The organism is Paraburkholderia sp. CNPSo 3274 (genome assembly GCF_024206475.1).
Classification (GTDB): Bacteria; Pseudomonadota; Gammaproteobacteria; order Burkholderiales; family Burkholderiaceae; genus Paraburkholderia.
Map to the genome: position 1 here is coordinate 1 of NZ_JAMBPR010000031.1, position 56,803 is coordinate 56,803.

Annotated in this window: 49 protein-coding genes and 1 pseudogene (1 of these 50 cut by a window edge); 23 read left to right on the forward strand and 27 right to left on the reverse strand. The window is 64.2% G+C overall.

Annotated features, from left to right (window positions below; genetic code table 11):
- Positions 1-177 (forward strand): annotated as a pseudogene (locus M3I54_RS21430) (IS256 family transposase); the annotation flags it as partial.
- A 99-nt stretch (positions 178-276) separates the two neighbouring features.
- Here M3I54_RS21430 and M3I54_RS21435 read toward each other — a convergent pair.
- The 3 genes from M3I54_RS21435 to M3I54_RS21445 form a co-directional block, all read right to left on the reverse strand.
- Entirely contained in the window at positions 277-864 is a 588-nt protein-coding gene (locus tag M3I54_RS21435; RefSeq protein WP_375542185.1) for a YSC84-related protein, read from the reverse strand.
- Between the two features lie 558 nt (positions 865-1,422).
- Complete coding sequence (locus M3I54_RS21440; protein WP_254339581.1) at positions 1,423-3,267, reverse strand: alkyl/aryl-sulfatase; 1,845 nt, start codon at positions 3,265-3,267, stop codon at positions 1,423-1,425.
- 396 nt (positions 3,268-3,663) lie between these two features.
- Entirely contained in the window at positions 3,664-4,575 is a 912-nt protein-coding gene (locus M3I54_RS21445; protein WP_302059064.1) for a lipid A biosynthesis lauroyl acyltransferase, read from the reverse strand.
- Between the two features lie 679 nt (positions 4,576-5,254).
- On the opposite strand from M3I54_RS21445, the gene M3I54_RS21450 reads away from it, so the two are divergent.
- The gene (locus M3I54_RS21450; protein ID WP_254339583.1) at positions 5,255-5,461 is read left to right on the forward strand and encodes a hypothetical protein; all 207 of its coding nucleotides are present in this window, start codon (positions 5,255-5,257) and stop codon (positions 5,459-5,461) included.
- Positions 5,462-5,541: 80 nt separating this feature from the next.
- Here M3I54_RS21450 and M3I54_RS21455 read toward each other — a convergent pair whose 3' ends face one another.
- The gene (locus M3I54_RS21455; RefSeq protein WP_254339584.1) at positions 5,542-6,402 is read right to left on the reverse strand and encodes a class I SAM-dependent methyltransferase; all 861 of its coding nucleotides are present in this window, start codon (positions 6,400-6,402) and stop codon (positions 5,542-5,544) included.
- A gap of 34 nt (positions 6,403-6,436) precedes the next feature.
- Positions 6,437-7,420 carry a LysR substrate-binding domain-containing protein gene (locus M3I54_RS21460; RefSeq protein WP_254339585.1) on the reverse strand — a complete coding sequence of 328 codons (984 nt, stop codon included), beginning with the start codon at positions 7,418-7,420 and terminating at the stop codon, positions 6,437-6,439.
- 166 nt (positions 7,421-7,586) lie between these two features.
- Here M3I54_RS21460 and M3I54_RS21465 point away from each other — a divergent pair, with 166 nt between their 5' ends.
- The 7 genes from M3I54_RS21465 (at position 7,587) to araH (ending at position 16,504) form a co-directional block, all read left to right on the forward strand.
- Entirely contained in the window at positions 7,587-9,338 is a 1,752-nt protein-coding gene (locus tag M3I54_RS21465) for an IlvD/Edd family dehydratase (RefSeq protein ID WP_254339586.1), read from the forward strand.
- Between the two features lie 92 nt (positions 9,339-9,430).
- Positions 9,431-10,798: an MFS transporter gene (locus tag M3I54_RS21470; protein ID WP_254339587.1), complete on the forward strand. Its 1,368-nt coding sequence runs from the start codon at positions 9,431-9,433 to the stop codon at positions 10,796-10,798.
- 40 nt (positions 10,799-10,838) lie between these two features.
- Positions 10,839-11,768 (forward strand): dihydrodipicolinate synthase family protein, encoded by a 930-nt coding sequence (locus M3I54_RS21475; protein ID WP_254339588.1) that lies wholly within the window; start codon positions 10,839-10,841, stop codon positions 11,766-11,768.
- Between the two features lie 56 nt (positions 11,769-11,824).
- Positions 11,825-12,754: a Gfo/Idh/MocA family protein gene (locus tag M3I54_RS21480; protein ID WP_254339589.1), complete on the forward strand. Its 930-nt coding sequence runs from the start codon at positions 11,825-11,827 to the stop codon at positions 12,752-12,754.
- A gap of 58 nt (positions 12,755-12,812) precedes the next feature.
- Complete coding sequence (locus tag M3I54_RS21485; protein WP_254339591.1) at positions 12,813-13,817, forward strand: arabinose ABC transporter substrate-binding protein; 1,005 nt, start codon at positions 12,813-12,815, stop codon at positions 13,815-13,817.
- 56 nt (positions 13,818-13,873) lie between these two features.
- The gene (gene araG / locus M3I54_RS21490; protein ID WP_254339593.1) at positions 13,874-15,412 is read left to right on the forward strand and encodes an L-arabinose ABC transporter ATP-binding protein AraG; all 1,539 of its coding nucleotides are present in this window, start codon (positions 13,874-13,876) and stop codon (positions 15,410-15,412) included.
- Positions 15,413-15,493: 81 nt separating this feature from the next.
- A complete protein-coding gene (araH, locus tag M3I54_RS21495) occupies positions 15,494-16,504 on the forward strand; it encodes an L-arabinose ABC transporter permease AraH (protein ID WP_254339595.1) in 1,011 nt (336 codons plus the stop codon).
- A 63-nt stretch (positions 16,505-16,567) separates the two neighbouring features.
- Here araH and M3I54_RS21500 read toward each other — a convergent pair whose 3' ends face one another.
- The 8 genes from M3I54_RS21500 to M3I54_RS21535 form a co-directional block, all read right to left on the reverse strand.
- On the reverse strand, positions 16,568-17,293 hold the full coding sequence (locus tag M3I54_RS21500) for a FadR/GntR family transcriptional regulator (RefSeq protein WP_254339597.1): 726 nt from the start codon (positions 17,291-17,293) through the stop codon (positions 16,568-16,570).
- 54 nt (positions 17,294-17,347) lie between these two features.
- Positions 17,348-18,157, reverse strand: a complete 810-nt coding sequence (locus tag M3I54_RS21505; protein WP_254339700.1) for an ATP-binding cassette domain-containing protein — start codon at positions 18,155-18,157, stop codon at positions 17,348-17,350.
- Positions 18,157-19,167: an ABC transporter permease gene (locus M3I54_RS21510; protein WP_254339599.1), complete on the reverse strand. Its 1,011-nt coding sequence runs from the start codon at positions 19,165-19,167 to the stop codon at positions 18,157-18,159. The genes M3I54_RS21505 and M3I54_RS21510 overlap by 1 nt, the downstream gene beginning before the upstream one ends.
- A 13-nt stretch (positions 19,168-19,180) precedes the next feature.
- Complete coding sequence (locus M3I54_RS21515) at positions 19,181-20,284, reverse strand: sugar ABC transporter substrate-binding protein (RefSeq protein WP_254339601.1); 1,104 nt, start codon at positions 20,282-20,284, stop codon at positions 19,181-19,183.
- Positions 20,285-20,552: 268 nt separating this feature from the next.
- Positions 20,553-21,698: a galactofuranose ABC transporter, permease protein YjfF gene (gene yjfF / locus M3I54_RS21520; protein WP_302059065.1), complete on the reverse strand. Its 1,146-nt coding sequence runs from the start codon at positions 21,696-21,698 to the stop codon at positions 20,553-20,555.
- A gap of 33 nt (positions 21,699-21,731) precedes the next feature.
- Complete coding sequence (locus M3I54_RS21525) at positions 21,732-22,769, reverse strand: ABC transporter permease (RefSeq protein WP_254339603.1); 1,038 nt, start codon at positions 22,767-22,769, stop codon at positions 21,732-21,734.
- Positions 22,766-24,289: a sugar ABC transporter ATP-binding protein gene (locus M3I54_RS21530; protein WP_254339606.1), complete on the reverse strand. Its 1,524-nt coding sequence runs from the start codon at positions 24,287-24,289 to the stop codon at positions 22,766-22,768. Before M3I54_RS21530 ends, M3I54_RS21525 begins: the two co-directional genes overlap by 4 nt.
- Positions 24,290-24,383: 94 nt before the next feature.
- Positions 24,384-25,352, reverse strand: a complete 969-nt coding sequence (locus M3I54_RS21535; protein WP_375542183.1) for an ABC transporter substrate-binding protein — start codon at positions 25,350-25,352, stop codon at positions 24,384-24,386.
- Positions 25,353-25,620: 268 nt separating this feature from the next.
- Between M3I54_RS21535 and M3I54_RS21540 the strand changes: the two genes are divergently transcribed.
- The gene (locus tag M3I54_RS21540; RefSeq protein ID WP_254339608.1) at positions 25,621-27,363 is read left to right on the forward strand and encodes an IlvD/Edd family dehydratase; all 1,743 of its coding nucleotides are present in this window, start codon (positions 25,621-25,623) and stop codon (positions 27,361-27,363) included.
- Between the two features lie 52 nt (positions 27,364-27,415).
- Here M3I54_RS21540 and M3I54_RS21545 read toward each other — a convergent pair whose 3' ends face one another.
- Positions 27,416-28,423, reverse strand: coding sequence for an NAD-dependent epimerase/dehydratase family protein (locus M3I54_RS21545; RefSeq protein WP_254339610.1), 1,008 nt, complete (start codon positions 28,421-28,423; stop codon positions 27,416-27,418).
- A 129-nt stretch (positions 28,424-28,552) separates the two neighbouring features.
- Here M3I54_RS21545 and M3I54_RS21550 point away from each other — a divergent pair, with 129 nt between their 5' ends.
- Entirely contained in the window at positions 28,553-29,455 is a 903-nt protein-coding gene (locus tag M3I54_RS21550) for a LysR family transcriptional regulator (protein WP_254339611.1), read from the forward strand.
- Positions 29,456-29,463: 8 nt separating this feature from the next.
- Here M3I54_RS21550 and M3I54_RS21555 read toward each other — a convergent pair whose 3' ends face one another.
- Complete coding sequence (locus M3I54_RS21555) at positions 29,464-30,387, reverse strand: LysR family transcriptional regulator (RefSeq protein WP_254339706.1); 924 nt, start codon at positions 30,385-30,387, stop codon at positions 29,464-29,466.
- Between the two features lie 133 nt (positions 30,388-30,520).
- Here M3I54_RS21555 and M3I54_RS21560 point away from each other — a divergent pair, with 133 nt between their 5' ends.
- Together M3I54_RS21560 and M3I54_RS21565 are read left to right on the forward strand one after the other, a co-directional pair.
- Positions 30,521-31,291, forward strand: coding sequence for a transporter substrate-binding domain-containing protein (locus M3I54_RS21560; RefSeq protein WP_254339612.1), 771 nt, complete (start codon positions 30,521-30,523; stop codon positions 31,289-31,291).
- Positions 31,292-31,326: 35 nt separating this feature from the next.
- Positions 31,327-32,445: a succinylglutamate desuccinylase/aspartoacylase family protein gene (locus tag M3I54_RS21565; RefSeq protein WP_254339613.1), complete on the forward strand. Its 1,119-nt coding sequence runs from the start codon at positions 31,327-31,329 to the stop codon at positions 32,443-32,445.
- An 8-nt stretch (positions 32,446-32,453) separates the two neighbouring features.
- On the opposite strand, the gene M3I54_RS21570 is transcribed toward M3I54_RS21565, so the two are convergent.
- The 6 genes from M3I54_RS21570 to M3I54_RS21595 form a co-directional block, all read right to left on the reverse strand.
- Positions 32,454-33,134, reverse strand: coding sequence for an ATP-binding protein (locus M3I54_RS21570; RefSeq protein ID WP_254339614.1), 681 nt, complete (start codon positions 33,132-33,134; stop codon positions 32,454-32,456).
- Between the two features lie 362 nt (positions 33,135-33,496).
- A complete protein-coding gene (locus tag M3I54_RS21575) occupies positions 33,497-34,834 on the reverse strand; it encodes an epoxide hydrolase family protein (RefSeq protein ID WP_254339615.1) in 1,338 nt (445 codons plus the stop codon).
- Positions 34,835-34,979: 145 nt separating this feature from the next.
- A complete protein-coding gene (locus M3I54_RS21580; protein WP_254339617.1) occupies positions 34,980-35,447 on the reverse strand; it encodes a MarR family winged helix-turn-helix transcriptional regulator in 468 nt (155 codons plus the stop codon).
- 139 nt (positions 35,448-35,586) lie between these two features.
- Positions 35,587-35,856: a hypothetical protein gene (locus M3I54_RS21585; protein WP_254339619.1), complete on the reverse strand. Its 270-nt coding sequence runs from the start codon at positions 35,854-35,856 to the stop codon at positions 35,587-35,589.
- Positions 35,857-35,918: 62 nt separating this feature from the next.
- Entirely contained in the window at positions 35,919-36,365 is a 447-nt protein-coding gene (locus M3I54_RS21590; RefSeq protein ID WP_254339621.1) for an Ohr family peroxiredoxin, read from the reverse strand.
- 268 nt (positions 36,366-36,633) lie between these two features.
- The gene (locus M3I54_RS21595) at positions 36,634-37,107 is read right to left on the reverse strand and encodes an OsmC family protein (RefSeq protein ID WP_254339623.1); all 474 of its coding nucleotides are present in this window, start codon (positions 37,105-37,107) and stop codon (positions 36,634-36,636) included.
- A 118-nt stretch (positions 37,108-37,225) separates the two neighbouring features.
- On the opposite strand from M3I54_RS21595, the gene M3I54_RS21600 reads away from it, so the two are divergent.
- Together M3I54_RS21600 and M3I54_RS21605 are read left to right on the forward strand one after the other, a co-directional pair.
- Positions 37,226-37,879 (forward strand): GntR family transcriptional regulator, encoded by a 654-nt coding sequence (locus M3I54_RS21600; RefSeq protein WP_254339625.1) that lies wholly within the window; start codon positions 37,226-37,228, stop codon positions 37,877-37,879.
- A 111-nt stretch (positions 37,880-37,990) separates the two neighbouring features.
- Positions 37,991-38,629, forward strand: a complete 639-nt coding sequence (locus M3I54_RS21605; RefSeq protein ID WP_254339627.1) for a GNAT family N-acetyltransferase — start codon at positions 37,991-37,993, stop codon at positions 38,627-38,629.
- Between the two features lie 13 nt (positions 38,630-38,642).
- On the opposite strand, the gene M3I54_RS21610 is transcribed toward M3I54_RS21605, so the two are convergent.
- From M3I54_RS21610 to M3I54_RS21620, 3 genes are all read right to left on the reverse strand, one after another.
- On the reverse strand, positions 38,643-40,217 hold the full coding sequence (locus M3I54_RS21610) for an EAL domain-containing protein (protein WP_254339629.1): 1,575 nt from the start codon (positions 40,215-40,217) through the stop codon (positions 38,643-38,645).
- Between the two features lie 193 nt (positions 40,218-40,410).
- On the reverse strand, positions 40,411-42,153 hold the full coding sequence (locus M3I54_RS21615) for a diguanylate cyclase (protein WP_254339632.1): 1,743 nt from the start codon (positions 42,151-42,153) through the stop codon (positions 40,411-40,413).
- A gap of 203 nt (positions 42,154-42,356) precedes the next feature.
- Positions 42,357-42,998 carry an HD domain-containing protein gene (locus M3I54_RS21620; protein WP_254339633.1) on the reverse strand — a complete coding sequence of 214 codons (642 nt, stop codon included), beginning with the start codon at positions 42,996-42,998 and terminating at the stop codon, positions 42,357-42,359.
- A gap of 336 nt (positions 42,999-43,334) precedes the next feature.
- Here M3I54_RS21620 and M3I54_RS21625 point away from each other — a divergent pair, with 336 nt between their 5' ends.
- Positions 43,335-44,822: a sensor histidine kinase gene (locus M3I54_RS21625; protein WP_254339634.1), complete on the forward strand. Its 1,488-nt coding sequence runs from the start codon at positions 43,335-43,337 to the stop codon at positions 44,820-44,822.
- Positions 44,823-44,846: 24 nt separating this feature from the next.
- Here the strand turns inward: M3I54_RS21625 and M3I54_RS21630 are convergent, their stop codons facing one another.
- The gene (locus M3I54_RS21630) at positions 44,847-45,344 is read right to left on the reverse strand and encodes a thioesterase family protein (RefSeq protein ID WP_069265858.1); all 498 of its coding nucleotides are present in this window, start codon (positions 45,342-45,344) and stop codon (positions 44,847-44,849) included.
- A 297-nt stretch (positions 45,345-45,641) separates the two neighbouring features.
- On the opposite strand from M3I54_RS21630, the gene M3I54_RS21635 reads away from it, so the two are divergent.
- Positions 45,642-46,625 carry a response regulator gene (locus M3I54_RS21635; RefSeq protein ID WP_254339635.1) on the forward strand — a complete coding sequence of 328 codons (984 nt, stop codon included), beginning with the start codon at positions 45,642-45,644 and terminating at the stop codon, positions 46,623-46,625.
- Positions 46,626-46,643: 18 nt separating this feature from the next.
- On the opposite strand, the gene M3I54_RS21640 is transcribed toward M3I54_RS21635, so the two are convergent.
- Entirely contained in the window at positions 46,644-48,425 is a 1,782-nt protein-coding gene (locus tag M3I54_RS21640; protein WP_254339636.1) for a methyl-accepting chemotaxis protein, read from the reverse strand.
- Positions 48,426-48,574: 149 nt separating this feature from the next.
- A complete protein-coding gene (locus M3I54_RS21645; protein ID WP_254339637.1) occupies positions 48,575-49,606 on the reverse strand; it encodes a LacI family DNA-binding transcriptional regulator in 1,032 nt (343 codons plus the stop codon).
- A gap of 189 nt (positions 49,607-49,795) precedes the next feature.
- On the opposite strand from M3I54_RS21645, the gene M3I54_RS21650 reads away from it, so the two are divergent.
- The 6 genes from M3I54_RS21650 to M3I54_RS21675 all read left to right on the forward strand — a co-directional run.
- Complete coding sequence (locus M3I54_RS21650; RefSeq protein WP_254339638.1) at positions 49,796-50,968, forward strand: ABC transporter ATP-binding protein; 1,173 nt, start codon at positions 49,796-49,798, stop codon at positions 50,966-50,968.
- 23 nt (positions 50,969-50,991) lie between these two features.
- Positions 50,992-52,992: a beta-galactosidase gene (locus M3I54_RS21655; protein WP_254339708.1), complete on the forward strand. Its 2,001-nt coding sequence runs from the start codon at positions 50,992-50,994 to the stop codon at positions 52,990-52,992.
- Between the two features lie 61 nt (positions 52,993-53,053).
- Positions 53,054-54,316 (forward strand): ABC transporter substrate-binding protein, encoded by a 1,263-nt coding sequence (locus M3I54_RS21660; protein WP_254339640.1) that lies wholly within the window; start codon positions 53,054-53,056, stop codon positions 54,314-54,316.
- Between the two features lie 81 nt (positions 54,317-54,397).
- Positions 54,398-55,372, forward strand: coding sequence for a carbohydrate ABC transporter permease (locus M3I54_RS21665; protein ID WP_375542184.1), 975 nt, complete (start codon positions 54,398-54,400; stop codon positions 55,370-55,372).
- A gap of 21 nt (positions 55,373-55,393) precedes the next feature.
- Positions 55,394-56,245 (forward strand): carbohydrate ABC transporter permease, encoded by an 852-nt coding sequence (locus M3I54_RS21670; protein ID WP_254339641.1) that lies wholly within the window; start codon positions 55,394-55,396, stop codon positions 56,243-56,245.
- A 95-nt stretch (positions 56,246-56,340) separates the two neighbouring features.
- Positions 56,341-56,803, forward strand: the 5' portion of a protein-coding gene (locus M3I54_RS21675) for a pyridoxamine 5'-phosphate oxidase family protein (protein ID WP_254339642.1). Its footprint extends 41 nt past the window's final position; the window shows 463 of its 504 coding nt (coding positions 1-463); its start codon is at positions 56,341-56,343; the stop codon falls past the right edge of the window.

The window sequence follows — 56,803 nt, forward strand, 5'->3', positions numbered from 1 at the left end:
CGCAAGATCGTCAAGACGCGTGGGCACTTCCCGACGGACGAGGCCGCGACCAAACTGCTCTGGCTGGCCTTGCGCAATATCACGGCTGACTGGAGCCGTGCCGCGCATGACTGGAAAGCCGCGATGAACCAGTTCGCGATCCTCTACGAGGATCGCTTCACCAGAAATCATTTGTAGAATGCAATTGATGAGCCTGCCAGACGGCAGGCTTTTATCTGCCTTGCACACAAAAATTCAGACACTCCCGACGGCTCGATTGCACCAACGCGACCCGCTTCAGATTTTCAGTCGCGAAATCTTGGCGCCGGACAGCGACACGTCGCCCATCAATCCGGCGTTGGTCATCACAATGGCTTGAACCGGCGCGGTAGCCGTAGTCGTATCGATCTGGCCGTTCGCTCCGACCTTCACCAGCGCAACCGATCCTTCGCCACCGACTGACCAGCCTTTCGAGTTGCGGAAGCTGTTGAGCGCATCATGCGTCATGAACAGGAAGATGACAGCCTTGGATTGCGCACCTGCCTGCAAGCCGAATGAGGCCGCCGCCGTGCTGTAGTAGCCGACCGTTTTCCCGCCTACCCGCAAAGCGCCCTGGCCGTATTCTCCCCCGGCGACGAAACCCGCTTTGATTACAGACGGGAATACGAGTACGCCATTCGCCTTGCCGACGAGTTCCTTTGAGCCATTGACTGTCTCGAACAGCCGCGACAATGTTCCATTGACCTTTGCGTCGATTTCGTGACGCTTTGCTGCATCGGACTCTGCGGCAACGGCCTCAATCACCGGCGCCGGGAAACCGGCCAACGACAGTCCCATGATCGTTAGCGTTGCGGCACCTGTCTTCAGAACAGAACGTCTGTGCATCATCACCTCCATCAAGGGTCACGGTCGAGTTGACTACCTCTGGCAACTAGCCGGCGTGGCGCGTGCAATCAATGCGTTGGCTATGTTGAGGGCATGACATGGTGGAACCTGGTCGTCAATCTCGTCGGGAAACGAGCAACGCGAAACAAACGGATGGAGCCGGTCGAGGGGCCCGTTATAGCAGGCGGCACAATCGCCTCGACGTAAGTAACTGGAAAGTGAGGCGAGGATTGTGGCGCCGCTAGCGGCGAAGTCAATTGCACCAAAGGCAGGCGAAGCCTTTTCGTCTGGCGATCCAGCAATTTCGATCGATTTGACCCGACCGGGCGCTCGGTCCGTCGTCATGCCAACAATATTGGCAGACTCGCGCGTTGCGCAATAGGACTTAGGTCCAATAGGGTGACGGCAGCTTTTTGCAGGGATGCGCCGGCTTGACTGCAGCGGTCCACATACCGGTATGCGTTCGTCATCCCGCATGGGCTGGCTGAGAGGGAGATCCAGTGTGATCGCTAGCGTATTTCCGGGCGGGTAGCCCTGGCGGCAGCCGCCCGGAAAACGTCAACTTCCGACAACTGCAAGATTGCACGCGTGGAGCATCTGAATCAGTGAAGCGGCGTTGATCCGGGGCGCGTCGACGACGAACAGCGATTCGCGGAACGCATGCTCGACGTCGAAGTGCCCTGCCAGCCAGCCACGCAAAGCCGCCTCGGACATGATGACGATGTTACTGCGGTTCATATCGTCCGTTGCCGTGACATCGGGAATCGCTGGCACGATGTCCGGATCGAAGCCTTCCGTGGTGGCGTGGAAAAATCCCCAGGTGTCGTTCTCGATGAGCAAAACATAGAAGTCCGGCAGCCCGAGAAGCGCCTGCGCGGAATGCGCGGCCTCGATACGCGTCTGCAACTCGTTGAGCGCCTCTACAGCGGCCATGCGTTTTCGGGCCGCAGCGAGCGCGCCGCCATCTACGTCGATCTCGCCGATCAACCCCGCCTCGATCGGTGGCAGGCGGTGCAGATTCGCGGGCACGCCGTCGAAGAACCCCAGACGCAGGTTGTACTGCGCAACGGCATCATGGTAGACCGTGCCGTAGTAGCCGCGGCAAAACCAGCGCTTCGCGAGGCTGTCCGGCAAGCGGATCGCTTCGCCGATCTCCAGCGGCGTCATGCCCTTGTTGGCCATGCGCAGCACCTGGTCGTGCATATAGCGGTACATATCGCGTTGCGCGCGCAGGAAAGCGGTGACGCGATCGTTGCCCCACGTCGGCCAGTAGTGGGAAGCGAAAACCACCTGCATGTCGTCGCCGAACATGTCGAGCGACGTTTGCAGATACTTGGACCACAGCAGCGCGTCGCGAACCTTGGCGCCGCGCAGCGTGTAGAGATTGTGAAGCGTGTGGGTCGCGTCTTCCGCCGCGCAGAACGCCTTGAACTTCGGCAGATAGAACATGAACTCCGAAGGCGCCTCCGACTCCGGCGCCATCAGCACCACGATCTCCACGCCGTCGAGCGTGAGCTTCTGTCCGGTCTTTTCGGCGAACATGGTGGGCACGGCCAGCGTGATCGTGCCGACCGAAGTCGTCTTGCCGAGGCCGCCGTCGACGATGCCCGTTGCGCTGCGCGGAAGCAGCGAGCCATACATGTAGCTGGCGCGGCGTCCCATGGCGTTGCCGGCGATGATGTTCTCGCCTACGGCCGCCTCGGTGAAACTTGCGGGCGCAACGATCTGCACCTTGCCGGATTTCAGGTCGTCGTCGCTCACGAGCCCGCGTACGCCGCCGTAGTGATCGACGTGGCTATGCGTATAGATGACATGCGTTATGGGGTGGTCGCCAAGGTGCGGAATGACGAGCTGCTTCCAGACCGCCGAGGAAACGTCGGTCGTGATGAACGGGTCGACCACGATGTAGCCTTTGTCGCCGCGAATGATGCTCATCACCGAAAGATCGTAGCCGCGCACCTGCCAGATGCCGTCCACCACCTTGAAGAGGCCGTGATTCATGTTGAGCTTGGCGTTGCGCCAGAGGCTCGGGTTGACCGTGGGCGGCGAGTTGTTCTCCGGGCCACCGTGCACGAACGCAAACTGCTGGAGGTCCCACGCAGTGCTGCCGTCGGGTCCCTTGATGACCACGGGCTCGGGGAGCGTCGCGATGAGACCGCGTTTGGCGTCTTCGAAGTCCTGCGCATCTTCGAAGGAAAGGAAGTCGGCGTACTGCTTGTTGACCGCGAGCGTCGCGGCCGTCGCGGGCTTGGCAGCGGGGCCGGTCGGAGAAGCCGCGGTCGCGGCCTGCGCCAGGGTCTCGCCCACCACACCGGAAAGGCCGGTCGCCACGCCGGTGACCGCGACGTTCTTGATGAATGCCCTGCGTCCGCCTGCCTTTGCTGCGTCGTCCGATTGAGACATGTGTACCTCCGGTATTTTCCGCGAAATATTAGGCGCGAGTGGCCCGTGAAATTGACAAGCAATGCCAACAGTGTTTTTTCGCAGAGTCGCCGGATTACGGATATAGGTAGTTGGGGCAACGAGGTTGCCCGAAGGGGCAGAATGAGAAGACACGCGGTGGGCCGCGGGCGGAGTTAGGGTTTGGGGCAGCGTTGCGCTGCGCCCCTCAAGTACGGGCCAGGATATGTACGCCGGGTTAAATTGGCACGGCCCGGCATTGCTGCGTGGCGAATTCGCGTAGCGGACCGATTGCCTGCCAGGAGCAATGACGGGGAAACGGTAGCTCCGTTCACCCCACGGGGGAGTCATGCGGGTCCGCACCTGGCAGCGTCACTGTCCTCCCGCTGCAGACACCGTCTAATAAACACCGGGTACGCCCGGCGGACGATGCTTGAAGCGTCGATGCACCCAGTAATATTGCTCCGGAAACTTCCGTATCTGTGCTTCAAGAAATTCGTTGATTCGACTCGCATCGAGCGTGTCGCTTTCTGATGGAAATTCGCCGAGCGGCTCGAAGATGGTGAGCTTGTACCCCTGGTAGTCTGGCAGCACTTCTGTGACGAATGGCACAACCCGTGCGCGGGCCAGCCGTGCAAGGCGCGATACCGACGTGAGCGTGCACGCGGGAACGCCAAAGAACGGCACGAAAACGGAGTTGTGTACGCCGTGATCCATGTCCGCAGCGAGCATGACCGGTTTGCCTGAGCGAAGCAGCCCAACGATCTTCCTGGCACTCGTTGACCGTTCAATCATCTGCGCGCCAAATCTGCCGCGTTGCCGCTTCGCCAGCTCGCATACGCGTGTGTTCGACATACGCGTATACAGTGAAGCGGCGGGCAGTTGCGTAGAGTAGAGTATGCAGCCCACCTCGATGCTCACAAAGTGAAAGCCCAGAAAGATGGTTGGTGGAGCATTCCTGTCTTCCAGATCGATTCGACTCTCGATACGGACCAGTTTCAGCAGCGATGCCTCGCTGCCGAACCATTGAACGCCGCGTTCGACATAGCTCCGAATGACATGACGAAAGTGGTTTCTCGCAAGCTCATCGTAATCGGCCTCCGACTTGCCCGGAAAGCACAGACGCAGATTGACAAGGACGATTTGCTTTCGTGAGCTTGGGAGCGCAAATAGCATTGCGCCTAGCGCGCTGCCGAGTCTCGCGACCAAGCCATAGGGAAGGACTGCAAAAAGGCGCAACAGCGCCACAACGACAACGAAGCCTGATCGCTCCAGGATATTCCCCTGCTTGCGATGGTCGTCGGTCTCCATACGGATAGTTTTCGGCATTGATGCAAGTGATGTTTGCTGAACGACGTGCGGTGGGTGGCGGAAGGAGAGAAAACGACGAGATCGCATCACCAATGTATTGTCTGTGTTCGTGGTCCTGCGATTTCAAACAAGTATCATGCGCGCTACTTTGTGACAGTCTACTAGACGAGGCGCCATAGGTGTTTCTCCAGGGTGAAGCAAATCGCGCAGTTGAATGATTCCAGGTATCGAGGTTGCCCTGTCTTTAGCTGAGCTTTGCGTTCTGGTGTGGGGCCTTCGCGCCGGGCAACGGCGTTGGCCGAAGTCTAACGGATCCTCTGTGAAAGCGCTTGGTCGGCTGTAACAGTGATCTAAGAGGCGTTTGCAAAGGCAGAACTCGTCACTTCGCCTGGCGCGAGCCTGATCGTGCAGGCACCGACGGGCCAATCCGTTCCGTCCCGCATGCACGGCGGGACGACAACTAACGCTATACGGAGCAGACAGAGTGAGAAAGCAATGGCAATCGTGATGGGTGCCCCAGCGCAAAAGACTGGGAGGGTCTTGACCGCTGGACAATTGAGCGCAAGATAGGCGAACGCGGCTTGGTGGTCGTGCTCGTATCAAAGGTCGGCAGCACGCCTGGGTGCGGCGATACCCGGAGCAGCGATGGAACGCAAGGCTGCGACTCAAGGAGCGAACAATGAAATTCTACGCACGTGAGTACGAAGGGCGGCTGGAAGTGTTTAGCTTCGACGGTGTTTATAGAATTCGCATCACGCAGTTGTGCGGCGCGGCAAAAAAAGCGTTCGCAGATACCGTCCAGCTATGGATAAGTGACGGCGTACCAGCAGGCGAAGCAGTCGCCCGAGAGGCTGAGTCGTTGGCGAGATTAATTAAGGAATACTAGAAAATATGATGCCGCGGCGGACGTAGAAGCAACACTTCATGCTTCTCGCCGTCAGTCGATGCAGGCAACCGTAGCTCGGCTCAAACCGTTGCCACAAGAATCGATTCCCCGCTCGCAGGCCTTAGCCCATCGCTACGGCCTGCGAAATAACGTGCGGTGAGATCCGCGGTCGCAACATGGCGGGCATCGCGCAACCCAGCAATGCGTGCGAGCGCGAGCATCTCGTCGGGTGCGAAGAAGCTCACGAACGGCGTGCCTGCCGCCTTCGCGCGTTCATACACGGCGGCATGCTGCGAGCGCTCGGGCTCCTCGATGAGTTCGAGCGGCAAGAGAAAGGTCATGACGAGCGTCGAGCCCGGTGCGAGCTGCGCGATCTGCCGCAGCGTCGCGAGGTTCGCTTCGCGCGTGAGATACATGGAGACGCCCGTGGAGGCGATCACCGCGGGACTCGCGGCATCGAACCCAGCCGCGGCGAGCCGTTCCCACCACGCCTCACCGGCTTCGAAATCCACCGGCACGAAGCGCAGCCACGCCTGCTCACGAAAGCCTAGCTCCATGAGCCGCTGACGCTTCCATGCCTGCGTGCCCGGCTTGTCCACCTCGTACACGTACAGGCGCGAGGCGATTTCGGGGTGGCGCTGCGCGAACGTGTCGAGTCCCGCGCCGAGAATCGCGTACTGCCGCGCGAGCCCTTTTGCGGTCTGTTCGGCCACGAGATCCTCGACGAAGCGCGCCCGCCCGACGATCGAAGCACGATAACCGCGCGTCCCTTCAGGGTGCATATCGGGCCGCTTGCGCCAGTTCGAGTCCGGCGCGGCGATCTGCATGCCGGTTTCGTCTTCGAGCACGTGGGGCGCATCGTCGACCTGGACGTGCAGCGCGCGCCACAGCGCGACGCGAATGGCAGTGCTGTCGGGAGCGGCGGGATGGCTGGCGGGCATGGTTCGGTCCTCTCGCGCGGGTTTCGTCGCACGATTATCGCGCGCCTGCCTCGCGGCTGTGCGTCCCGTAAATGTCGGCGCTTACTTGCCGCAACGCCTCGATCATCACGCTCGCCGCCGGCGTAAAGAGGCTATCTGCACGCGTGATGATGCCGAAGTCGTCCATCTGGCAATCCATCGGCACGGGCAGGATCGCGACCATGCCGTGCACCGCGTAGTAGCGCGCTACGTCCTCGGTGAGCACGGCGATCATGTCGCTTTGCTCCAGCACGCGCGTGATGAAGAGCAGCGCAGGCGTTTCGACCACGTTCGAAGGGGGCGCCAGGCTCGCGCGCTGGAACATCAGCTCGAAGCGGTGGCGCAGCACGCTGCCGACCGGCGGCACGACCCAGGTGGCGCGCGCGATGTCGGCTAGCGCGATCGGTTGAGCTTTGTCCTGCGCCGCCACAAGCATGGGATGCCCCGGTCGAACCACGGCGCACACGGGCTCGCCCGCGAGCGGTTCGTAACGCAACTGGAGCTTGTCGTGCTCGGCGGAAAGACGGCCCAGCACCACGTCGAGCTTGTCTTGCGCCAGGTGTTCGAGCAGCACGTTGCTGGCGTCGATCTCCACGGATACGCGCAGGTTCGCGTGCGTGCGCTTGACGGCGGCAACGGCCGCCGGCAGCACGCGCACGCCCGGCGAGGTGATCGCACCCACCGCCACGTGGCCAAGGCGCCCCGCCTTGAGCGCGCTCAGTTCCTCTTGCGCCTGGTCGAGGCTGCCGAGCACGGCGCGCGCGTGGCGGATCAGCGCGTCGCCGTACAACGTGGGCCGCATGCCGCGTGGCATGCGCTCGAACAGCACCGCGGCGAGCATGTCCTCGAGCTCCCGCAGGAGCTTCGAGGCGGCGGGCTGCGTCATGCTCAGCGCCGCCGCCGCGCGGTGAATGTTGCCTTCTTCCGCCAGCGCCACGACCAGGAGCAATTGCCGCGTTTTCAGCCGTGTGCGCACGTACCAGGGGCTCGTATCGAGCATGTTTCCGCCTGATTTCCCAAATAGTTTTAGGTGTTTATACTAATGCCGATTTCGATATCGGAAGCATCCATTTTTTCATTAGAAGGTTATCAGACTTCTCCCTAGACTGTGCCGAATCCATCGCTCGATGTACTCGGCGAACTACCCGCTCCACAAGACGAACACGATGTCGGATACCAAACCCAAACTGCGCTCCCAACAGTGGTTCGGCACCACGGACAAGAACGGCTTCATGTACCGAAGCTGGATGAAGAATCAGGGCATTCCCGATCACGAATTCGATGGTCGCCCGATCATCGGCATCTGCAACACCTGGTCGGAACTCACGCCCTGCAATGCGCACTTCCGCAAGCTCGCCGAGCACGTGAAGCGCGGCATTTATGAAGCGGGCGGCTTCCCGGTCGAGTTCCCGGTGTTCTCGAGCGGCGAATCGAACTTGCGTCCCTCGGCCATGCTCACGCGCAATCTCGCCTCCATGGACGTGGAAGAGGCGATTCGCGGCAACCCCATCGACGCCGTCGTGCTGCTGTGCGGCTGCGACAAGACCACGCCCGCGCTGCTGATGGGCGCAGCGAGCGTGGACGTGCCCGCCATCGTCGTGACCGGCGGCCCGATGCTCAACGGCAAGCACGAAGGCCGTGACATCGGCTCCGGCACGGTGGTGTGGAGGCTGCACGAGGAGCTGAAGGCGGGCGAGATCAACCTGCACCAGTTCCTGTCGGCCGAAGCGGGCATGTCGCGCTCGGCGGGCACCTGCAACACCATGGGCACCGCCTCGACGATGGCCTGCATGGCCGAATCGCTCGGTGTCTCGCTGCCGCACAACGCGGCGATTCCCGCCGTCGACGCGCGCCGCTACGTGCTCGCGCACATGTCGGGCATCCGCATCGTGCAGATGGCGCTGGAAGACCTGAAGCTCTCGAAGGTCCTCACGCGTGAAGCGTTCGAGAACGCCATTCGCACGAACGCGGCCATTGGCGGCTCGACCAACGCCGTGATTCACCTGAAGGCGATTGCCGGCCGCATTGGCGTGGATCTCGAACTGGAAGACTGGCAGCGCATTGGTCGCAACACGCCGACCATCGTCGATCTGCAGCCTTCGGGCCGCTTCCTGATGGAAGAGTTCTATTACGCGGGCGGTCTGCCGGCGGTGCTGCGCCGGCTTGGCGAAGCGAACCTCCTGCCGCATCCCGATGCGCTCACGGTCAACGGCAAGTCCATCTGGGACAACGTGCGCGAAGCGCCCAACTACAACGACGAAGTGATCCGTCCGCTCGACCAGCCATTGATCGCAGACGGCGGTATCTGTATCCTGCGCGGCAATCTCGCGCCGCGCGGCGCAGTGCTCAAGCCCTCGGCAGCCACGCCCGAGCTGCTCAAACATCGTGGCCGCGCCGTGGTGTTCGAAAACTTCGACCACTACAAGGCGACTATCGGCGACGAATCGCTCGACGTGGACAAAGACTCCATCCTCGTGATGAAGAACTGCGGCCCGCGCGGCTACCCCGGCATGGCCGAGGTCGGCAACATGGGCCTGCCGCCCAAGCTGCTGCGCCAGGGCGTGAAGGACATGGTGCGCATTTCCGATGCGCGCATGAGCGGCACGGCTTACGGCACGGTGGTCTTGCACGTTGCGCCCGAAGCGGCGGCGGGTGGCCCGCTGGCGGCGGTGCGCAACGGCGACTGGATCGAGCTGGACTGCGAATCGGGTCGCCTGCATCTCGATATCAGCGACGAGGAACTCGCGCGCCGCTTGAGCGATGTCGATCCGGCGGCCGCGCCCGGCGTGGCGGAGCAACTGGGCAAGGGCGGTTATGCACGCCTTTATGTCGATCACGTGCTGCAGGCCGACGAAGGTTGCGACCTCGACTTCCTCGTGGGCAAGCGCGGGGCGGGGGTGCCGCGGCATTCGCACTGAGCGTTTGATGCTTTGAGTCGGGGCGCGCCGGCGCCCTGAGCGCGCGACGGCAACGAAGGGCGCGCGCCGGTGAAAAGAAATATGGAGACACGATGACGAACCCGCAGGTGCTGCAAACCGAGAGCCTCGCGTCTGACGCGAGCCTCGGCAACGAGGAAAGACACATCGTCGGCCATATCGCGCGCCGGCTTCTGCCTTTTCTCGCGCTGATCTATGTGGTGGCGTACGTCGATCGCACCGTGGTCGGCTTCGCGAAGCTGCACATGAACGCGGCCGTGGGCCTTTCCGACGCCGCCTACGGCCTGGGCGCCGGCCTCTTCTTCATCGGTTATTTCCTCTGCGAAGTGCCGAGCAATCTCGCGCTCGCGCGCTTCGGCGCGCGCGTGTGGTTCGCGCGTATCCTCTTCACATGGGGCGTGATCACGATGCTGATGGCGCTCGTGAGCGGCCCGAAGAGCTTCTATGCGTTGCGCTTTCTGCTGGGCGCGGCGGAGGCCGGGCTCTATCCCGGCATTCTGTATTTCCTCACGCAGTGGTTTCCCATGCGCCACCGCGCGCGCGTGATCGGCCTGCTCGTGCTCGCGCAGCCCATCGCCGGCATCGTCACCGGGCCGATTGCGGGCGCGCTGCTCGAAACGCACGGCTTTTTCGGCCTGTCGAACTGGCAGACGCTCTTCGTCGTGAGCGGCCTGCCCGCCGTGCTGCTGTGCATTCCCACGCTGCGTCTCTTGCCCGAATCGCCCGCGCACGCGCGCTGGCTCGACGACACCGAGCGCCGCTGGATCGAGCGCGAACTCGCCGCCGACCAGCGCGCCTACAAGCTCGACACGCATCGCAGCCCGTTCAGCGCGCTCAAGGATCGCCGCGTGCTGCTGCTTGCGCTGCTGTTCCTGCCGTTTCCGCTGTGCATCTATGGTTTATCGCTCTGGTTGCCTACCATTATCAAGGCGTTCGGCGTGAGCGATTCCACGGCGGGCCTGCTTTCCGCGGTGCCGTATCTGTTCGCGGTGGTGGGCTTGCTGATCGTGCCGCGCCATTCGGACAAGCATCGTGAACGCTACGGCCACATCGTCGTGGTCTCGGGCGTCGCGGCGCTGACGATGGCCGCGAGCGCGTGGTTCCACGCGCCGGCGCTGCAACTGCTGTTCATCTGCCTGACCGCTTTTTCGATCTACTCGATTCAGGCCGTGGTCTGGGCGCTGCCCGGCGAGTTCCTCACCGGCGCGAGCGCGGCCGTGGGGATCGCGACGATCAACTCGCTCGCGAATCTCGGCGGCTATCTCGGCCCCTATGGCATCGGGCTCATCAAGGACGCGACGGGCAGCCTGGCGGCCGGGCTTTACTTTCTCGCGGCCACGCTGGTGTTCGCGGTGCTCGTGACGTTCGCCGTGCGCGCGGTGCTGCGCACGCCGTCGAGCGCGGCGGCCGCACCACTGGACAAGGTGGCAAGCGAATCGTGAAGGCGCGGCCTGACACCCTTTCTCAAGCAGGACAGAAGACATGACTACCAGCCGTATGCCCCGCTACCGGGGCATTTTCCCCGTCGTGCCGACCACGTTCACCGAAACGGGCGAACTGGATCTGGCAAGCCAGAAGCGCGCCGTCGATTTCATGATCGACGCGGGCTCGGACGGCCTGTGCATACTCGCGAACTTCTCGGAGCAGTTCTCGCTCTCCGACGACGAGCGCGAACTCATCACGCGCACCGTGCTCGAGCACGTGGCGGGCCGCGTGCCCGTGATCGTGACGACCACGCACTACGGCACGTCTATTGCCGCCGCGCGCAGCAAGCGCGCGCAGGAGCAGGGCGCGGCGATGGTGATGCTCATGCCGCCGTATCACGGCGCGACCTTCCGCGTGCCCGAGCAGCAGATTTACGACTTCTACGCGCGCGTGTCCGACGCGATCGACATTCCGATCATGATCCAGGACGCGCCCGCGAGCGGCACGGTGCTCTCCGCCGCGTTCCTCGCGCGCATGGCCCGCGAGATCGAGCAGGTCTCGTACTTCAAGATCGAAACGCCGGGCGCGGCGAACAAGCTGCGTGAGCTGATCAAGCTGGCAGGCGAGGCAGTAGAAGGCCCGTGGGACGGCGAAGAAGCCATCACCTTGCTCGCGGACCTGAACGCCGGCGCGACCGGCTCGATGACGGGCGGCGGCTTCCCGGACGGGATTCGCCCGATTATCGAAGCCCACCGCGAAGGCCGTACCGACGACGCATTCGCGCTTTACCAGAAGTGGCTGCCGCTCATCAATCACGAAAATCGCCAGGCGGGCTTGCTCGCCTGCAAGTCGCTGATGAAGGAGGGCGGCGTGATCGAGTGCGAACTGCCGCGCCACCCGCTGCCCGCGATGAATCCCGCGACGCGCGCCGAGCTGATCGACATTGCGCGCCGCCTCGATCCGCTCGTGCTGCGCTGGGGTAAATAAATCATTCGTCATCCAGAATAAAGAATCTCCCTGAACAGAAGGGGCGGAGATACGTCATGAAAGCGTCCTATACGTTGGGTATCGTCGGCGTCGGCAAGATTGCGCGCGACCAGCATCTGCCCGCCATCGCGGGCAATCCGGGCTTCGAACTCGTCGCGAGCGCGAGCCGCAACGCGCAGGTGGAGAACGTGCGCAACTACAAGGACCTCGGTGCGCTGCTGGCCGCCGAGTCCGATCTCGACGCCGTCTCGCTGTGCGCGCCGCCGCAAGTGCGTTACGCGCAGGCGCGCGCCGCGCTCGAAGCGGGCAAGCACGTGATGCTGGAAAAGCCGCCTGGCGCGAGCGTGAGCGAAGTCGAGGCGCTGCGCGAACTCGCGCAAAAGCGCGGGCGCACGCTGTTCACCACGTGGCATTCGCGCTGCGCGAGCGCCGTGGAACCCGCGCGCGCGTGGCTCGCTGAGCGCACCATTCGCGCCGTGCACGTGCGCTGGAAGGAAGACGTGCGCCGCTGGCATCCGGGCCAGCAGTGGATCTGGGAACCGGGCGGCCTCGGCGTGTTCGATCCGGGCATCAACGCGCTTTCCATCGTCACGCGCATCCTGCCGCGCGAAGTGCTGCTGCAGGGCGCGACGCTGCACGTGCCGGGCGACTGCGCAACGCCAATCGCCGCGGAGCTCGACTGCATCGACACCGACGGCGTGCCCGTGCGCGCCGAGTTCGACTGGCGCCACGGTCCGGTCGAACAATGGGAAATCGATGTGGAAACCACGGATGGGCTGCTCTCGATTGCGGAAGGCGGCAAGCGCCTCGCGATTGCGGGCGAGCCGGTCGCGCTCGACGCGGAAAGGGAATATTCGGCGCTCTATGAGCGCTTTCACTGGTTGATCGCCCACGGCACCGACGACGTGGACGTGCGCCCGCTGCGCCTCGTGGCGGACGCATTCCTGCTCGGCAGACACGTCGAAGTCGAGGCCTTCGGCCATTAAAGGCGCTTACTTCAAGCATGACACACACGTAGCAAACCACACCTGAGGAGACAGAAGCATGACCAGCAAGATCCGCCGTTTGACCCTTCGTGCCGCATTCGCGGCGATGTGCATCGCTCCGCTCGGCATGAACGTGGCGGCGCACGCCGACTCGCCCGTGAAGATCGGCTTCCTCGTGAAGATGCCGGAACAGGCATGGTTCATCAACGAGCAGAAGGCCGCCACGGCGCTCGGCCAGAAGGAGAGCTTCTCGGTGGTGAACATCGGCACGCCGGACGGCGAGAAGGTGCTCGCCGCTATCGACAACCTCGGCGCGCAAGGCGCACAGGGCTTTGTGATCTGCGCACCCGACGTGCGTCTCGGACCGGCAATTCAGGCGCGCGCCAAGCGCTACAACATGAAGTTCGTGACGGTGGACGACCAGCTCGTCGACTCGTCGGGCAAGCCGCTCGGCAACGTGCCGCACCTTGGCATGTCGGCGTTGAAGATCGGCAATCAGGTCGGCCAGGCGATCACCGACGAAATGAAGCGCCGCGGCTGGAAGCCGGAAGAAGTGGGCGCGCTTCGTATCACCGACTATGAACTGCCCACGGCGAAGCTGCGCACGGATGGCGCGACGCAATCGCTCCTGGCTGGCGGCTTCAAGAAGGAAAATATCTTCGACGCCCCGCAAAAGACCACCGACGACGAAGGCGGCTTCAATGCGGCATCGCCGGTGCTCGCACAGCATCCGAACATCAAGAAGTGGGTGGTGTTCGCGCTCAATGAAGAAAGCGTGCTGGGCGCCGTGCGCGCGACCGAACAGCTGCACATCCCTTCGGCTGACGTGATCGGCGTGGGCATCAACGGCGCAGGCGAAGCGTTCGCCGAGTTCCAGAAGAAGCAGCCTACGGGCTTCTACGGCACGATCGCCGTGAGCTCGACGAACCACGGCAAGGAAAGCGCCGAGAACCTCGTCGAGTGGATTCGCGACGGCAAGCAGCCCGCCGCCGACACGCAGACCACTGGCAAGCTGATGACGCGCGACAACTGGACGGCCGTGCGCAGCGAGCTGGGCATCTAAGGACTGCGTAGAAAGATCGAGGCGACGGATAGGGCAGGGATGCAATGACTGAAACGATGACTGATGCGAACGCGCAAGCGAACGCGGTGAAGAGCGCTCAACAGGGGAATCGCGCGTATCTGGAGCTCGACGGTATTACCGTGAGCTTCCCGGGCGTGCGCGCGCTCGACCGCGTGGCGCTGGAAGTGCGTGCCGGCGAAGTGCACGGTTTGATGGGCGAGAACGGCGCGGGTAAGTCCACGCTGCTCAAGGTGCTCTCGGGCGTGAACCAGCCGCAGGAAGGCACACTCAGGCTGAATGGCGTGGAGCACCGCTTCACGACCACGAAAGCGGCGCTCGAAGCGGGTATCGCGATCATCTATCAGGAACTGCATCTCGTGCCCGAGCTGACGGTGGCGGAAAACCTGATGCTCGGGCAGTTGCCCAACCGTCTCGGCGTGCTCGACGAAGGCACGCTCGTCAAGCGCGCGATGGATGAACTCGAGCGGCTTGGCGAGCGCATCGATCCGCGCACGCCGGTGAAGAATCTCTCCATCGGCCAGCGCCAGATGATCGAAATCGGCAAGGCGCTCATGCGCGACGCGCGCGTGATCGCCTTCGACGAACCGACCAGTTCGCTCTCGGCGCGCGAGACGGAGAACCTCTTTCGCATCATCAACGCGCTGCGTGCGGATGGCCGTGCGATCATCTACGTCACGCACCGCATGGACGAGGTCTATGAGCTCTGCGACCGCGTGACGGTGTTCCGCGACGGCAAGCGCATTGAAACGTTCGATTCGGTGGCCGATCTCGACCGCAATCGCCTGATTGGGGCGATGGTGGGCCGCTCGATCGAGGACGTGTACGGCTATCGTGCGCGCAAAGCGGGAGGCGTGCTGCTCGAAGCGAAGGGCCTGCTAGGTCCTGGGCTGGCCGAGCCGGTCTCGTTCGCGGCGCGGCGCGGCGAGATCGTCGGCTTCTTCGGGCTCGTGGGCGCGGGGCGCTCGGAACTCATGAAGCTGATTTACGGCGCGACGCGCGCAAGCGCGGGTCACGTCGAACTCGACGGCAAGCGCGTGAACTTCGCAAGCCCTCGCGACGCCGTGCGCGCGGGCCTCGCGCTATGTCCCGAGGACCGCAAGCAGGAAGGCATCGTCGCGATCGCCTCGGTGGCCGACAACCTCAACATCAGCGCGCGCCGTCACTTCAGCCCCGCGCGCTTCCTGCTCGACGCGCGGCGCGAGCGCGATCTCGCGCAGGACTACATCAAGAAACTCGCGATCAAGACGCGCAACGGCGACACGGCCATCGGCACGCTTTCGGGCGGCAACCAGCAGAAGGTGATTCTTTCTCGCTGGCTCGCAGAGCGTATCGAAGTGTTCCTGATGGACGAGCCCACGCGCGGCATCGACGTGGGCGCGCGCGCCGAAATCTACAACCTGCTGTACGAGCTCGCGGAAGCGGGCAAGACCGTGATCATGGTGTCGAGCGATCTGGCCGAGGTGATCGGCGTGTCGGACCGCATCATCGTCATGCGCGAAGGCCGGATTGCGGGCAGCCTGCCGAAGGCCGAAGCCTCGCCCGACGAACTGATCAAGATGGCGCTGCCGCGCTAAAGCCTGATTTTTGCCTTGCCGGTCGCGTCTGCGGCGAACTGAAGCCGCGCAGCACGACCGATCCGAAACGATGAACCAGAAATGAGTGAAGCCATGCAGCCACAGGGCACGCCTACCGTCAACGAAGCCGCCGCGCCCATTACCCCTCAGCGCGCGCGGGCCTGGGACATGATCAACAAATCGGGCATCGCGGTGGTGTTCGTGGTGCTGTTCGCGGTGCTATCCGCAACGGTGCCCGACTTCCTCACGACCCGCAACATTCAGGGCCTGCTGCTCTCCGTCACGCTGATCGGCTCGATCGCCGTCACGATGATGTTCGTGCTCGCGCTCGGCGAAGTCGATCTTTCGGTCGCCTCGATCGTGGCGTTTTCGGGCGTGGTGGCCTCCACGGTCATCACGCAGTCGCATAGCGTGCTGCTGGGCATTGCGGCGGGCGTGCTCGCGGGCGGCGCGGTGGGGCTCGTGAACGGCGTGCTGATCGCGCGCTTCAAGATCAACTCGCTGATCGCCACGCTCGCGATGATGGAAGCGGTGCGCGGCCTCGCGTTCCTCACCTCGAACGGCGACGCCGTGATGATCTCCGAAGAGCGCTTCTTCGATCTGGGCGGCGGCTCGTTCCTCGGCATTTCGTTCCCGATCTGGAGCAACATCATCGGCTTCGTGGTGTTCGGCTTCCTGCTCAAGAAAACCGTGTTCGGCAAGAACGTGCTCGCGGTGGGCGGCAACAGCGAAGCGGCGCGCCTGGCAGGCCTGCCGGTCACGCGCATCAAGATCACGGTGTTCGTGCTGCAAGGGCTCATTACGGGCTTCGCGGGCGTGATGCTCGCCTCGCGCATGAGTCTCGGCGACCCGAAGACTTCGGTGGGTCTCGAACTCGGCGTGATCTCGGCTTGCGTGCTGGGCGGCGTGTCGCTCACGGGCGGCGTGGCGACGATCTCGGGCGTGCTGGTGGGCGTGCTCATCATGGGCTCGGTGCAAGACGCCATGAGCCTCATGAACGTACCGACGTTCTATCAGTACCTGATTCGCGGCGGCATTCTGCTGCTCGCGGTGCTGTTCGACCAGTACCGGCGCAGCAAGCGGGCGGTGTGAGGGAAGCGCACGTCGATGGGCCGCAATGCGGCCCTGGCGCGGCGGCGCTTCAGCCTGCGGACCTCAAGTCTCCAGCCCCGCCCCGCCCAGAATCGAATTGGCGTCGGCGCGCGCATTGTCGAGCTGCACGACGCTCGCTTGCCGAGCCGCGAGCGCATCGCCGTGCTCGATCGCCGTGAGAATCGCCTTGTGGCGCGGCAACGAAAGCGCATGCGTGTTGGGATGGCGGCTCGTGAGCTTGATCGACTCGGAAAGCGCGAGCGAGAGCATGTTGCCGATGTACGCCAGCATGTTGTTATGCGTGGCCGCCATGATCGCGCGGTGGAATTCCAGATCGGGCTCGAGCAGGTCGGCGGCGGTTTGCGCCTGTTCCATGCGCGCGTAGGCGGCGATAATGCGGGCGCGGTCTTCGTCGGTCGCTGAAATCGCGGCGAGCGCCGCGGCGGCGGGTTCGATGATCTGCCGCACGGTCATGAGCGAGCGGAAGAACTCGCCTTCGGGAATGCTGTTGACGGTCCAGTACAGCACGTCGGGGTCGAGCATGTGCCATTCTTCGCGCGGTCGCACGACACTGCCCACGCGCGGCTTCGAGACCACAAGACCCTTGGCGACCAGCACGCGCGTGGCCTCGCGCAGCACGGGGCGGCTTACGCCGTAGGTTTCGCACAGGGTGGGTTCGGCGGGCAGGCGCTGCCCAGGGGCGAGCGTGCCGCCCACGATCTGCATGCCTAGCTCCTGCACGATGCGCGCGTGCATGCTCTTGCGTTTCTCTAGATTGCGGTAATCCATGATTGTCCGGCCGGGGGCTACCCGATCAGAGCGTCCCCCTGTTTGTAGGGCCCACTACGCGCTGGTGGCGCGCATGGCCCGATATTCCCGCCGCACGATATCCATCAGTTCAGCCACCGATGTATTGGCGCTGTGCTGCTCGTATGTCACGCGGCCTCGCTGCATCAACATGATGCGATCCGCAATATCGAGCGTCTGCGCATAGTTGTGCATGATCATGATAATCGATAGGCCGCCTTTTTCCTTCAAACGCATGATGAGATCGATGATCAGACCCGCTTCCCGCGCTCCCATCGCGGCGAGCGGTTCGTCGAGCAAGAGGATTTTTGCGTTCGAATGCACGGCGCGCGCCACCGCGATAGCCTGGCGCTGACCGCCCGAAAGCCGCTCCACAGGCAGGTCCACGGAGGGCACGTGCACGCCGATGTCGTCGAGCAACTGCGCCGCGCGCTGGCGCATCTGCTTGTGGTCGAGCAGTTTGAAGGGCCCGCGCCGCACGATTTCGCGGTTCAGGAACATGTTGTGATAAATGCTCAGCGAATTGGCGAGCGCGAGGTCCTGATAAACGCATTCGATGCCGAGCGAGCGCGCATGGTCCACCGAGCGCAGCAGCGTTTCGCTGCCATCTATCTGTAGCGTGCCGCTAGTTTGCTGGTGAAAACCCGTGAGGATCTTCACGAGGGTGGACTTGCCCGCGCCGTTGTCGCCGAGAACGCCGAGGATTTCGCCGCGGCCGAGCGTGAGCGAAACGCCGTCGAGCGCCGTGATCGCACCGAAGCGCTTGACGATGTTGTCGCCCCGCACAGCGAGCGGGGCGTTGGCCGTGGCGCTCGCGCCACCGGGGGAGGCTTGCGATTCGTCCATCATCGGCTCCCTTTGCGGCGCAGGCGCCCAACGTGGATGTTGAAGACCATGGCGGCGAGAATCGCGGCGCCGAGAATGATGTTGAACGTGAACGCGTTGATGCCGATGAGCGTGAAGCCATCGTTGAGAATGCCGAGCACCGCAGCGCCGATCAGGCCGCCCACGATCGTGCCGGAGCCGCCCGTAAGCGGCGTGCCGCCGATCACGGCCGAAGCCACGGCGAGGAACATGATCTGGTTGCCGCCCGCCTGCGGGTCGATCGAGGTGATGCGAAAGCCTTCCAGAATGCCGGTGAAGCCCGCGAGCACGGCGGCAATGATGAAGTTGCCGAGGCGCAGCCGGTTCACATGAATACCGGCCTCGCTCGCGCCTATCGGATTCGCACCCGCCGCCTGCGTATGCAGGCCCCAGCGCGTGTGGCGCAACAGCACGTGCATGGCAAACGCGATCACGATAGTCCAGAGGATCTCGCTATAACCCCACGCGCCCATGAAGGCCGCGAACTCGGGCGAACCCGGCGTCTGCACCGGCGTGCCGCGCGAGATCGTGAGCGTGATGCCGTTGATGAGGAAGAGCGTGCCGAGCGTCGTGACGAACGAGGGCAGGCGCAGCCACACGGTCACGGCACCATTCACGAAGCCGATGATGCCCGCGGCCACGAGCCCCGCGATCACGGCGAGCCACATGGGCGCGCCCGCGTCGTTGGCGAACACCATCATGAACGGCGCGAATGCGAACACCATGCCTGCCGAGAGATCGATGTCGCCGCCGATCATCAGCATGATTTCGCCGAACGCGATGATCGCCACCGGCGCGATGAACTGCGACAGGTTGACGAGACTCGCGTTGGTGAGCAGGAAATCCCGGTTGGAAAATTCGAAGTACGCCGCGAGGATCATCGCCACGAGCAAAATGCGCAACTCGGGCGCCCACGCGGAGAGCCATTGCCCGCGCGGGCGGGCAGCCCGCGCGGAGACTTCAGCCTTGCCAGTTTCGTTCACTGAGTTCATCACGCGTAGTTCATCACGACTTGATCGCGCCGCTCATCGGAACGATTTGCGGCTTGGTGGTCTTGCCTTCGTAACGCGTCGAGGTGTTCAGGTACGGCTCGACGGTGTCCTTCGTCACGAACTTCAGGCCCGTGTTGGTATCGGCCGGGCCGACCAGTCCGCCCGAGGCGAGGGTCACGAACGCCTGCATGACCGTATAGAAGCCTTGCACGTACGGCTGCTGGTCGATCGTGAAGTCGAGGAAGCCTTCGTGAATGAGCTGGACCGTGGTGGGCAGCAGGTCGAAGCCGCCGCCGTGCACGCCCTTCGACGGCAGGTTCTGATCCTTCATCACCTGCGCGACGCCCTGGGTGCTGCCCGCGTCCACGGCGAACATGCCCTTCACGTCCTGGTGGCCGAGATAGAACGACTTGATCTTCGAAAGCTCTTCGTTGACGGTCGCGCCCGTGGCCACGGTCTGGATATCGATCTTCTTGCCGGACTTCTTGATGGCGTCGCTCGCGCCGTCCAGACGCGGCTGGATGTTGAGCTGACCCGGTGTGGCGATGAAGAGCGCGACCATGCCACTGTCGATGAGGCTCACGATACGTTCGCCCATCTGGTAGCCCGAGAGATACAGGTCCTGGCCGATATAGGCGAGACGCGGATTCTTCTTGCCGCGCGGCGCGTCGGCGTTATAGGCGAATACCGGAATGCCCGCGTCGAGCGCCGCTTGAATGGGCTTGTCGAAGGCGGTCGGGTCGACGATCGGTACCGCGATCGCGTCGGCCTTCGCGGCGATGGCCGAATTCACGGCGCGCACCATTTCGCCCGCGTCGGACGTGGCCGAACCGGTCCACTGGTAGTCCATGCCGAGCAGCCCGCACGCGTCCTGAATGCCGTATTGCGTCGGCACGAAGAACGGATTCGTGGTGACGTGATTGACGAACACGATTTTCCACTTCTTGTGCGAGGGGAATCCCGATTCGGCGGCCTGTGCCGTGGAAATGAATCCGCCGCCGCCCACCGCACCGAGCAGTGAAAGCGCCGCGCCCAGTCCCGCACCCTGCATGAGGCCGCGCCGGCCCGTGTCGATCAAGCTCTTGCCGTCTTTTGCGTCATCCCGATCTTGCGCCATGTTTTCCTCCGGTCTTGTCTTCGTGGTCGAGGTAGTCGACTTTTCGTCGAAAAGCGTGCAGATACTGGCCAGTACCGGGGGAACGCGCGTGCGCGCCGCTCGCAAAGTCGAGCCATCACGTGCGAGACATCCGCGGCGAACGTGTGTTCGCCGGGCGCCGACGGTACCGCAAAAATCTTAGTGCAGCGTGATGAGGCCTCCTAATCCATGTATACCCCTAACTACTCCATAGGCCCTGCCGTGGCGATGATCGCCCATGACAAGCGGCTTACGCACCGCCTTTCGCCTCCTGCATGTGCGGCGGCCGGCTGGCGAGCTTGGCCTGATCCATCGGCGTGGCGGCTTGCGTGCGCGGGCGTAGGGTGCGTGGTGCGCCGCGTCCCGTGCCGGTGGACTTGCGGCGCGCGGCGTGGCGCTCGGTCGCGCGCTGCATGAGGCAGAACGCGCAGAGCAGGGCGCCGACCACGATGCGCGTCCACCACGAGCTGAGCGTGCCGTCGAAGGTAATGAGCGTCTGGATCGTGCCCAGAATGCCCACGCCGAACACCGAGCCGATCACATAGCCCACGCCGCCCGTGAGCAGCGTGCCGCCGATCACCGTCGCGGCGATGGCGTCGAGTTCCATGCCTTGCGCCTGCAGCCCGTAGCCCGAGAGCACATAGAGCGTAAACACCACGCCGCCGAGCGCCGAGCAAAAGCCCGAGAGCGCATACACGCCGATCTTGGTGCGCGCCACCGGCAGGCCCATGAGCAGCGCGGAGCGCTCGTTGCCGCCGATCGCGTAGACGTTGCGCCCAAAGCGCGTGAAGTGCGCGATGACGATGCCCGCAACGAGCATCGCGATAGCCGTGAGCGAACCCGTGGTGAGCGAGCCGCTGCCTACCGGAATGCTGAATTCGGAGAGCGCGTGAAAACCGGGGTCGTTGATCTGGATGGATTCGGTGGTGATGAGAAAGCAGGTGCCGCGCGCGAGGAACATGCCCGCGAGCGTGATGATGAAGGGCTGCAGCCGGAAGAAGTGGATCAGCGCGCCCATTGCGGCGCCATAGAGGGCGCCGCAGAGCAAAACGACCGGCACGACGACGAGCACGGGCCAGTGCAGCTTCTCGGTGCCCACGGCGCAGAGAATCGTCGTGAGCGCGACCACGGCGCCCACCGAAAGATCGATGCCGCCCGAGATGATCACGAACGTCATGCCGATGGCGACGATCAGCAGGAACGCGTTGTCGACCAGCAGCCCGAAGGCCACCTGAAGGGAGAAGAACCCGGTGTACATGACCGAGCCGAAACCGAACAGCACGGCAAACAGCATGACGGTCACGACGATGGGCAGCACGCGCGGATCGACGAAGCGGGTGGCGCCGCGCCGGCACGCTGCGAGCGTGTTCGAAAAGGACAGGGCAGGGCGGTTCATGCTCGGCTTCCCCCGTATGGGTGCGCTTCGTGCTCAGGCGCGCGCGCGGCGTGCGAGAGCAATACGCTTGAGTTGTTGGAACGCGAAGGTGCGCGCGGCGGGCGACTGGATCAGGCACACGAGCAGCACGACCACGGCCTTCACGACGAGTGTGGCCTCGGGCGGCACGCCGATCGAATAGGTGGTGTAGGTGAGCGTCTGGATGATGAGCGCGCCGAGCACCGTGCCCGCGAGACTGAAGCGCCCGCCCAGCAGCGACGTGCCGCCGAGCGTCACGGCGAGAATGGCGTCGAGTTCGAGCAGGAGGCCCGCGTTGTTGCCGTCCGCGCTGCGCACGTTCGAGCTGATGAGAATGCCTGCAATCGCGGCCGTCACGCCGCAGAACGCGTACGCGCCGAACACCACGGCTTGCGACGACAGCCCCGCAAGCCGCGCGGCCACCGGATTCACGCCGATCGAGCGGATGAAGAGCCCGAGTGCCGTGCGGTTGACGATCAGGGCAGTGAGCACGGTGACGGCGATCGCGATCCACACGGCGCACGGTATGAGCGCGAAATAGCCGCCGCCCGCGAAGAGATAACCCGGCGCGCCGATGGGGATGATCTGGCCGCCCGTGAGCAACTGCGCCACGCCGCGGCCCGCCACCATCAGGATGAGCGTGGCGATGATCGGCTGCATGCCGACGAACGCGACGAGCAGCCCGTTCCAGATGCCCGCGAGCAGGCCTACGGCGAGCGCCGCGCCGAACGCCATGCCAACGCGCGAAGGATCGGCGGCGAGCACCGTGGCGGCTGCCGCACCTGCAATCGCCACGACGGCGCCCACGGAAATGTCGATGCCGCGCGTGGCGATCACGAGCGTCATGCCGAGCGAGACCACGACGAGCGGCGCGGCGCGCATGAGGATATCGATGGGCGCGCCGAACAAGTGGCCGCCCAGCATCGTGATCGCGAGGAAATTGCCGCGATGTGCGACGTCCACGACGAACAGGGCGATGAGCGTCACCGCGGGCCACACCAGCGGATGCCGGATGACGAGCAAAAGCCAGGCGGGGAGGGCGGGGCGCGTCATCGACGGTCTCCGGCAATGAGGTCGTAGACTTCGTGCTCCGAGCGCGCCGCGCCCGAAAGCTCGGCCACCTTGCGCCGGTCGCGCAACACGGCGATGCGGTCGCTCACACGCACCACCTCGCTGATCTCCGACGAAATGAACAGAATGCCCAGGCCCTTTGCGCAGAGCGCGCGCACGCGGTCCATGATTTCGAACTTGGCGGCCACGTCGATGCCGCGCGTAGGTTCGTCGAGTATCAGCAAACGCGGCTTGGTGGCGAGCCAGCGCGCGAGCAGCACTTTCTGCTGATTGCCGCCCGAAAGCAGGCCAATAGGCTGCTCGGCATCGCGCGCCTTGATGCCGAGCTGCTCGATATATTCGTTGGCCAGTTCGCGCTGGCGCGAGCGCCGGATCATGCGCCACCAGCCTAGTTGTGCCTGCAGCGCAAGCACGATGTTTTCGCGAATCGACAGATCGGCGACGATGCCTTCCTTCTTGCGATCCTCGGGACAATAGGCCATGCCGTGGCGCACGGCGTCGCGCGGCGAGGAGAGCTTGACTGCTTTGCCGTTGATGTGCACCGTTCCTGCATCGGCTTTATCCGCGCCGAAGAGCAGGCGCGCGGTCTCCGTGCGGCCCGAGCCGAGCAGGCCAGCCAGGCCCAGAATCTGGCCCGGTTGCACTTCCAGATCGAGCGGATTGAGCACGCCGCGGCGCGCCACGCCTTGCGCCGCAAGATACGGTGCGGCGTCCGTTGCAGCCGTTTCGCCGTGTGCGGCTTCGGCTTGCGTGAGCCGCTCGCCTGCGTTCTGCAAGCCCACCATCTTCGCGACCAGCGTTTGCACCGGCAGATCGGCGGCGAGATATTCGCCTTCGCGCTCGCCGTTGCGCATTACCGTGATGCGATCGGAGATCGCATAGGTCTGCTCCAGAAAATGCGTAACGAACAGGATCGCGATGCCCGACGCTTTCAGCTTGCGCAGCACCTCGAAAAGGCGCGCGACTTCGCCTTCGTCGAGGCTGGAAGTCGGTTCGTCGAGAATGAGAATGCGCGCATCGACGGACACCGCGCGCGCAATCGCCACCATCTGCTGCATGGCGATGGGGTAGGTGTCGAGCGACTGCGTGACGTCGAGTGAAAGATTCAGTTCCGCGAGCGCTTCTTCTGCGCGGCGATGAATCGTTTTCCAGTCGATCAGGCCGAGGCCGCGCTTACGTGGCTGGCGGCCCGCGAAAATGTTCTCCGCAACCGAGAGGTTCGGGCAGAGATTGACTTCCTGGTAGAGCGTCTGGATGCCGGCGGCCTCCGCCATCTGCGGCGTCGGGAAGTGCACCGCCTCGCCCGCCACGCGTATCTCGCCGGCCTCGGGCTGGTGCACGCCGGTCAGCACGTTGATGAGCGTGGACTTGCCGGCGCCGTTCTGCCCCATCAGCGTATGGATTTCGCCGGGGTACAGACGAAAATCGACCCGGTCGAGCGCACGCACGCCGGGGAAGGTTCGGGTAAGACCGACAGTTTCGAGTATCGGGGAATCGCTCATGGGCAACCGTGAAAGAGGCCAGAGCGCGCGGAGTGCTGAGTAAACCCTTCGAATACTAAGGGATACGAAGCACGCCGCGCCGCTTGCAGCGAGTTTAGTACTTGCGCGACGGGAGCACTTGCGCCGCCACGTCCTCCGGGAACACCGTTTCGTTCGTCACGATGCGCTTGGGCAACTGCTTGCCCGCCACCACGTCCTTCACGGCGCTCATGAGCTGCGGCCCGAGCAGCGGGCTGCACTCCACGTCCACGTTCATCTTGCCGGCGATCATCGCCTCGAAGCCGCCCTTAGTGGCGTCGAACGACACGACGCTGATGTCCTTGCCCGGCTTCATGCCGGCTTCCTCCATCGCCTGGATCGCGCCGAGCGCCATGTCGTCGTTATGCGCGTAGACCACGTTGATCTTGTTTCCATACGTCTTCGCGAATGCTTCCATGACCTGCTTGCCGCCGGCGAGCGTAAAGTCGCCGCTTTGCGACGCGATGATCTTGAACTTCGGATCGTTCTTGATCACTTCCATGAGGCCCGAGTGACGGTCGTTGGCCGGTGCGGAACCCACCGTGCCCTGCAACTCGACGATATTGATCGGGCCGGGGTTGTTCTTGTAGTGATCTTCAAGCCACTTGCCCGCGCGGCGGCCTTCTTCCATGAAGTCCGAACCGATCATCGTCACGTAGAGCGACTGGTCCTTCACGTCGATGTTGCGGTCCGTGAGGATCACGGGAATCTTGGCGCGCCTGGCTTCCTGCAGCACCGGCTCCCAGCCCGATTCCACCACGGGCGAGAACGCGATCACGTCCACCTTCTGGGCGATATACGAGCGGATCGCCTTGATCTGGTTTTCCTGCTTCTGCTGGGCGTCCGAGAACTTGAGGTTGATGCCGGCGTCTTTGGCGGCCTGTTTGACCGACACCGTGTTCGCCGTGCGCCAGGCGCTTTCCGCGCCGACCTGCGCAAAACCTAGCGTGATCTGCTTGTCTTCGGCGTGCGCGACGCCCGCCGCCAACGAGAAAGCGGCCGCCGCAGCGACCAACCCGCTTACCATGCGTGTTGCCAGTTTCATGCGTGTCTCCGATGTAGCTCTGCGCGTTGTATTTCTTTAATTCATGGCGCTACACCCGCGTCCATCACGGCCGGACAGTATCACGAGAAGTATCGCGCCATCCCTGGCCTCTGGTTATATCCTTTCGGTATACCGTCGGCCGCCCCTGCTGACCACAATAGACAAACTATATGCAACCTCAGGAACGGTTTCGATTAGCGTTTTCCCGATAATCGCAGTCCATATAGTCATGCTATTTATAGGACTTTCTCACTAAGTGGGCAAAGCCATGAACACTCGTAAGCCCAAGCTTCGCTCGGCCGCGTGGTTCGGCACCACGGACAAAAACGGCTTCATGTACCGGAGCTGGATGAAGAATCAGGGGATCCCGGATCACGAATTCGCCGGCAAGCCGATTATCGGCATTTGCAATACGTGGTCGGAACTCACGCCCTGCAACGCGCACTTTCGCAAGCTCGCCGAGCACGTCAAGCGAGGCGTATACGAAGCCGGCGGATTTCCTGTCGAGTTTCCTGTGTTCTCGAACGGCGAGTCGAACCTGCGGCCGACGGCCATGTTTACGCGCAACCTCGCGTCGATGGATGTTGAGGAATCCATACGAGGCAATCCGGTCGATGCCGTCGTGCTGCTGGTGGGCTGCGACAAGACCACGCCCGCACTGCTGATGGGCGCGGCGAGCTGCGACGTACCTGCCATCGCCGTGACCGGCGGCCCGATGCTCAACGGCAAGCACGAAGGGCGCGATATTGGTTCGGGCACGGTGGTGTGGCAACTGAGCGAGCAGGTGAAGGCGGGCAAGATTTCGATCCATGAGTTCATGTCGGCGGAGTCGGGCATGTCGCGTTCGGCGGGCACCTGCAACACCATGGGCACGGCTTCGACCATGGCGTGCATGGCCGAAGCGCTGGGCGTCACGCTGCCGCACAACGCGGCGATTCCGGCTGTGGACGCGCGCCGCTACGTGCTCGCGCATATGTCGGGCATGCGCATCGTGGAGATGGCGCTCGAAGACCTGCGTCTCTCGAAGCTGCTCACGCGCGCGGCGTTCGAGAACGCCATTCGCACGAACGCGGCGATTGGCGGCTCGACCAATGCGGCGATCCACCTGAAGGCGATCGCGGGACGCATAGGCGTGCCGCTCGAACTCGACGACTGGACGCGCATCGGTCGAGGTACGCCGACCCTCGTCGACCTGCAGCCATCGGGCCGCTTTCTGATGGAGGAGTTCTATTACGCGGGCGGCTTGCCTGCCGTGCTGCGGCGCCTCGGTGAAGCGAACCTTCTGCCGCATCCCGATGCGCTCACGGCCAACGGCAAAACGCTCTGGGAAAACGTGCGCGAAGCGCCCATTCACAACGCCGAAGTCATTCGCCCGCTCGACAATCCGCTCGTGAAAGACGGCGCGCTATGCGTGCTGCGCGGCAATCTCGCGCCGAACGGCGCGGTGTTGAAGCCGTCGGCGGCCACCCAGAAGCTGTTGAAGCATCGCGGGCCCGCCGTGGTGTTCGAAAACTTCGACGACTACAAGGCGCGCATTGGCGACCCCGATCTCGACGTCACGGCCGATTCTGTGCTCGTCATGAAGAACTGCGGGCCCAAGGGTTATCCGGGCATGGCCGAGGTGGGCAACATGGGCCTGCCGCCCAAGCTGCTCGCCCAGGGAGTGACCGACATGGTGCGCGTGTCGGACGCGCGCATGAGCGGCACCGCGTATGGCACGGTGGTGCTGCACGTGGCCCCGGAAGCGCGTGCGGGCGGCCCGCTCGCGATCGTGCGCGACGGCGACTGGATCGAACTGGACTGCGAGAAGGGCGTGTTGCGCGTGGATATCAGCGAGGAGGCGATCGTCGCGCGGCTCGACGAATGGGCTGCGAATCAGCATCCCATCCCCGCCGATCGCAGCGGCTATCGCAAGCTCTATGTCGAGCACGTGCTGCAGGCCGACGAGGGCTGCGATTTTGACTTCCTGGTGGGCTGCCGCGGCTCGGATGTGCCGAGCCACTCGCATTGACATTCGGAATCCATATCAAATCCAGGTCGCGCGGCACATGCAAGCGTAGCCATTAAGCCGCCTTTGGCACTCGCTCATTGGCGCCGAGGCAGTTCAGGCCCATGAGCGTCGCCTCGACGGCTTCGTCGAGCGGCGTATGCGGCTCGCGCCCGAGTTCGCTGACGAGGCGGGCGTTGTCGAGCCGCAACGGTTCGCTCCACAAATAGCGCATCTCCATCAGTTCACGCAGCGTCGTCACGAAGGGCGAGATGGCGCGCATGAAGGCCCAGGCGAAGGGCTTGCTTTGCGGCTTCAGTCCGTGGCGCCGGGCGACGCGGCAGATCGCTTCGACGAACTGCGAGCCGTCGGCATCCCAGTGGCCGGCCATGTGGAATACCGCGAACGCGGGCAGCGTGTCGCGCCGTTCGATCAGCTCGAGCATCGTGCGCGCGACGTCGGGCACGTACGACCACGCGTGGCCCACGCCGCGCGTACCCGGCTGGCGCACGACCTGCACCGGCTCGTCACGCTTCACGATTCCTTGCGCAAACCAGCTATTGCCCACGTGCGGCCCGAAAAAGTCGCCCGCGCGCACGACGATCGAGCGCACGCCATGCTCGCTCGCGGCCTGCATGCGCCGCTCCAGTTCCACGCGAATCGCGCCCTTGCGCGTGAGCGGCTGCTGGGGCGAATCTTCACGCAGCACCGGGAAGGTGTCGGGCCCGAAGTTGTAGACGGTGCCCGGCAGCACGACGGTCGCGCCCACGGCGGCCGCGGCGGCGAGCGTGTTGTCGATCATCGGCAGCACGACCTGCGCCCAGCGCCGGTAGCCCGGCGGGTTCACGGCGTGCACGATCACCGCGCAACCCTGCGCGGCGCGTACCACTGCTTCGCGCGAGAGCACGTCGCCGTCGAGCCATTCGATGGCGCCGGCCGCAGCCGTGCCCGGCGCCCCGCCGCGCCGCAACGCGCGGACTTGCCAGCCGGCGTCGAGCAACTGGCGCGCGACTTCGCTGCCGATTCCGCCGCTTGCGCCAAGGACGAGTGCGCGGTTTTGTCGATTGATGGGGCTGGCGTTCATCCTGGTTCTCCTTACGGGTGAGCTGTGATGAGGAGCATTCTGCGCCGCTTGCAGCCAATAAAAAATTGGCGAATACCGACCTGAAGCTATACATTTATGCATAGCCTGCAATTTGCATGAGGAGCATGCATGGCCGAAAAGGAACCGAACTGGGAGTGGTACCGGAGCTTTCTGCAGGTCCTGGAGAGCGGCTCGCTCTCGGCTGCCGCCCGTGCGCTGGGCATCACGCAGCCGACCGTTGGCCGCCATATCGAAAGTCTGGAAGCGGCGCTGGGACTCACGCTGTTTACGCGCTCGTCCGATGGGTTCTCGCCAACCGAGGCGGCGAACGAGTTGCGGCCCTACGCCGTCGGCCTTGCGATGACCACGGCAGCCTTGCGCCGCGCGGCGAGCAGTCACGGATCGGGTGTGCGCGGGACCGTGCGGCTGACGGCGAGCGAAGTCATCGGCGTCGAGGTCCTGCCGCCGATACTGGCGGGCCTGCGCAACGACTATCCGGAGCTGACGATCGAACTCGTGCTGTCAAACAGGGCGGGCGACCTGCTCCGTCGTGAAGCGGACATTGCGATACGCATGTTCCGGCCAGTGCAGGAGGCGCTGGTCGCCAAACGTGTTGGCGCGATCGAAGTGGGCTTGCATGCCCACGAACGATATCTGGCGCTTCATGGTGTGCCGAAGTCGATGAAAGAGTTGTCGCGCCATTCGATCATCGGCTTCGATCACGAGAACGCGTTCATTCGTTCGGTTCAGCCCAGGTTCGCCGCCTACAGCCGCAATAACTTTGCATTTCGCGCCGACAGCGACCTTGCCCAGCTGGGCGCGATACGCGCTGGATTCGGCATCGGCGGGTGCCAGTCGCCGTTGGCGGCAAGAGACCCGACGCTGGTTCGCGTTCTGCGCGACGAGTTCTCGCTGAGTCTGGATACGTGGGTGGCCATGCATGAGGATTTGCGCACGAGCGCGCGCTGCGCCGTGACCTTTGCGGCGCTGGCGTCGGGGCTGGCTGCTTATATCCAGGGACAAGGCGCGTAAATACCGCCTCAACGCGGCGCACGGCCCGCTCGCGCATACGAAGCCAGCATCGTCGCGAGTTCCTGTGCGGCAGGCGTGAGTGGCACGGCCGCGCGCTGCAGCAAACAGACCTGCTGCGCCGCCGGCCGCTCGGCGATCTTGATGCGCGCGAGCCGCTCGGCAAACGGGCCGCGCGTGGCGACCACCGACGACTCCAGCGCGAGGCAATCTGTCTCGCTGACCCAATGCAGGGTTTCGAAGAGCCCCTCCACCGTCGCGACGATGCGCGGCGGCGGCAAGTCGTGGGCGGTGAAGAACGTCGTGAGCCGGCTCGAAGCGAAGGCGTCCGCAATATTGGGCGAGCGCGTCGCGAGCCAGTCGCAGTGCGTGAGCGAGCGAAGCGTGCGCGCCCCCGCCTTCGGATGATCGCGGCGGCAGACGACTACCGGATCCGACGGGTAAAGCTCCGTCACCAAAAGATCGGTCGTATCGGTCTGGTCCGAAACGAGTGCGAGCGCGAAATCGAGCGTGCCTTCGCGAATCCACGAAATCATCATGCGCGACGTTCCCGTGCGCAGACGCAGCGCCACGCGTGGAAACCGCTTGCTGTACTGCCCGAGCACGGGCACGAGCGCGTCCATGAGCGGGTCGGTCGTCAGGCCAAACGCCACTTCGCCCGCGTAGTCGCCGCGCAGTTGCTGCGCCTCTTCGCTCGCGCGCTCGCACTCGCCGAGAATCGATGTCGCTCGCACCAGCAGGCGCTGACCGAGCACCGTGAGCGTCACGCCGCGATTCGTGCGCGTGAGCAGCGCGCCGCCCAGCTCGACCTCGAGATTCTGCAACTGCTGTGTCACGCCGCTTTGCGCCACGCCGAGCGCGCGCGAGGCCGCCCGTACACTGCCGCGCTGGGCGACGGCGACGAAGACGCGCAACTGGGAAAGCGTGAGACTCATGAGCGATGACTGGTAGCGATCGGTAGAAGTGATCATGATAGGCGAATTCGAGCTTTTCCCGAACGCAGCGTCGGCCTACCATCGGACGGGCAGGAGACTCCCACTTTCCCTCGCCGTTCATCATGCGCTCATCATGAAAAAAATCCCGTCGATGCTACTTTCCCTCGCGCTGGCCCTAAGCAGCAGTGCCTTCGCGCGCGAGGGCGACACCGTGCGGCTCGGCATCGATCCGACCTATCCGCCCATGGACGCCAAGGCGCCCGACGGCTCGCTCAAAGGCTTCGACGTCGATCTCGGCAACGAAATCTGCCGCCGTATTCACGCGCATTGCCAGTGGGTCGAACTGGAGTTCTCGGGCATGATCCCGGCGCTCCAGGCGCGCAAGATCGACGCGATCATGTCGTCGATGGCGATCACCGCGAAGCGCGAGCAGCAAATTCTCTTCACGTCGAAGCTGTTCCAGTTCAAGTCGCGGCTCGTCGCGCGCAAGGGCGCCCCGTTCGGCGCTACCGCGCAGTCGCTGGCCGGCAAGTCGGTCGGCGTGCAGGCGGGCACGCAGTTCGAGACTTATGCGCTCGCGAACTGGGCGCCGGCGGGCGTGCACGTCGTCACCTACAAGAGCCAGGACGAAGTGTTCGCCGACCTCGTCAACGGGCGGCTCGATGCCGCATTGCTGGGCTACGTGGAAGCCGACTACGGCTTCCTGCGCACGCCGCAGGGTAACGGCTTCGCGTTTGCCGGCGGCCCGATTTCGATGGGCGACCGTGGCACGGGCATCGGCATGCGCAAGGACGAAACCGCGCTACAGGCGCAGATGAACGACGCGATCGCGACCATGCGGAAGGACGGCACCTACGCGCAGATCGCGCATCGCTATTTCGACTTTGATCCGTACGGAAACTGAGCCGCCGTACACTTTTTTGAAACCGCATTGAATTCATGAACCAGCAATCGATTCCGCTCCTGAGCGCCACGCCGGGCACGCACCGCGAACTGACCAGCTTCCATTTCGGCCCTGCCGACGCGCCCCAGAAGATTTATATCCAGGCGTCGCTTCACGCCGACGAAACGCCCGCCATGCTGACGGCCGTGCTGTTGCGCGCGCAACTGGCGGAACTCGAGGCGCAAGGCGCGCTCGCCGCGCAGGTGGTGCTCGTGCCGCTCGCCAATCCCGTGGGCCTTAACCAGCACGTGCTTGGCCAGTTCATCGGCCGGTTCGATCTCGCGAGCGGCAGGAACTTCAACCGCCATTTCCACGCGTTTCCCAAGCTGCTCGCCCGTGCGAAGGAGACGCTCGGCGCGGACGTCGAGCGCAACCGCGAGCTGATCCGGCAACTGATGCGCGAAGCGCTGGACGCGCAGGCGCCACTCACGGAATTCGATTCGCTGCAGTTGGCGCTGTTGAGGCTTTCGCACGACGCCGATCTCATCATCGACCTGCATTGCTCGCTCGAGGCGGTCATGCACGTGTACACGAGCGAGGCCGGCTGGCCCGATGTCGAGCCGCTTGCCCGCTACCTCGGCTCGCGCGCGCAACTGCTTGCCACCGACTCGGGTGCGCAGGCGTTCGATGAGGCGCATAGCCTGCTGTGGTGGCAACTGCGTCAAGAGATGCCGGCCACGCAGCCCGTGCCCGCCGGACCCACTGCGGTGACGATCGAGTGCCGCGGCCAACGCGATGTATCGTGGGAAAGCGCGCAGCACGACGCCAACGCGCTGGTCGACTATCTGCGCTGGCGCGGTGCGCTCGTCGGCGGCGACGTAAAGCCGCTGCCGGAGCTGTTGATGCCGGCCACGCCGCTCGCCGGGAGCGCGCAATTCTACGCACCGCGCGGCGGCATTCTCGTGCACCGCGCGAAAATTGGCGACTGGATACGCGAGAACGACCCGCTCTTCGATATCGTCGAGCCGATGACGGGCGAAACGACGACGGTGAAGAGCACCGCGGAGGGCGTTTTCTATATGCGAAGGGCGATTCGCTTCGTCACGGCCGGCGCACCGCTCGGCCGTGTGACGGGTACGCGGCCGATACGCAGCGGCGTGCTGCTGGGGGCTTGAGGGGAGCGTTAGGCGTGCCGCGCTTTGTCCATCGGCACGATCACGCGCACCCAGAGGCCGCCCTCGGGATGATTGCCGATCTTGAGCTTCGCGTTGCACAGGCGCGCGAGGCGCCGGACGATCGACAGGCCCATGCCCCAATGCGAGTCGAGCCTGAGGCTCGCCGCGCGCGAGGCGAGCAACGGCGACGCCAGCGCGCCACCCTCGGGCAGACTCGCCGCTACGCCTTCGCCGTGATCCCGCACGCTCAAGGTCCAGGTGCGCGGCCGCAGATCGTGGCGTACCGTCCGTAGCCACCAGGCGCGCAGCGCGAGCAGAAGCACGCAGAGCGCCAGCATGAGCGCCGCGAATCGCGCATCGAACCAGTGGGCGACCCTCTTCATGCACGTGACGCCAGACGAACAGGCGTCGCGCAGATATGAGGCGTTCGACGCCGTCCCGGCATGCGGCGCCCAAATGGCATCGCGCAGACGAGGCGTCACCTCGGCGCCGAGATTGACGATGTCCGGCTTGATCGACACCAACGGGGCAATCCCCCGGACGCTCGCACCTTGCGCGGCCAGTTCCAGTTCCAGTTCGGCGTCCTGCTGCTGGGCGGCGTACGTCGCGGAAGCCGGATCGAATGCCGTGTCGCCGAAATTGAGCGGCGAATCCGCACCGAGATATCGAAAACCGACTTGCACCAGCATCAACGACGCTATCCATAACAGGAAAATCCGGGCAAACAAGACAATCACCTTTCTTTTTTTGACATCGAAGTTTGGCTTGCGCCGGCGGGCGCATGTTTGAAATAGCCGCAAATCTAGCTATGACCGGCATTGTCCGCGAAGTGAGCGAGTTTCTATTCGTGGAAAAGCGCCGGAATATGCGCCGTTTTTTCCCCTTGAGCGTTGCTGGCGGCACCCGCAGTGCAGCATTTTGGGAAGGGGGCGGCCGTTGTATCGGTCCAGCGCACGGCGCCCGGAGGCGTTTGGAGCTGGTAGTGGCGTGAGCATTCGGAGTCCTTGATAACATCGTCGGACGACCGAAAGCTCACGCATGCGGCATTTTGTCAGGCCGGCTGACGCAGCGTCCTGAAGGTCGCGCGAACTTCTTCCGTGAAGGCGGCAGGCTGCTCCCACGCTGCGAAATGCCCGCCTTTCGGAAGGCGGTTGTAGTGAACCAGCTTGGGGTAGGCGCGTTCCGTCCAGCTCTTGGGCGCGGCGTAGATTTCGTCCGGGAAGACACTCACGCCAACCGGCAGCTCCACATGCTTGGGCTCGAAAAAGTTGAGCTTGTTTTCCCAATACAGGCGCGCAGATGAGACCGCTGTCTTCGTCAGCCAATAGAGCGTGATGTTGTCGACCACATCATCCTTCGTCAGGCCTTCGGGCTGGCCTTCGAACACGCGCGCGATCATCGCCTGACCGCTCGCATCGTGGTCGAGCATCCATGCAGCCAGGCCGACTGGCGAGTCCTGGATTGCGTAGAGCGTCTGCGGGCGGTTCGCCATTTCGAGCGCGTAGCCCAGACCGTGCTTGTAAAAGTAATCGAGCTGGTCGTACGCGTGCTGCTCCTCCGACGACAGTCCGGCAGGGGGCGGCGTGCCGTCCTTGAGCGATTTGGCAATAGCGTCGGGTACGGTCGCGGGCATGTTGGTGTGAATGCCGACGAGTCCTGCCGGCTTCAGCAGCGCCAACTGTTCCGTCACGGCATTGCCCCAGTCGCCCCCTTGCGCCGCGTAGCGCTTGTAGCCGAGCCGGTCCATCAGCACGGCCCAGGCGCGAGCGACACGCTGGGGGTCCCAACCGGTCTTCGTCGGCTTGCCCGAAAAACCGTAGCCCGGAAGCGAGGGAATGACGACATCAAATGCATCGGCCGCGCTTGCGCCATGCGCGGTCGGATTGGTTAGGGGTTCGATGATCTTCAGCTGCTCGATGATCGAGCCAGGCCAGCCGTGTGTGACGATGATCGGCAGCGCGTTCTCGTGCTTCGAACGCACATGGATGAAGTGGATATCCAGTCCGTCGATTTCCGTGACGTATTGCGGCAGCGAGTTGAGTCTCGCTTCCACCTTGCGCCAGTTGTAGTCATTGGCCCAGTAATTGGCGAGCCTTTGCATGGTTGCGAGCTGCACGCCTTGCGAGGCGTCGTCGACCGTTTCGCGCTCCGGCCATTGCGTCGCGACGATGCGGCGTCGCAGATCGGTCAGTGCCGAATCTGACGCATGCACGCGAAGCGGACGAATCGAAGAGGGATCGCCGGCGGCAATCTGCGTGATTCCGTTCGCCGACGGCTTTGATTCTGCGAAGGCGAGCCGGCTCATTGCGGCGCCTGCAACCAGCGTGGCGGCAGCGGCGCCGATGAAGCGCCGGCGCGAAACGGGTGTGGGGTGAAGATCGGTTGACATACAAGTTCCTGATAGAGAAGGTGTATCGTGGCGAGCAGCAAATACCAGAGGTGCGCATGCGCCTCGGCAACCAGGGTGCGGATCGTAATCCTAACTATTCGTGCCTGAAGCCCGCCCGCGAAAACTGCGCGCGCTGGCGCGGCGGCTATTCGGTGTCGAGTGAGCGAATCAGATTGGCGCGCAGGGTCACAATTGCGTTTTGCAATCTCATGAATTCGTCGTGACCCAGCCCGGTCGCTTCGGTGAGATCGGCGATTTTCAGACTCTTTTCGCGCAGCTTCCGGCCGCTGGCGGTCAGGCTCACGCGCACCTGACGCTCGTCCTCAGGATCGCGCCGCCGTTGCACATATTCCATCGCTTCGAGCTTTTTCAACATGGGCGTCAACGTGTTGGACTCGAGAAAGAGTTTCTCACCCAGGCCGCTCACGGTCTGGTTGTCCTGCTCCCAAAGCGCGATGATCGCGATGTACTGCGGATAGGTCAGCCCGAGTTTGTCCAGGATCGGCTTGTACGCCTTGCCGAAGGCCAGATTGGTCGAGTAAACCGCGAAGCAAAGATAGTCTGCGAGCGGCGCGGGCGTGTCGGCCTGCGCCGGGTGGTCCGTCGATTTCATGGTCATCCTCTTCAGACAAAGGCCTCAATGGCTCGCAAACTTGAATAAATCGCTTGCGATTATATCGTAGGCCGACACCGGTTCCGCCGTCCACCGCCATCGCGATGCCCGGCGAAACAGCCACAACGCGGTGGCGCAATCAATGGTGGGCGAAGAGGCTGTTTCGCTCAATGGAGACGCGGCTGCCCGCGTCCGAGGTGGCATTGGCCATGCCGCCGTATGCCGTCGCTGCATTGCCGCTCCCGGTGCGCTCGGCAGCGAGCGTTTGCACGCTCTGACCGCGTTGCGATGCCGGTGCGCCGACTTCGGGCCGATAGGCCGGGGCCGGGCCGTAGCCGCTGGCGAATGCGGGGGCGGCTGCGCTCGCCGAAAGGGCGATGAGGAGCGTGGCGATAAATTGGGTCTTCATGATTGGATCTCGCTAGGTGAAGTGCAGTGAGTTTGGGTGAAAGAGGCGATTGCGTTTGCCGGTTACGCGGTGACGACGGTGAGGCTCACGTCGATGTTGCCGTGCACGGCCTTCGAGTACGGGCAGATCTGATGGGCGCTGCGCGCGATGGCCTCGGCCACCGTTTGCTCGACGCCTGGCAGCGTGACCGTGAAGTGCGCGCCCAGGAACCAGGCGGCGCCGGTCTGACCGATATCGACCTGAATGTCCACCGAAGCGTCCGACGGCAATGCGACTTTCTTCAGCGAGGCCGCGATGCCGAGCGCGGAGATGTAGCAGGCAGACCATGCGCCGGCGAACAGCTGCTCGGCGCGCGGGTGCGGTTCGGTCGCGACGATGTCGAGTGTTTCGCCGGCTGAGGACGAGAGTTCGAGGTCGACCACGCCAAATTCGCCGCGTTGGGCGACGGGATCGTGATTGATGGTGGTGTGGGTGTTGCCCGAGAACAGCACTTTGTCGATCGTTGCCATGTTGCGCTCCTTGATGGATTCCAGAGTTGGGTGATATGCGTCGCGTAAGATCAAATCGCATGCGATGTATAGTGGATGAGAAAATCCGGCATGTCAAGCGTATAAGATTAAATCGCATACGATATATATGGGGCGACTTCGGAAGGGCGATCGGTCGCTGGAGCGGTATCTATCGTATAGTGCGTTCATTGACGATTGAGACCTTTTTGCCGGCACTCTAGGGAGTGCCGGCACGGCTGGCCGAGCCGCCTCTGACTTTTCGCGAGCGCTACGCAGCCAGTTCGATGGTCGGTTCGCAAACAATGGGAAAGTTCACCGAATTGGCGATATAGCACTGCTCGTGCGCCGCATGATGCAGCCGCTCGGCGAGGCTGCGGTTGTCGCTCGCGCGGATGGTCACGCGCGGGCGCAGCACGATCTTCGTGAAGGCGCCGCGCTGCGGGGTATCGGCCATCGTGCCTTCGGCCTCGTCTTCATAGGCGAGCACCGCGATGCCCGCCTCGGCGCACAGGTGCAGATACCAGAGCTTGTGGCACGCCGAAGCCGAAGCCACGAGCAGATCCTCGGGATTCCAGCGTGAGGCGTCGCCGCGAAACGCCGGATCCGATGAGCCTGGAATGTCCGGCTTGCCGCGCGAGCGGATCACGTGATCGCGGTCGTAGTCGCGATAACCCGAGGTGCCGCTGCCGCGATTGCCGATCCATTGCACCGAAACGCGGTAGGTGTGTTCGCCATGCGCCATGCTGACTCTCCGTTCGATCGAAAAGGGGTAAGTCATTATGACCGTATTCGGCATTTTGGTATACCATTATGCCGAAGTGGCCCAGATGAGAACTGGGCTGGAACGGGGCATAACACGCATGGAAACAAAATTCGACTCCACGGCGGACGCGGTTGCGTCCGGATTGCGCGACCTGATCGTCAGCGGCGAGCTGGGCAGCGGCGAGCGCCTTGTCGAGCGCGATCTCGCGGAGCGTTTCGAGGTGAGCCGCATTCCGCTGCGCGAAGCGATCCAGCGGCTCGCGCGCGAGGGGCTCGTCGAGATTTTCCGCAATCGCGGCGCGGTCGTGCGCATGCTCACGGTGCAAGACGTGGAGGAGATCTACGGCCTGCGCGCACTGCTCGAAGGCGACGCGATCTTTCACGGCGTCAAGCGCATCGACGACGAAACGCTCGCACGCGCGGAACTCGTTCACCGGCTGCTGGGCGAGGCGGTCACCACGCAGAAGCAGGGCGAGCTCAACCGCGAGTTTCACGAACTGCTTTACGGCGCGTGCGGCAACGCCCGGCAACTGGCGGCGATCCGCGAATTGCGCGCGCAGGTGGAGCGCTACGAGCGGCTGCAGAATACGCTGCTTGCCGATACGCCCTCGTTTCAGCACGAACACGAGGCAATCCTGGAGGCGTCCCTCGCACGCAACGCACGCAGCGCGCGCGCCTTGACCGTGGCGCATATCGACTCGGCGAGGCGCATCGTGCTCGCCGTGGCGGAGCGCATGGCAGCGCAAGGCTAGCGCGCAGACACCCCAGCATTCACAACCATAGCGCTGGTTTTTACGACATTTTTTCTTGTGGCCCTTACGGGTCAACCCTAGACTGGGGGCATCGAAACGACTGGAGACGCCATGTCGATCTCGCGTGCAACCCAGCGCCCGGATGAGCAGATCACCTCCGTCCAGCCCGGCCTCGGCCGGCTCGTGCTGAGGCGCTTCGATCCGCGCCACGACTCGTGGGAAGCGCTTACGCGTTTGCTGCATCGCGCGTTCTCGCGGCTCGCGTCGCTCGGATTGCACTGCTCATGTGCTGATCAGGCGGCGAGCCTCACGCGTGAACGCGCGCTGGCTGGAGACTGTTTCGTCGCCGTCTGCAATGGCAGGATCATCGGTACGCTCACAGTGGAAGGTCACGATAGCCAATCGCAGTGCGAACATTATCGCCAACGCAGCGTGGCTTCGATCCATCAGTTCGGTATCGAGCCAAAATGGCAAAGCCGCGGCATCGGCGGTGCGCTGCTCGCTTTCGCGGGGCGTTGGGCGGCTGCGCGCGGCTACACGCAGCTCGCGCTGGACACGCCGTTTCCCGCCGCCCACCTTATCGCGTTCTATCGCGCACAAGGCTTTAGTCTCATTGATGTCGTGCGCTTTGCTGGTCGCGGCTACGACAGCGCCGTGCTCAGCAAAGCCGCTGCGGCGCGGTGCGGCGTGGCAATCCCGCACTTGCCTGGTGGACTGCCGCACGCCACGTCGCCGAGTCCGCTCGCCTGAGCGCGCGCCACGCTCACGCCTTGCTAGCGCGCGCCGCTTCACGCTCCAGATAGCGCAGGAATTCGTCGGCGGGCATGGCCTTCGCATAGAGCCAGCCCTGGGCGAACTGCACGCCGCGCTCACGCAGATACTGCGCTTGCGCCATGGTTTCCACACCCTCGGCGACCATCAGCAGGTCGAGGCTGCGCGCCATGTCGATCACGTGCGGCACGATCTTGTTCATTTCCTCGCCGCTCGCCAACCAGCGGATGAACGAGCGGTCGATCTTGATGCCATCCACCGGCAGTTCCTGCAGATACGAGAGACTCGAATATCCCGTGCCGAAATCGTCGATGAAAACGCGGTGGCCGGCCGCGCGAAACGCTTCAAGAACAGGCGCGGAACTGGCGGTGTCGATGAGCGTGCGCTCAACCGCTTCGAACCAGATTTGCTCGGGGCGCACCGCATATTTCGCGAGGCTGGCCTTGAGGGTTTCGAGCACGCGTGTGCCGGCGAGATCCTTGCCGGCAAGGTTGATCGAGACGTGCAGATCGCGGCGAAGCGCGAGCATGGCGCCCACGCCCTCGAACACGGAACGTATGACTTGATCGGTGATGGGCTCGATGAGATCGAGCGACTCCGCCATGGGAATGAACGTGTCCGGCGCGACGACGGTGCCGTCTTCGAGCTTCCAGCGCAAGAGCGCTTCCGCGCCGACGCAGCGCCCGCTTTCCAGCGAGACGAGCGGCTGCAGCCATGCCACGAACTGGCACCGCCGGATGCCCTGCAGCATCGCGCTGCGCGGCGTGCGCAGCTTGCGGCGCCAGCGCATGACAAGCCACGTGCCGATTGCGCTCAGAACGAGCGCCGGCGGGATCGTGGTCCTGAGTTTCGCGAGCAGGTTGCGGCGCATGCGGTCCTCGGGCTCGTACGCGACCACCGCGATGGGAAAGCGGCTCGAGCGCTCGACGACGTAATAGCGGCCCTCGAAATATGGGCTGCTGCCGGTGCGCTTGAGCGCTGCGCGGACGAGGGCATCGTCGGCGTGCGCCCAGCTCGAAATGACGGCGCCGTCCTGCGTTTCGAGCACGGTTAGCTGAATGGTGTCGTCGAGCGGCACGATGTCGAGGTAGAAGCGCGGATCGATCACCACGACGTGATTGCCCAGGCGCACGTTGAGCATGCGCCGTTCGCTGCCGCGCTTGCCGACTTCGGTATGCCAGGCGGTGAAACCGTCGGCAAAGGCCCATTCGGGCGGCGGCAATGCGATGTCGACAGCGCCGCGCAGCGAAGTGCAGCGCAGCCGCATGTCATCGATCGAGGCGACTTCGCGAATGTATCGAAACTGTTCCTCGACCTGCCGCAAGCGTTGCATGTGGTCGGTCGTGCACGGCGTGTCGGCGTATGACATGAGCTGGCGCAGCGCGGACTCGGCTTCGGAGGTCACCAGTTCGGCGCGCAGCAGCGCGCGATTCGAAAAGACGTCCACTTGCTGGCGCTGCAGGCGTTCGTTGACGGCGTCCGAAGCGTACACGGCGGCCGTGAGCGTTGCCAGGACGGCGAACGCCACGACACAAAACGTCGTCAGGGCGGTGAGTCGGCTGCTCATGGTGTGCGCTCGGGCTCCGGCGTCGCGAACGAAGGGGCCGCGCGGCTTTCGTCGATCGCCGCTGCCGATGGTAGCGTTTTTCCCTTGGCGGCGACGCGCTGCTGTGCGGCGCGCGAACGCAATCGCAGTGGCCGCCGGCGTTCCCGCTCATGCGTGGCGCATGAATGCGGCCAACGGGGGCGTCAAGCACCCGTCAAGCACGCGCAGGATCGATCGATCGGGAATCCTCTGCAACGACGCGATTGCGGCCACCTTCCTTCGCGGCATAGAGCCGCCGGTCGGCTACCGACATGAGCGCTTCGTAGTGGGCGGGGCAATCGGCGGGACTTGCCGCCACGCCAATCGAGACGGTGAACGCAATCGCATCCGCATCCCGGTTGGCGGCGTCGCCCGGCGCGCCGGCGGCAAGCGCCGAGTCCGCCGCGTGCGCTTCGACCGCGCGGCGGATGCGTTCGGCTACACCCGCCGCCGTGGCGAGATCGGCGCCGGGCAGCAGCGCCGCGAATTCCTCGCCGCCCACGCGCGCGGGCATTTCCGCGCTGCGCAGGTTGTTGCGCAGAATGTCCGCGAATATCACCAGCACGCGGTCGCCCGCCGCGTGGCCGAAGCGGTCGTTGACGCGCTTGAAGTAGTCGATATCGAGCATCAGCATTGCCATGGCGGGCGCCGGTGCCTCGTCACCGTCTGCGCGGGCGGCGCGTTCCAGCGTCTCGTCGAAGACATCCTGGAAGCGCCGACGGTTCGCGAGGCCGGTGAGCGGATCGCTGCGCGCGAGTGCTTTGAGCCGCGAACTCGCCTCGACGTATTGGCCGAATATGTTCTTCACGATGAACAGGGTGCCGACGAGCAGCACGGCGATCGCCAGCCAGGCGACGATCAGCGGGCTGTTGAACACGCGGCGCGCCGCCGCGAGCGTGAGCTCCGAGTCGTCCGTGTGCGTGAGCAGGATCCAGTGCGTCTCGCCCACGTGCTGGAAGAGCAAATACTGGCCCGAGCGCACAGCGTACCCCTGGTCGCGCTTCATCCATGCCGCCGCCGACGAGCGAGCCACGTCGAGCAGATACGGATCGAACCTGGTGGGACGCTGCGCGGTGATCTTGCCATCGACGCAATAGACGAGGTCGCCGTTACTGTTCAGCAGGCCGAACTCGGCAGGCTCCTGCTCGTCGTCGGCCAGATTGGCGGAGGCAAGCTGGAGCGCGAGCAGGCGCGAGGGCGCGACGTCCATCACCACGGCGCCGCGGAAGCGCCCATTGGCGTAGACGGGCGCGCTGAGCGTTGAGATCGCCTCGCTTTTTTTCGATTCCGTATAGATCGGAGTCCAGATGATGTCGCGTCCCGCATTCTGGCCGGTGACAAGCAGCCGGTAGTAGGGCATGGTGCTGAAGCGCCGCAACAGGTCGGACGCGCGCGCGTCCGGGCGTTCGGGCGAGAGCACGTACAGACCGTTGGCCGAGATGTACGCGACCGTGCTTTGCACCGCGTCGGCGTGCTGGCTGATCGCGAGGAGCGGGCTGATCGAGCGCACCAGCACGATGTCGGCGGGCAGCGTGGCGGCGTCGCGGTGAAAGCCCTCGATTCCCGCGAGTTCTTGCGCATTGGTGCCGAAAACGGGCGGTCCACCCATCGCGCCGGGGCCCTCCCATTGCAGCTTGTCGCTGTCACGCAGCGCGGCCTGCACCTCCTGATTCTGCAAGCCTTCGCGCTGCTGGCTCGACGAGGCGAGCAAGTGTTCCGCGTAGTCGCGCAGGAACAGCAGGCGCCGGCGCTCCGCGGAAATCATTGCGTCCACGCCCACGGCGCGTACCTCCAGGTCGCGCTGGCGGCTATGGAGGTCGTAGCGCGTCATCTGGTAGAGCTGGCGCAGGCCCACGACGCTCACCAGCGCCATGGCGGCAAGAAAGCACACCGTCACCACGAGATGCGGGCGTTTCATGACCATGCTGGAGAAGCCGTGCGGTCGCGCGCGGCCTGGCGTGTGCTGCATGAAGCCCCCGGGGACGGCGAATGGACGCGCGCGCATCGCGGTGCGGCGTGGCCCGGCGGCGCGTTTCCGGGCGTCGCGACGAGCATAGCATCGCGACGCCCGGAAACGCGCCGAACGCCGCCTCAGGCGTCCCGGATCGCTCCCGGCGGCACTCAACCGCTCCAGGCAGAATGGCGGATCACGCTGCAGAAGTTGCCGGCATGGAAATGCGGGTCCTTGTCTGCGAGCACGTCGGCCTTGACGTTGCCGAAGGTGGTGGCGGGCTTGTGCTTGATGCCGTCATAGAAGGTCTGGATGATGTCCTCCTTGAAGTGCTCGCTGCGCGGGTGCGCGTGGACCACGGCCTCGCGTTCGGTGTCGCTGAAGCGGTCGTAGGCAATGCCGAGCACGTCCATTTCGACGCCTGCCGTGAGGAGCGCGATCACCGGATGCATGTGCTGCGGGATGCCCGGCGTCGTATGCAGTGCGATGGCGGTCCACACAAGGTCGATGTCCTGCTGCGAGATGCCGTGGCCGCGCAGGAAATCGCGCGCGACATTCGCGCCGTCCACTTCGAAGCGCTCGTGGTCGCTGCTGTGAGCGTGCGTGAGGCCCATGTCATGAAACATTGCGCCGGCGTAGAGCAGTTCGCGATCGAACTTCAGGCCGAGCCGGCGGCCGGCCAGTGCGCCGAAATAATAGACGCGGCTCGAATGATGGAACAGCAGCGGCGATTCGGTGTCGCGCACGAGTTCGGTGATTTCGCGGGCGAGTTTGCTGTCGGGGATCGCGACATCGGCAAGGGTCGGGGTCATCAGGGTCCTCCGTCGGGGTGGGTGATGAACTCTATTCTCGGCGGCTCCAGGGTTGTCCTCAATCGACGGATACCGTTGTTTTCTGCCAATTCGACCGAAATTGGGCCATCAGGGATTCGCGACGCATAGCAGCGGTGCCGATAGCGGCAAAATTTCGCCGCAACAGGGGATTAGCGGCGATAATCGGCAAAATCGATTCGATCGGCGCGCATTTCATGCGCCCTGCATCGAGCGGCGAGATCCGGCCCGCGAATCGCACATTGGGCGCACGGGGACGCTGCAGGGAATGCGCCGCGCCAACCAGGTCGGTAAGAACAAGAACCCACGCGACAGACTATGTATTCGATCCTGCCAGCGTTCGTGTCCGCATTATTTCTCGGATTCGGCGTCTACGTGCTCCTGACCGAGGGCTTCACGCGCCTCTCGGTGCCGTTCGCCTTGATGTGCGCGACCACGTTCTTCTGGCAGGGCACCTGGGCCTTTCTGTTCCAGACGTCCGACCCGGAGCTGTCCGCCGTGCTCGTCAAGGTCGGATACCTCTTCATCCTCTTTTTGCCTACCACGTTCTATCACTTCGTAACCGAAGTGAGCGCCCGGCGCGGCGAACGCCCGCTCCTCATCGCCTCCTACCTGCTCAGCGTGCTGCTTGCGGCGCTGCTGCTTTTCAGCGATGCCGTCGTGGACGGCTACGGCACGTTCTTCTTCGGCAAGTATCCGAAGGCGGGCATGCTGCATCCCGTGCATGTGGCGCAGACAGTGCTGCTCGCGTGTCGCAGCGCCTGGCTGCTGTACGCCGCGCGCGGCCAGACGCAGGCGCACGACCGCCGCAAGCTGCTCGACCTGTGCTTCGTGAGCCTCGGCCTGTACGCGCTCGCCGCCACCGATTACGCCGTGAATTACGGGCTCGCGTTCTATCCCGTGGGCGCGGTGTTCATCGCGATCAGCCTTGGCATTCTCGCGGTCACGATCGTGCGTTATGGCCTCATGCGCCCGTACCTCATCGCGGCCACGGTGGCGCACGAGGTCGCCACGCCGCTCGCGGCCATCGGCATGCATGCGGAGGAAATCGGCAACGTGCTGCCCGAACTCATGCGCGGCTACCAGCTTGCCGTGCAGCACCAGTTGTGCGTGGACGGTCTCTACCCCGGGCAGTCGGAGCGCCTTTCCTCGCTCGCCACCTCGATACGCCGCCAGGTGGACAGCACGAGCACGGTGGTCGAAATGTCGCTGGCTTCGTTCACGCTCGACCGGCTCGACCGCCGCAGCTTCGAGACCTACCCGGTGCGCTCCTGCGTGAATGCGGCGCTCGAGCGCTTTCCATTCCGCACCGGCGAGCGCGATATGGTGGAGGTGGCGCTCATCGACGCGCAACTGAGTTTCTCGGGTTCGGATTCGCTGGTCGTGTTCGTGCTTTTCAATCTGCTCAAGAACGCGCTTTTCGCGATTCACGCGGAAATGGCCGAAAGAAGCGACAGGGTGAGCGATTATGTGGGCCGCGTGGAGATCAGCGCGACGAGCGAAGCGGGTTTTTGTGTACTGCGCTTCACGGATAACGGCTGCGGCATTCCCGCCGATATCCTGCCGCGCGTGTTCGATCCGTTCTATTCGACCAAGGCGCACGGGCGCGGTGCCGGCATGGGCCTCACGTTTTGCCGCCGCGTGGCCGAGGCGCTGGGCGGCACGATCGCCTGCGAGTCCGAGCCGCACGTCCACACCACCTTCACGATCCGCCTGCCCGAGCCCGGCACGAGTGCCGACCGCGCGCTGCACGATGCGCCGGCAAAACCCCGCCGCTTTCCGGCGGGGCAGGATTTCGCAGGCTAGTTCATGTAGCCGGGTTCAAGACGCTTAGTTCGAACCCGAAGGCAGGACCAGCTCGTATTCCTTCACGCGCTCGATGATGCCGGGCGGAAAGCGGCGAATGCGCTTGTCAGTGCCGGCGAAGAGAATCTGCTGATAGCCGAGCGAAACGGGCCGCCCGTCCACGCAAAAGCGGAATACGAGATACGCGGAGCACTGACGCACCTGGAAGGTGTTGAGGTAGCAATCCACGCGCTGGAACGGAAAGGTTTCCTGCACGTATTCCTGGTGCGCGCGCTTGGTGACGAACACGCCGCCCGAGGCAAGCAGATTGTTGTGAATGCACTCGTGAAACCAGCGTTCGCGGCAAATGCCCTGCCATTCGAAATAGCGGGCGAAATACGTGTTCATGAACGCGTTCGAGTCCTTCAGGTAAATGTCGATGACGTGATGGAACGTTTTGGTCGGCGTAGCTTCCATGATTTCGTCGGAGAATCCGGCGGTGCCACGGGACAGGACAGCGGGAATGGATTCGCGTGCGTACATCAGAGTGACTCCAGATAAGGACTGCTGGCGGCAGCCGCGCGTGCCTCCGGAGAAAAGGAGGCATGCATCATTCTCTTCGTGTTCGACTTCGTCCAATACCCTGCTCCCCACATACGCAAACCGGTTCATGCTCGCTGGGCGCGATAACGTTTGCGCGTGCTTTCGTTGACCGCGCGCATGCGGCTTCGGGTTGCTGTGTCCAGGTGTCACGCCGCATAATCGACATGTCTTCCTCGCGGTGCAGCTCCAGGTGTCGAGCGCGCCGCATGAGGCGCAGCGCGCTTACCGAGATCCAGCATGAGTTCCATCGTCAGACAGCCGGTTTACCATCCCGTCTCCGTCGTTTTTCTCGACGACAGCCCCGACTTTCTCTACGCGCTACGCGGCCTTTTTCCGGGCGCGGGCACGGACCGCTACTTCACGAGCGCGAGACAGGCCCTGGCCTTCGTCGCTTCGCACGAGGCGCGGCAGAGTGCGCGCAATCCCGCTGCGGGCGCTGCATGGTCGGAGTTCGAGAAGAGGGGCGGCAACGCACTGGGCGAGGACGTGATGACCGACGCGGCGCGTTTTGGCGATATCGCCGCGCTAGTCGTGGACTACGAAATGCCGGAGATGACCGGCGTCGAGTTTCTTGCCGCCGCGAAGGACGTGGCGTGCACGCGTATCCTGCTCACGGCTACGGCCGACGAATCGCATGCGGTGGAGGCGTTCAACGCGGGGCTGATCGACTTCTACGTGAAGAAGTCCGATCCCGCCATGACCCGCAAGCTGCGCGGCGCGCTCGACGACGCCAAGCGCAAGTTCTGCGCGCGGCGCGGCCATATCGGCGTGCATGGCGTGGGCGCGATCTACGCGAACCGGCGTATCGCCGATGTCCTGCACGAAGTCGCGCTGCGCGAGCGTATTGTCGAGTACTACTGGCGCCCCGAGCAGAATGCCGTGCTCACTTTTGACGCCGATGGCAACGCCGGCGTGTTTCTCGCGTGGGACAGTCACGACTGGGCGGCGCAATGCGATGTCGTGACCGACGAAGGCGGTCCCGAAGCCTTGCGCGAGGAAATGGCGTTGCGCCGTGTGATGCCGGTTTACTGGCCGAACGAGGCGTATCGGCCCGGCATGTCGCGCGTGGAGTTCGCCACGCCGCAGCCGGTGCCGGGGCTTGACGACACGCATACGAGCTGGACTCGTATCGGCGATCCGGGACTTGCGCCCGGGTTGATTACGTTTGCCGCGTGGCGGGCGGAGCAAGGCTCGCCGGGTGAGGGCGCGCGCCTTGCGTGATTACATCCCAACCCGCATTTAGAACGTTTCCCAGTCTGCGCCGTCGTTAGACGTGGCGGCCACGGGGCTGGCCGATGCCGCCTTTGCCGTTGCCGCGGGCGCTGCGTTCGCGGCCTTGCGGAACGGCGTGGTTTCCGTGGTCTTCGCGCGCGCGGGGGCAGGGCGCTTGAGCGGTGCAGCCGGGCGCGCGGCACGCGCGCGTTGAGCAGGCGCTGCAGTCGTGGACGCAACCACAGACTCAGCCTGCGCCCCGACCCGGAACACCGTCAGGACATCGCGCAACCCATTCGACTGCGCCGCCATCGACTGCGCCGCCGCCGACGCTTCCTCCACGAGCGCCGCATTCTGCTGCGTCACTTCGTCCATCTGTGCGACGGCGCGGTTCACCTGCTCGATGCCGGTGTGCTGCTCCTCGGAAGCCGCTGCGATTTCGCCCATCAGGTCGGCCACGCGGCGCGCCGAAATCACCACCTCGTCGATGGTTTTACCCGCTTCATCGACGAGCTTCGTGCCCTCCGACACCTGCGCCACCGACTGCCCGATCAGGTCCTTGATCTCCTTGGCGGCCGTTGCGCTACGCTGTGCGAGGCTGCGCACTTCACCCGCCACGACGGCGAAGCCGCGGCCCTGGTCGCCGGCGCGCGCCGCTTCCACGGCCGCGTTGAGCGCGAGGATGTTGGTCTGGAAGGCGATGCCGTCGATCACGCCGATGATCTGCTCCACGCGCTGCGAGCTGCTCGAAATCTCGTTCATCGTTTCGACCACGCGGCGCACGACTTCGCCGCCGCGCGCGGCGACTTCCGATGCATTCACCGCGAGCGTGTTGCCCTGGCGCGCGTTGTCGGTGTTGTGCTTGACCGTGGTCGTGAGCTCTTCGATGCTGGCGGCCGTCTCCTCGAGCGAGGCGGCTTGCTCCTCGGTACGCGAGGAAAGGTCCAGGTTGCCCGCCGCGATTTCCTTGGCGCCCGTCGTGATCGATTCGGCCGAAGTCTGAATGCGCTGCACGGTTTCGACCAACTGGCGCTGCATCTGCCGCATCGAATGGAGCAGGCTGTGCTGGTCGCCGGGCGCGAGATTCACGTGGGCCGTGAGATCGCCTTCGGCGATGCGCTGGCAGATCTCCGAGGCGTATTCAGGCTCGCCGCCAAGGCTACGGCGGATCGTGCGGATGAGCCACATGAGGCCGAGCGTCACGGCCGCGCCGATCAGCGTCACGAGCATGAGGTTGCTGATCAGCGCGCCGCGGAAGGCGTCGTCGATATCGTCGGTATAGATGCCGGTGAAGATGTGCCAGTCCCAGCCCTGCACGAGGGCGGAATACGTGATCTTTTCGACCGGAGCGCTCTTGCCGGGCTTCGGCCACCAGTAGCTGCTGTAGCCATCGCCGCCCGTGGACGAGCTTTTGACGATCTCGAGCGCGACATGCGTGCCGCGCGGGTCCGTCATGTTCGCCTGGCTCTTGCCTTCCATTTCCGGCTTGGGCGGCACGAGCAGCGCCATGGCGTTGCTGTCGTATATGCCGAAGTAGCCGCTCTGGTCGTCGCCGTAACGCGTGCTGCGCAGCGTGGCGATGGCGAGGCGCTTCGCGTCGTCGGCGCTCATGTGGCCGGCGGCCGCTTCCTTCTGGTAGTACGAGACCACGCCCAATGCGGTTTGCGTCTCCTGCTCGACCAGGGTCTTGCGGTCCGTCACCATGCCCGATCGCGTCATGAAGGCGTTGGCCACTACCAGCACGACGAGCGAGATCCACAGCAGCCCGACGATGCCCCAGGCTTTCTGATTCAACGTTGTTCGCTTCACGTTCGTTTTTCTCCAGCCATCTTCGATTTGTTTTCTCGCGGCGGTGCATAGGTGCAGCGCCATCGTGTTTAACGGATGGATCGAACGGAACCTTAAGGTTGGTCGATGGGTTCTTTGCGCCGGATGGGGGTAGGGTGCTGATTCTTTCGTTAGGCTTTCGCTCGCGGCGCCGCCGTCGAAGCCCGCACGACAAGCCGCGGCGCCGAGACCACGCACACGCGCGCAGCCATGCTGGCGGCCGAATCTGGCGCTTCGACCAGTTCCGTCAGCAACTCAACGGCCAGCTCCGCCGCCTCGATAGTTGCGACCGCAACGGTCGTGAGCGCTGGCCGCGACTCGCGCGCAAGCTGAATATCGGTGATGCCGACCACGGAAAGCTCGCGCGGCACGTCGAGCCCGAGATCGGCTGCGGCCTGCATCGCGCCGAGCGCCGGCAGGTCGTTGGTCGCGAAGATCGCGGTGAGGTCGGGATGCCGCGCGAGCAACTCGCGCGTGGCTGCGTAGCCGCCTTGCGTCGTATCCGGCGCATAGCGCACCGGCGCGCCCGCACCGTCGAGTCCCGCGGCCTGCATGGCCGCGACGAAGCCGTCATAGCGCGCCGCGTGTATGCCGGAAACCTTGCTGCCGACGATCGCGCCAATACGCCGATGCCCGAGCGTCAGCAAATGCTGTGCGGCAAGCTCCCCCGCGCGCCTAAAGTCCACGGCCACGCACGGCAGCCCCGGCGGGTCGAGCGGCCGCTCCCACATGCACAGCACGACCGGCGCGCCGCGCCGCACGGTGGCGCGCAGGTCGGCAAAGTCGAGATTGGCGTTCATGACGAGCACGCCTGCCGAGAGCGTGCCCGCAATCTGTTCGAGGTAGGCGCGGCCCGTTTGCGGGTCGCCGTCCGTATTGCAGATGATGAGGAAGCGCCCGCTGCGCCGCAGCGCATTCTCCACGGCAAGCGCGAACTCGGGATAGAACGGGTTCGCGATGCTCGACACCATGAGCGCGATGGTGGGCGGCCGCCCTTCGGCGAGCGCGCGTGCCGACAAATGCGGGCGATAGCCGAGCGCCTCGACCGCTTCGAGCACGCGTTGGCGTGTGGCTTCGCCCACGCGCCCGCGCTCGCGCAATACGTTCGAGACGGTGGCCGGCGTGACGCCGGCGCGGCGCGCGACTTCGTTCAGGGTCGGCATGCGATCTCAAAATATGGGAAGGCGATTCAATATTTGCATGATTGTGACGGGCACTGCAACATTGGCCCGACAATCAAAACGAATACCGGAGACAAGGCAGCCAGGATCGCATAAGCGATCACTTTTTATGGGCTGCTGATTAAGCGCTTAATCTCCGGTTCGTGCTGATTAGAACATGGAGACGGGACGATGGCGAGCATTTCGTTACGCGGCGTTCAGAAGGCATACGGCGAGAATGCGCCGGTGATTCGCAACGTCGATCTGGAGATCGGCAGGAACGAGTTCTGTGTATTCCTCGGCCCTTCGGGCTGCGGCAAGTCCACGCTGCTGCGCATGATCGCGGGCCTGGAAGACGTGACCGACGGCGACATTTCGATTGGCGGCAAACTTGTGAACGACGTGAGCGCCGCGCAGCGCGGCGTGGCCATGGTGTTCCAGAGCTACGCGCTGTTCCCGCACATGACCGTGTACGAGAACATGGCGTTCGGCCTCAAGCTCGCGAAAACGCCGAAGGCCGAGATCGACCGCAAGGTGCGCGAAGCCGCGCGCATTCTTCAACTCGAAGCGTTGCTCGAGCGTCACCCCAAGGCCCTTTCGGGCGGCCAGCGGCAACGCGTGGCGATTGGCCGCGCGATCGTGCGCGAGCCTGGTGTGTTCCTGTTCGACGAGCCGCTCTCCAATCTCGATGCCACCTTGCGCGGCCAGACGCGTATCGAGATCGCGCGTCTGCATCGGCAGTTCGAGCAGGCGAGCGTGGTGTACGTGACGCACGACCAGATCGAGGCGATGACGCTCGCCGACAAGATCGTCCTCCTGCATAGCGGTAAGGATACCGAACAATACGGCAGCATCGCGCAAGTGGGTGCACCGCTAGAGCTTTATCACCGGCCCGCTAGCCGCTTCGTGGCGGGCTTTATCGGCTCGCCGCGCATGAACTTTCTGCCGGCGCGCGTGGCTGCCATCGATGCGAACGGCGTGAGCGTCACGCTCGACGAAAGCGGCGAAACGGTGCGGCTGCCGGTGCAGGGCGCGCGGCTCGCCGTGGGCGCGCCGGTCACGTTCGGCGTGCGTCCCGAGCACCTCGAACTGGTGGTGGAGGGCGTCGCATCGCGTGCCTCGCGCGATGCTCAGGATGCCTTGACGATTTCGCTTCCCATTACGCTGGTCGAGGAGCTCGGCGAGCACAGCTATGTGCATCTCGATCAGCCGGGTGGGGCAGTGCTCGTCGCCAAGGCGCCCGGCGATGCACGGCTGGGTAGCGGCGACACCGCGCAATTCCGTGCGAGCGCGAGCGCGTGCCATCTGTTTGCGGAAGACGGCTTTGCCGTTGCGCCGCTCGCCACCGCCGATCAACCCGCATGAAAACAACAACCGAGGACACAGGGATGCGTCTTGGAGTCTGCTATTACCCGGAGCACTGGCCGGAGGCCATGTGGAAAGACGACGCCGCGCGCATGCAGGCGCTGGGTATCGCGCAGGTGCGTATCGCCGAGTTCGCGTGGAGCCGCATCGAGCCCACGCCAGGTGAATTCGACTGGGGCTGGCTCGATCGCGCGATCGACACGCTCGGCGCCGCCGGCCTGCAAGTGGTGATGTGCACGCCCACGGCCACGCCGCCCAAGTGGCTGATCGACCAGCATCCCGACATCCTGCCCGTGGGCGCCGATGGCCGCGTGCGCGCGTTCGGCTCGCGGCGCCATTACGATTTTTCGTCGCCGGCGTATTTCGAGGCTTCGCGGCGCATCTGCGAGGCGGTCGCAGCGCGTTATGGCCAGCATCCGGCCGTCGCGTACTGGCAAACGGATAACGAGTACGGCTGCCATCAAACGGTGGTCAGCTACTCGCCAGCGGCGGTGCAGCGATTTCGCGAATGGCTCAAGGCGCGCTATGGCAGTATCGACGCGCTCAACACCGCCTGGGGCACCGTGTTCTGGAGCATGGAGTACCGCAGCTTCGACGAAATCGATGCGCCCGTTGGCACCGTCACCGAGGCGCATCCGTCGCACCGGCTCGACTACCAGCGCTTCGCCTCCGATGAAGTGCAGCGCTACAACCGCATGCAGGTGGATGTCCTGGGAGCGCATTCGCCGGGTCGGCCCATCGCGCACAACTTCATGCAGCTCTTCATGGAGTTCGATCACTACAAGGTCGCCGCCGATCTCGACGTCGCGACGTGGGACAGCTATCCGCTCGGCGCGCTCGACCAGCAGTGGTTCGCGCCCGAAGTGAAGGCGCGCTATCTGCGCACCGGCCACCCGGACTTCGCCTCGTTCAATCACGACGTGTATCGCGGCATGTCGAAGCTGCCATTCTGGGTCATGGAGCAGCAGCCCGGTCCCGTGAACTGGGCGCACTGGAACCCCGCGCCGCTGCCCGGCATGGTGCGCCTCTGGAGCTGGGAAGCGTTCGCGCACGGCGCGGGCTGCGTGTCGTATTTCCGCTGGCGCCAGGCGCCGTTTGCGCAGGAGCAGATGCACGCGGGCCTGAATACGCCCGATAACCGCCCCGACCTCGGCAGTGCGGAGGCGGCGCGCGTCGCCGAGGAAATCGAGGCCGTGGTTGCGGCGGCGAAGGGCGGCCGCGACTTCGACGTGAAGACGCCTGTTGCGCTCGTGCTCGATTACGAGGCGAAGTGGCTCTTCGAGATTCATCCGCAGGGCGCGGATTTCCACTATCCGCGCTTCGCTGTGGAGTATTACTCGGCGCTGCGCGCGCTCGGCTTCGACGTGGATATCGTTTCGGCGCACGCGCCGCTCGAGGGTTACCGGCTCGTGGTCGTGCCGCCGCTGCCGATCGTGCCCGACGACTTCGCGCAGCGCCTCGCCAGTTCGGGCGCGCAAGTGGTGATCGGGCCGCGCACGGGCTCGAAAACCGTCGATCTGCAGATTCCCGCCAACCTGCCGCCGGGGCCGCTGGCCGCGCTGCTGCCGCTGCGCGTGTGGCGCGTGGAGTCGCTGCGGCCCAACATCAGCGAGCCGGTGCGCTTCGAGATGGACGGTGCGCACGAAGGCCACGCGCGCCACTGGCGTGATCTGATCGAACTCGGTGCCAACACCGGCGACAACGATTGGGACGTGCCGGAAGTGCGTGCGACGTTCAGCGACGGCCATCCCGCTTATGTGAAGAGCGGCGCCGTCCACTACCTCGCGAGCCTGTTCGACGAGGCGAGCACGCAGGCGCTCTTTGCGCGCGTGGCGCGCGAAGCGGGCCTTGCGCCGCAGCCGCTTGGCGACGCGATCCGCGTGAGCCGGCGCGGCGGCTTCACCTGGGTGTTCAACTACGGGCCGGGCACGCACACGCTTTCTGCGGATATTCCCGACGATGCATACGTGATCGGCTCGCGTACGATAGAGCCGCAGGGCGTGAGCGCCTTCCGTTCGCAATAGACGCATTGCGCAGTTGCTTCCGATGCAGCACCGACAACGACGTATAACCAAGGAGACACGCATGATCGGCAAGACCTTCAGACCACGCACCCTGCTCGTTGCTGCGACGCTGGCGGCGGGCGCGCTTGCAGGCACGTTCGCGAGCGCGGCGCAGGCCGGCACGCTCGAAATGAACATTGCCTACAAGGGCGCAAGCCAGCGCGCCGTGTGGGAACAGGTGATCGACGAGTTCAAGAAGACGCACCCCGGTACCGACGTGAAGGTGTCGTTCGTCGACGAGGAAGCCTACAAGGTCCAGTTGCCGAACTGGCTCACGACCGCGCCGCCCGACATCGTGAACTGGCACGACGGCGAGCGCATGGCCTATTACGCGAAGCGCGGCCTTTTCGCGGACCTGTCGGACGACTGGAAGAAGAACAACTGGGACAGCATGTACGCCTCGACGAAGGAGGCTTCGTCGTACCAGGGCAAGCAGTACGCCGCGCCCACGGTGTATTACTCGTGGGGCATGTTCTATCGCAAGGACCTGTTCGACAAGGTGGGCATCAAGAGCGAGCCGAAAACGTGGAATGAATTCCTCGACGCCTGCAAGAAGCTCAAGGCCGCGGGTATCGCGCCGATCGCCGTGGCCGGACGCGACGCATGGACGCTGGCGGGCTGGTTCGACTATCTGGACCTGCGCCTGAACGGCAACGCGTTCCACCAGAAGCTGATGGCAGGCGAAGTGCCGTACACCGACCCGCGAGTGAAGAAGGTCTACGTGACGTGGAAGCAACTGCTCGACGACGGCGACTTCATTCCCAATTCGCTCTCGTACGACCTCGATGCGGCACAGCCGTTCCTGTTCCAGGGCAAGGCCGCGATGATGCTGATGGGCACCTTCATTACGGGCGGCTTCAGCCCGACGGTCAAGCAGCAGATGGGCTACTTCCAGTTCCCGATCATCGACTCGAACGTGCCGACCGCCGAAGATGGTCCGGTCGAATCACTGCATATTCCGGGGAAGGCGAAGAACAAGGCCGATGCGCGTGCGTTCCTCGCGTTTGCGGAGACGCCCGAAATTGGCGAGCAACTTGCAAAGGGGCTGGGTTCGCTTTCGGCCAACAGCAAGTCGCCGGAGCCCGAGGACCCGATTTCGAAGATCGGCTTCCAGATCCTCTCGAATACGAAGGGCGGCATTGCGCAGTTCTATGACCGCGACATGACGAAGGAAATGGCCGACGAAGGCATGAAGGGCATGCAGCAGTTCGTGTCCGATCCGACCAAGCTCGACTCGATTCTCGCGCAGTTGGAGCAGACGCGTCAGCGTATTTACAAGAAGTAAGCCGTTTGAAGAGAAGGCGGGCGGTGCGTTCTGCTGTTACGCTGCCGCCCGCCACGGAGCCTGACAAGGGAGGTTTTTGCCGTGAGACAGGCAGTGACGCACACCGTTGCGCATCGCGTGGACGGAGCCGCGCCGGCAGGTGGCGAGAACGGCGGCATGCCGCACGCAAGCGGGCGGGGCATTCAGCCGCGCCGCCGTGCGTCGCCCACCGCGCGGCGCCAGCGCCGTGCCGCGTGCCTCTTTCTCGCGCCCGCGGTCATCATGTTCGCGGTGTACGTGATCTGGCCGATTCTCTCCACGCTGCGTCTCTCGCTCTACAACTGGGACGGCATGAGCGAAGCGAGCTTCGTGGGTCTCGCGAATTACATCGAGCTGTTCCACTCGCCCACGTTCTACACGGCGCTCAAGAACAACGTGATCTGGCTGGTGCTGTTCCTGCTCGCGCCGCCCATGGGCCTTGCGATCGCGCTGTACCTCAATCAGGCCGTGGGCGGCATCCGCATCGTCAAGTCGCTGTTCTTCGCGCCATTCGTGCTTTCGGGCGTGGTGGTGGGCCTTATCTACTCGTGGTTCTACGACCCCACGTTCGGCCTGCTCGCGCTCATTCTGGGCCACGGTATTCCCGTGCTCGGCGACCCGAACTACGCCACGCCGGGCATCATATTCGCAGCGCTCTGGCCGCAAACTGCGTACTGCATGATTCTCTATCTCACGGGCCTCACCACGCTCAACAGCGAGCAGATCGAAGCTGCGCGCATGGAAGGCGCGAAGGGGTGGACCATGCTCTGGCACGTGATCCTGCCGCAACTGCGGCCCGTCACGTTCATGGCCGTGGTGGTCACGGTCATCGGCGCGCTGCGCAGTTTCGACCTCATCTCCGTGATGACGGGCGGCGGACCGTTCGAGAGCTCGACGGTGCTCGCGTACTACATGTACGACCAGGCAATCAAATACTACCGGCTCGGTTATTCGGCCGCGATTGCCGTCGTGCTGTTCGCGATCATGCTGGTCTACATCGTCTATCACCTGCGCCGCCTGCTGCGCAGCGAGCACTGAATCCGCTACGAGGAGCCCCACATGTTTCCGATTCCGGTCGACAAATGGAAGCCCGCGTCGCGCCGCCTGTACAAGCTCTCGCTGCCCGTGGCGCTCGTCATCTGGCTGCTGCCGCTCATTGCGGTGCTGGTCACGTCCGTGCGCTCCACCGAAGAACTGAGCGAAGGCAACTACTGGGGCTGGCCGAGGCACTTCGCGATGGTCGAGAACTATCGCGACGCGCTCACGACTTCGCCGATGCTCCATTATTTCTGGAACAGCGTGCAGATCACGCTGCCCGCCGTGGCCGGGGCGATCGCGCTCGCGGCGCTGGCGGGCTACGCGCTGGCCATCTACCGCTTTCCGGGCAATTCGGCGCTGTTCGCAACCTTCGTTGCGGGAAACTTCGTGCCGATCCAGGTGCTGATGATTCCGGTGCGCGACCTCACGCTCAAGCTTGGGCTCTACAACACCGTTGGTGGTCTGATCCTGTTCCATCTTTCGTTCCAGACCGGTTTTTGCGCGCTTTTCCTGCGCAATTTCATCAAGCAACTGCCGTTCGAACTCGTGGAAGCCGCGCGCATCGAGGGCGCGAACGAGTGGACCGTGTTCGTGCGCATCGTGCTGCCGCTCATTCGCCCGGCGCTCGCCGCGCTCGCCATTCTCGTGTTCACGTTCGTCTGGAACGACTACTTCTGGGCGTTGTGCCTGACCCAGGGCGACGACGCCGCGCCGATCACCGTGGGCGTTGCGGCCCTCAAGGGGCAGTGGACGACGGCATGGAACCTCGTTTCCGCAGGCTCGGTCCTTGCTGCCCTGCCTTCGGTGATGATGTTCTTTGCGATGCAGAAGCACTTTGTGGCGGGGCTCACGTTCGGCGCGACCAAGGGCTGAACGGTAGATGAAAGGCGGGGCAATTTGACTTCGGCGCGGCGCTACGGTCCAATTTCGAACGACCCGACGCAAGTCACGCCCGCAAGGAACGCCCCATGCAGCAAAACGAACCGGCCCCGCAGGCGATGCAGCCCGCATCGCCCACGCAACTTCCCGCAGCGCTCATGCGCGAATTCGACGGCGAGCACCTCGAAGCGCGCCTCGCCGATGCGGTTCGCCTTTCGACCGTAAGCGAGGACGGCTGGCCGCACGGCGCGCAACTGAGCGCCGGCGAGATCCTGGCCGTGAACGCGACCACGCTGCTGATCGCGATCTGGCCGCAGTCCAGCACCACAGCCAACCTCGCGCGCGACGGCCGCCTCACGCTCTCGCTCGTCCATGACGGCGCGCTGCTGGAGATTCGCGCACGCTCGCACGCCGTGGCGCAGCGGCAAACGGCACTCGAACTGAGCGTATTTCGTGTGGAAATCGAATCCATCACCGAGCATCGCGCGAAGTATGCGGAGGTGCTGAGCGGCGTGACGTTCCGGCTCCACGAGCCCGCGCAGGTGCTGGCGC

Excerpts from the sequence above, each read along its gene's own strand:
- M3I54_RS21500 (WP_254339597.1), bottom strand. The coding sequence starts at position 17,293 with ATGGATTACCGCAATCTAGAGAAACGCAAGAGCATGCACGCGCGCATC.
- M3I54_RS21635 (WP_254339635.1), top strand. The coding sequence starts at position 45,642 with ATGAGTTCCATCGTCAGACAGCCGGTTTACCATCCCGTCTCCGTCGTT.
- araH (WP_254339595.1), top strand. The coding sequence starts at position 15,494 with ATGAGTGAAGCCATGCAGCCACAGGGCACGCCTACCGTCAACGAAGCC.
- araG (WP_254339593.1), top strand. The coding sequence starts at position 13,874 with ATGACTGATGCGAACGCGCAAGCGAACGCGGTGAAGAGCGCTCAACAG.
- M3I54_RS21600 (WP_254339625.1), top strand. The coding sequence starts at position 37,226 with ATGGAAACAAAATTCGACTCCACGGCGGACGCGGTTGCGTCCGGATTG.
- M3I54_RS21630 (WP_069265858.1), bottom strand. The coding sequence starts at position 45,344 with ATGTACGCACGCGAATCCATTCCCGCTGTCCTGTCCCGTGGCACCGCC.
- M3I54_RS21565 (WP_254339613.1), top strand. The coding sequence starts at position 31,327 with ATGAACCAGCAATCGATTCCGCTCCTGAGCGCCACGCCGGGCACGCAC.
- M3I54_RS21605 (WP_254339627.1), top strand. The coding sequence starts at position 37,991 with ATGTCGATCTCGCGTGCAACCCAGCGCCCGGATGAGCAGATCACCTCC.
- M3I54_RS21660 (WP_254339640.1), top strand. The coding sequence starts at position 53,054 with ATGATCGGCAAGACCTTCAGACCACGCACCCTGCTCGTTGCTGCGACG.
- M3I54_RS21535 (WP_375542183.1), bottom strand. The coding sequence starts at position 25,352 with ATGAAACTGGCAACACGCATGGTAAGCGGGTTGGTCGCTGCGGCGGCC.
- M3I54_RS21510 (WP_254339599.1), bottom strand. The coding sequence starts at position 19,167 with ATGAACTCAGTGAACGAAACTGGCAAGGCTGAAGTCTCCGCGCGGGCT.
- M3I54_RS21580 (WP_254339617.1), bottom strand. The coding sequence starts at position 35,447 with ATGAAATCGACGGACCACCCGGCGCAGGCCGACACGCCCGCGCCGCTC.
- M3I54_RS21625 (WP_254339634.1), top strand. The coding sequence starts at position 43,335 with ATGTATTCGATCCTGCCAGCGTTCGTGTCCGCATTATTTCTCGGATTC.
- M3I54_RS21540 (WP_254339608.1), top strand. The coding sequence starts at position 25,621 with ATGAACACTCGTAAGCCCAAGCTTCGCTCGGCCGCGTGGTTCGGCACC.
- M3I54_RS21670 (WP_254339641.1), top strand. The coding sequence starts at position 55,394 with ATGTTTCCGATTCCGGTCGACAAATGGAAGCCCGCGTCGCGCCGCCTG.
- M3I54_RS21460 (WP_254339585.1), bottom strand. The coding sequence starts at position 7,420 with ATGCTCGATACGAGCCCCTGGTACGTGCGCACACGGCTGAAAACGCGG.
- M3I54_RS21450 (WP_254339583.1), top strand. The coding sequence starts at position 5,255 with ATGAAATTCTACGCACGTGAGTACGAAGGGCGGCTGGAAGTGTTTAGC.
- M3I54_RS21585 (WP_254339619.1), bottom strand. The coding sequence starts at position 35,856 with ATGAAGACCCAATTTATCGCCACGCTCCTCATCGCCCTTTCGGCGAGC.
- M3I54_RS21615 (WP_254339632.1), bottom strand. The coding sequence starts at position 42,153 with ATGAAACGCCCGCATCTCGTGGTGACGGTGTGCTTTCTTGCCGCCATG.
- M3I54_RS21485 (WP_254339591.1), top strand. The coding sequence starts at position 12,813 with ATGACCAGCAAGATCCGCCGTTTGACCCTTCGTGCCGCATTCGCGGCG.
- M3I54_RS21655 (WP_254339708.1), top strand. The coding sequence starts at position 50,992 with ATGCGTCTTGGAGTCTGCTATTACCCGGAGCACTGGCCGGAGGCCATG.
- M3I54_RS21550 (WP_254339611.1), top strand. The coding sequence starts at position 28,553 with ATGGCCGAAAAGGAACCGAACTGGGAGTGGTACCGGAGCTTTCTGCAG.
- M3I54_RS21620 (WP_254339633.1), bottom strand. The coding sequence starts at position 42,998 with ATGACCCCGACCCTTGCCGATGTCGCGATCCCCGACAGCAAACTCGCC.
- M3I54_RS21465 (WP_254339586.1), top strand. The coding sequence starts at position 7,587 with ATGTCGGATACCAAACCCAAACTGCGCTCCCAACAGTGGTTCGGCACC.
- M3I54_RS21545 (WP_254339610.1), bottom strand. The coding sequence starts at position 28,423 with ATGAACGCCAGCCCCATCAATCGACAAAACCGCGCACTCGTCCTTGGC.
- M3I54_RS21570 (WP_254339614.1), bottom strand. The coding sequence starts at position 33,134 with ATGCTGGTGCAAGTCGGTTTTCGATATCTCGGTGCGGATTCGCCGCTC.
- M3I54_RS21575 (WP_254339615.1), bottom strand. The coding sequence starts at position 34,834 with ATGTCAACCGATCTTCACCCCACACCCGTTTCGCGCCGGCGCTTCATC.
- M3I54_RS21440 (WP_254339581.1), bottom strand. The coding sequence starts at position 3,267 with ATGTCTCAATCGGACGACGCAGCAAAGGCAGGCGGACGCAGGGCATTC.
- M3I54_RS21475 (WP_254339588.1), top strand. The coding sequence starts at position 10,839 with ATGACTACCAGCCGTATGCCCCGCTACCGGGGCATTTTCCCCGTCGTG.
- M3I54_RS21470 (WP_254339587.1), top strand. The coding sequence starts at position 9,431 with ATGACGAACCCGCAGGTGCTGCAAACCGAGAGCCTCGCGTCTGACGCG.
- M3I54_RS21650 (WP_254339638.1), top strand. The coding sequence starts at position 49,796 with ATGGCGAGCATTTCGTTACGCGGCGTTCAGAAGGCATACGGCGAGAAT.
- M3I54_RS21445 (WP_302059064.1), bottom strand. The coding sequence starts at position 4,575 with ATGGAGACCGACGACCATCGCAAGCAGGGGAATATCCTGGAGCGATCA.
- M3I54_RS21455 (WP_254339584.1), bottom strand. The coding sequence starts at position 6,402 with ATGCCCGCCAGCCATCCCGCCGCTCCCGACAGCACTGCCATTCGCGTC.
- M3I54_RS21555 (WP_254339706.1), bottom strand. The coding sequence starts at position 30,387 with ATGAGTCTCACGCTTTCCCAGTTGCGCGTCTTCGTCGCCGTCGCCCAG.
- M3I54_RS21610 (WP_254339629.1), bottom strand. The coding sequence starts at position 40,217 with ATGAGCAGCCGACTCACCGCCCTGACGACGTTTTGTGTCGTGGCGTTC.
- M3I54_RS21480 (WP_254339589.1), top strand. The coding sequence starts at position 11,825 with ATGAAAGCGTCCTATACGTTGGGTATCGTCGGCGTCGGCAAGATTGCG.
- M3I54_RS21530 (WP_254339606.1), bottom strand. The coding sequence starts at position 24,289 with ATGAGCGATTCCCCGATACTCGAAACTGTCGGTCTTACCCGAACCTTC.
- M3I54_RS21435 (WP_375542185.1), bottom strand. The coding sequence starts at position 864 with ATGCACAGACGTTCTGTTCTGAAGACAGGTGCCGCAACGCTAACGATC.
- M3I54_RS21515 (WP_254339601.1), bottom strand. The coding sequence starts at position 20,284 with ATGGCGCAAGATCGGGATGACGCAAAAGACGGCAAGAGCTTGATCGAC.
- yjfF (WP_302059065.1), bottom strand. The coding sequence starts at position 21,698 with ATGAACCGCCCTGCCCTGTCCTTTTCGAACACGCTCGCAGCGTGCCGG.
- M3I54_RS21645 (WP_254339637.1), bottom strand. The coding sequence starts at position 49,606 with ATGCCGACCCTGAACGAAGTCGCGCGCCGCGCCGGCGTCACGCCGGCC.
- M3I54_RS21595 (WP_254339623.1), bottom strand. The coding sequence starts at position 37,107 with ATGGCGCATGGCGAACACACCTACCGCGTTTCGGTGCAATGGATCGGC.
- M3I54_RS21560 (WP_254339612.1), top strand. The coding sequence starts at position 30,521 with ATGAAAAAAATCCCGTCGATGCTACTTTCCCTCGCGCTGGCCCTAAGC.
- M3I54_RS21505 (WP_254339700.1), bottom strand. The coding sequence starts at position 18,157 with ATGGACGAATCGCAAGCCTCCCCCGGTGGCGCGAGCGCCACGGCCAAC.
- M3I54_RS21525 (WP_254339603.1), bottom strand. The coding sequence starts at position 22,769 with ATGACGCGCCCCGCCCTCCCCGCCTGGCTTTTGCTCGTCATCCGGCAT.
- M3I54_RS21590 (WP_254339621.1), bottom strand. The coding sequence starts at position 36,365 with ATGGCAACGATCGACAAAGTGCTGTTCTCGGGCAACACCCACACCACC.